Origin of the sequence: Paenibacillus sp. FSL R7-269, assembly GCF_000517865.1 — a bacterium.
Classification (GTDB): domain Bacteria; phylum Bacillota; class Bacilli; order Paenibacillales; family Paenibacillaceae; genus Paenibacillus_AQ.
Window position 1 is genome coordinate 1 of sequence record NZ_ASPS01000032.1, and the last position, 54,359, is coordinate 54,359.

At 50.1% G+C, this 54,359-nt stretch carries 53 protein-coding genes and 1 tRNA gene; 14 read left to right on the forward strand and 40 right to left on the reverse strand.

The genetic code is table 11. From position 1 onward, the window contains the following. Nucleotides 1-353 precede the first annotated feature (353 nt). From C162_RS16655 to C162_RS16690, 9 genes are all read right to left on the reverse strand, one after another. Complete coding sequence (locus tag C162_RS16655; protein WP_036695644.1) at nucleotides 354-896, reverse strand: hypothetical protein; 543 nt, start codon at nucleotides 894-896, stop codon at nucleotides 354-356. Then, on the reverse strand, nucleotides 893-1,426 hold the full coding sequence (locus tag C162_RS16660; RefSeq protein WP_036695645.1) for a hypothetical protein: 534 nt from the start codon (nucleotides 1,424-1,426) through the stop codon (nucleotides 893-895). The genes C162_RS16655 and C162_RS16660 overlap by 4 nt, the downstream gene beginning before the upstream one ends. Nucleotides 1,427-1,476: 50 nt before the next feature. Beyond that, complete coding sequence (locus C162_RS16665) at nucleotides 1,477-3,498, reverse strand: ATP-binding protein (RefSeq protein ID WP_051493594.1); 2,022 nt, start codon at nucleotides 3,496-3,498, stop codon at nucleotides 1,477-1,479. A 180-nt stretch (nucleotides 3,499-3,678) separates the two neighbouring features. Then, nucleotides 3,679-4,473 (reverse strand): 3'-5' exonuclease, encoded by a 795-nt coding sequence (locus tag C162_RS16670; RefSeq protein ID WP_036695646.1) that lies wholly within the window; start codon nucleotides 4,471-4,473, stop codon nucleotides 3,679-3,681. 61 nt (nucleotides 4,474-4,534) lie between these two features. Continuing rightward, the gene (locus C162_RS16675) at nucleotides 4,535-5,623 is read right to left on the reverse strand and encodes an ATP-dependent helicase (protein WP_162174469.1); all 1,089 of its coding nucleotides are present in this window, start codon (nucleotides 5,621-5,623) and stop codon (nucleotides 4,535-4,537) included. A 34-nt stretch (nucleotides 5,624-5,657) separates the two neighbouring features. Beyond that, entirely contained in the window at nucleotides 5,658-6,314 is a 657-nt protein-coding gene (locus C162_RS16680) for an AAA family ATPase (RefSeq protein ID WP_036695648.1), read from the reverse strand. A 117-nt stretch (nucleotides 6,315-6,431) separates the two neighbouring features. Next, nucleotides 6,432-6,662, reverse strand: coding sequence for an AAA family ATPase (locus C162_RS37625; protein WP_084648950.1), 231 nt, complete (start codon nucleotides 6,660-6,662; stop codon nucleotides 6,432-6,434). A 91-nt stretch (nucleotides 6,663-6,753) separates the two neighbouring features. After that, the gene (locus C162_RS16685; protein WP_036695649.1) at nucleotides 6,754-6,936 is read right to left on the reverse strand and encodes a hypothetical protein; all 183 of its coding nucleotides are present in this window, start codon (nucleotides 6,934-6,936) and stop codon (nucleotides 6,754-6,756) included. A gap of 286 nt (nucleotides 6,937-7,222) precedes the next feature. Then, nucleotides 7,223-9,877: an adenosylcobalamin-dependent ribonucleoside-diphosphate reductase gene (locus C162_RS16690; RefSeq protein WP_442792447.1), complete on the reverse strand. Its 2,655-nt coding sequence runs from the start codon at nucleotides 9,875-9,877 to the stop codon at nucleotides 7,223-7,225. Between the two features lie 423 nt (nucleotides 9,878-10,300). Here C162_RS16690 and C162_RS16695 point away from each other — a divergent pair, with 423 nt between their 5' ends. From C162_RS16695 to C162_RS34420, 3 genes are all read left to right on the forward strand, one after another. Then, nucleotides 10,301-12,046 (forward strand): DEAD/DEAH box helicase, encoded by a 1,746-nt coding sequence (locus C162_RS16695; RefSeq protein ID WP_036695651.1) that lies wholly within the window; start codon nucleotides 10,301-10,303, stop codon nucleotides 12,044-12,046. Next, a complete protein-coding gene (locus C162_RS16700) occupies nucleotides 12,046-13,113 on the forward strand; it encodes a YqhG family protein (protein WP_036695652.1) in 1,068 nt (355 codons plus the stop codon). The genes C162_RS16695 and C162_RS16700 overlap by 1 nt, the downstream gene beginning before the upstream one ends. 152 nt (nucleotides 13,114-13,265) lie before the next feature. Beyond that, on the forward strand, nucleotides 13,266-14,342 hold the full coding sequence (locus C162_RS34420) for a hypothetical protein (protein WP_051493597.1): 1,077 nt from the start codon (nucleotides 13,266-13,268) through the stop codon (nucleotides 14,340-14,342). A 383-nt stretch (nucleotides 14,343-14,725) separates the two neighbouring features. Here C162_RS34420 and C162_RS16710 read toward each other — a convergent pair whose 3' ends face one another. Further along, a complete protein-coding gene (locus tag C162_RS16710; RefSeq protein ID WP_036695653.1) occupies nucleotides 14,726-14,920 on the reverse strand; it encodes a YqzE family protein in 195 nt (64 codons plus the stop codon). 206 nt (nucleotides 14,921-15,126) lie between these two features. Between C162_RS16710 and C162_RS16715 the strand changes: the two genes are divergently transcribed. After that, nucleotides 15,127-15,930 (forward strand): N-acetylmuramoyl-L-alanine amidase family protein, encoded by an 804-nt coding sequence (locus C162_RS16715; RefSeq protein ID WP_051493604.1) that lies wholly within the window; start codon nucleotides 15,127-15,129, stop codon nucleotides 15,928-15,930. Here C162_RS16715 and C162_RS16720 read toward each other — a convergent pair. The 3 genes from C162_RS16720 to C162_RS16730 form a co-directional block, all read right to left on the reverse strand. Then, complete coding sequence (locus C162_RS16720; protein ID WP_084648951.1) at nucleotides 15,917-16,828, reverse strand: divergent polysaccharide deacetylase family protein; 912 nt, start codon at nucleotides 16,826-16,828, stop codon at nucleotides 15,917-15,919. The two genes, C162_RS16715 and C162_RS16720, sit on opposite strands and share 14 nt — an antisense overlap. A gap of 129 nt (nucleotides 16,829-16,957) precedes the next feature. Then, nucleotides 16,958-18,058, reverse strand: coding sequence for a glycerol dehydrogenase (locus C162_RS16725; protein WP_036695654.1), 1,101 nt, complete (start codon nucleotides 18,056-18,058; stop codon nucleotides 16,958-16,960). Nucleotides 18,059-18,088: 30 nt separating this feature from the next. Beyond that, nucleotides 18,089-18,541 carry a MerR family transcriptional regulator gene (locus C162_RS16730; protein WP_036695655.1) on the reverse strand — a complete coding sequence of 151 codons (453 nt, stop codon included), beginning with the start codon at nucleotides 18,539-18,541 and terminating at the stop codon, nucleotides 18,089-18,091. Nucleotides 18,542-18,702: 161 nt separating this feature from the next. Here C162_RS16730 and C162_RS16735 point away from each other — a divergent pair, with 161 nt between their 5' ends. Next, nucleotides 18,703-19,560 (forward strand): SDR family NAD(P)-dependent oxidoreductase, encoded by an 858-nt coding sequence (locus C162_RS16735; protein ID WP_036695656.1) that lies wholly within the window; start codon nucleotides 18,703-18,705, stop codon nucleotides 19,558-19,560. Nucleotides 19,561-19,691: 131 nt separating this feature from the next. Here C162_RS16735 and C162_RS16740 read toward each other — a convergent pair whose 3' ends face one another. After that, the gene (locus C162_RS16740) at nucleotides 19,692-20,627 is read right to left on the reverse strand and encodes a hypothetical protein (protein ID WP_051493606.1); all 936 of its coding nucleotides are present in this window, start codon (nucleotides 20,625-20,627) and stop codon (nucleotides 19,692-19,694) included. Between the two features lie 75 nt (nucleotides 20,628-20,702). Further along, the gene (locus C162_RS16745; protein WP_036695657.1) at nucleotides 20,703-21,581 is read right to left on the reverse strand and encodes a PhzF family phenazine biosynthesis protein; all 879 of its coding nucleotides are present in this window, start codon (nucleotides 21,579-21,581) and stop codon (nucleotides 20,703-20,705) included. Nucleotides 21,582-21,827: 246 nt separating this feature from the next. Between C162_RS16745 and C162_RS16750 the strand changes: the two genes are divergently transcribed. From C162_RS16750 to C162_RS16770, 5 genes are all read left to right on the forward strand, one after another. Beyond that, nucleotides 21,828-22,157, forward strand: coding sequence for an HIT domain-containing protein (locus C162_RS16750; RefSeq protein ID WP_036695658.1), 330 nt, complete (start codon nucleotides 21,828-21,830; stop codon nucleotides 22,155-22,157). A gap of 219 nt (nucleotides 22,158-22,376) precedes the next feature. Further along, nucleotides 22,377-23,255, forward strand: a complete 879-nt coding sequence (locus tag C162_RS16755; protein WP_051493610.1) for a YihY/virulence factor BrkB family protein — start codon at nucleotides 22,377-22,379, stop codon at nucleotides 23,253-23,255. Then, the gene (locus C162_RS16760; protein ID WP_036695659.1) at nucleotides 23,252-23,938 is read left to right on the forward strand and encodes a DUF7002 family protein; all 687 of its coding nucleotides are present in this window, start codon (nucleotides 23,252-23,254) and stop codon (nucleotides 23,936-23,938) included. The genes C162_RS16755 and C162_RS16760 overlap by 4 nt, the downstream gene beginning before the upstream one ends. 154 nt (nucleotides 23,939-24,092) lie before the next feature. After that, the gene (locus C162_RS16765) at nucleotides 24,093-24,386 is read left to right on the forward strand and encodes a PadR family transcriptional regulator (protein ID WP_235218454.1); all 294 of its coding nucleotides are present in this window, start codon (nucleotides 24,093-24,095) and stop codon (nucleotides 24,384-24,386) included. Continuing rightward, entirely contained in the window at nucleotides 24,383-25,531 is a 1,149-nt protein-coding gene (locus tag C162_RS16770) for a DUF2812 domain-containing protein (protein WP_036695661.1), read from the forward strand. The genes C162_RS16765 and C162_RS16770 overlap by 4 nt, the downstream gene beginning before the upstream one ends. Nucleotides 25,532-25,634: 103 nt before the next feature. On the opposite strand, the gene C162_RS16775 is transcribed toward C162_RS16770, so the two are convergent. From C162_RS16775 to C162_RS16805, 7 genes are all read right to left on the reverse strand, one after another. Beyond that, nucleotides 25,635-26,294: a GntR family transcriptional regulator gene (locus C162_RS16775; protein ID WP_036695691.1), complete on the reverse strand. Its 660-nt coding sequence runs from the start codon at nucleotides 26,292-26,294 to the stop codon at nucleotides 25,635-25,637. 17 nt (nucleotides 26,295-26,311) lie between these two features. After that, nucleotides 26,312-26,989: a hypothetical protein gene (locus C162_RS16780; protein WP_200869211.1), complete on the reverse strand. Its 678-nt coding sequence runs from the start codon at nucleotides 26,987-26,989 to the stop codon at nucleotides 26,312-26,314. Nucleotides 26,990-27,030: 41 nt separating this feature from the next. Then, the gene (locus tag C162_RS16785; protein WP_036695663.1) at nucleotides 27,031-29,163 is read right to left on the reverse strand and encodes a hydantoinase/oxoprolinase family protein; all 2,133 of its coding nucleotides are present in this window, start codon (nucleotides 29,161-29,163) and stop codon (nucleotides 27,031-27,033) included. Between the two features lie 33 nt (nucleotides 29,164-29,196). Continuing rightward, on the reverse strand, nucleotides 29,197-30,543 hold the full coding sequence (locus tag C162_RS16790) for a citrate transporter (protein ID WP_084648952.1): 1,347 nt from the start codon (nucleotides 30,541-30,543) through the stop codon (nucleotides 29,197-29,199). A gap of 198 nt (nucleotides 30,544-30,741) precedes the next feature. Beyond that, a complete protein-coding gene (locus tag C162_RS16795; protein ID WP_143804308.1) occupies nucleotides 30,742-31,137 on the reverse strand; it encodes a hypothetical protein in 396 nt (131 codons plus the stop codon). 60 nt (nucleotides 31,138-31,197) lie between these two features. Continuing rightward, nucleotides 31,198-31,818, reverse strand: a complete 621-nt coding sequence (locus C162_RS16800) for a hypothetical protein (RefSeq protein ID WP_036695665.1) — start codon at nucleotides 31,816-31,818, stop codon at nucleotides 31,198-31,200. A 94-nt stretch (nucleotides 31,819-31,912) separates the two neighbouring features. Further along, entirely contained in the window at nucleotides 31,913-32,815 is a 903-nt protein-coding gene (locus C162_RS16805) for a ketopantoate reductase family protein (protein ID WP_036695666.1), read from the reverse strand. A gap of 147 nt (nucleotides 32,816-32,962) precedes the next feature. Between C162_RS16805 and C162_RS16810 the strand changes: the two genes are divergently transcribed. Together C162_RS16810 and C162_RS16815 are read left to right on the forward strand one after the other, a co-directional pair. Next, nucleotides 32,963-33,517, forward strand: a complete 555-nt coding sequence (locus C162_RS16810; RefSeq protein WP_036695667.1) for a TetR/AcrR family transcriptional regulator — start codon at nucleotides 32,963-32,965, stop codon at nucleotides 33,515-33,517. 43 nt (nucleotides 33,518-33,560) lie between these two features. Then, nucleotides 33,561-34,775: a GNAT family N-acetyltransferase gene (locus C162_RS16815; protein ID WP_036695668.1), complete on the forward strand. Its 1,215-nt coding sequence runs from the start codon at nucleotides 33,561-33,563 to the stop codon at nucleotides 34,773-34,775. 106 nt (nucleotides 34,776-34,881) lie between these two features. On the opposite strand, the gene C162_RS16820 is transcribed toward C162_RS16815, so the two are convergent. The 12 genes from C162_RS16820 to C162_RS16875 form a co-directional block, all read right to left on the reverse strand. Next, on the reverse strand, nucleotides 34,882-35,802 hold the full coding sequence (locus C162_RS16820; protein WP_036695669.1) for an N-acetylglucosamine kinase: 921 nt from the start codon (nucleotides 35,800-35,802) through the stop codon (nucleotides 34,882-34,884). A 12-nt stretch (nucleotides 35,803-35,814) separates the two neighbouring features. Next, nucleotides 35,815-37,377, reverse strand: a complete 1,563-nt coding sequence (locus tag C162_RS16825) for a glycoside hydrolase family 3 protein (RefSeq protein ID WP_036695670.1) — start codon at nucleotides 37,375-37,377, stop codon at nucleotides 35,815-35,817. A gap of 17 nt (nucleotides 37,378-37,394) precedes the next feature. Next, nucleotides 37,395-38,537 (reverse strand): exo-beta-N-acetylmuramidase NamZ family protein, encoded by a 1,143-nt coding sequence (locus C162_RS16830; protein WP_036695671.1) that lies wholly within the window; start codon nucleotides 38,535-38,537, stop codon nucleotides 37,395-37,397. A 1-nt stretch (nucleotide 38,538) separates the two neighbouring features. Further along, on the reverse strand, nucleotides 38,539-39,243 hold the full coding sequence (locus C162_RS16835; RefSeq protein ID WP_036695672.1) for a PIG-L deacetylase family protein: 705 nt from the start codon (nucleotides 39,241-39,243) through the stop codon (nucleotides 38,539-38,541). A gap of 2 nt (nucleotides 39,244-39,245) precedes the next feature. Continuing rightward, nucleotides 39,246-40,217, reverse strand: a complete 972-nt coding sequence (locus C162_RS16840; protein WP_327196385.1) for a GNAT family N-acetyltransferase — start codon at nucleotides 40,215-40,217, stop codon at nucleotides 39,246-39,248. Then, on the reverse strand, nucleotides 40,214-41,437 hold the full coding sequence (locus C162_RS16845) for an anhydro-N-acetylmuramic acid kinase (protein WP_051493614.1): 1,224 nt from the start codon (nucleotides 41,435-41,437) through the stop codon (nucleotides 40,214-40,216). The genes C162_RS16840 and C162_RS16845 overlap by 4 nt, the downstream gene beginning before the upstream one ends. Beyond that, nucleotides 41,434-42,294, reverse strand: a complete 861-nt coding sequence (locus C162_RS16850; protein WP_036695673.1) for a carbohydrate ABC transporter permease — start codon at nucleotides 42,292-42,294, stop codon at nucleotides 41,434-41,436. Before C162_RS16850 ends, C162_RS16845 begins: the two co-directional genes overlap by 4 nt. A gap of 17 nt (nucleotides 42,295-42,311) precedes the next feature. Beyond that, entirely contained in the window at nucleotides 42,312-43,214 is a 903-nt protein-coding gene (locus tag C162_RS16855; RefSeq protein WP_036695674.1) for a carbohydrate ABC transporter permease, read from the reverse strand. A 115-nt stretch (nucleotides 43,215-43,329) separates the two neighbouring features. Next, on the reverse strand, nucleotides 43,330-44,769 hold the full coding sequence (locus tag C162_RS16860; RefSeq protein ID WP_036695675.1) for an ABC transporter substrate-binding protein: 1,440 nt from the start codon (nucleotides 44,767-44,769) through the stop codon (nucleotides 43,330-43,332). Between the two features lie 22 nt (nucleotides 44,770-44,791). After that, entirely contained in the window at nucleotides 44,792-45,697 is a 906-nt protein-coding gene (gene murQ / locus C162_RS16865; RefSeq protein WP_036695676.1) for an N-acetylmuramic acid 6-phosphate etherase, read from the reverse strand. 703 nt (nucleotides 45,698-46,400) lie between these two features. Next, nucleotides 46,401-47,264, reverse strand: a complete 864-nt coding sequence (locus C162_RS16870) for a MurR/RpiR family transcriptional regulator (protein WP_036695677.1) — start codon at nucleotides 47,262-47,264, stop codon at nucleotides 46,401-46,403. 184 nt (nucleotides 47,265-47,448) lie between these two features. Continuing rightward, a tRNA-Leu gene (locus C162_RS16875) sits at nucleotides 47,449-47,532 on the reverse strand. Between the two features lie 180 nt (nucleotides 47,533-47,712). Between C162_RS16875 and C162_RS16880 the strand changes: the two genes are divergently transcribed. Then, on the forward strand, nucleotides 47,713-48,171 hold the full coding sequence (locus tag C162_RS16880; RefSeq protein ID WP_051493616.1) for a hypothetical protein: 459 nt from the start codon (nucleotides 47,713-47,715) through the stop codon (nucleotides 48,169-48,171). Between the two features lie 296 nt (nucleotides 48,172-48,467). Here the strand turns inward: C162_RS16880 and C162_RS16885 are convergent, their stop codons facing one another. The 5 genes from C162_RS16885 to C162_RS16905 all read right to left on the reverse strand — a co-directional run bounded on the left by C162_RS16885 (nucleotide 48,468) and on the right by C162_RS16905 (nucleotide 51,301). Continuing rightward, nucleotides 48,468-49,145 carry an AlkZ-related protein gene (locus tag C162_RS16885; RefSeq protein WP_036695678.1) on the reverse strand — a complete coding sequence of 226 codons (678 nt, stop codon included), beginning with the start codon at nucleotides 49,143-49,145 and terminating at the stop codon, nucleotides 48,468-48,470. Beyond that, nucleotides 49,142-49,933, reverse strand: coding sequence for an SDR family oxidoreductase (locus tag C162_RS16890; protein ID WP_036695679.1), 792 nt, complete (start codon nucleotides 49,931-49,933; stop codon nucleotides 49,142-49,144). Before C162_RS16890 ends, C162_RS16885 begins: the two co-directional genes overlap by 4 nt. Before the next feature lie 19 nt (nucleotides 49,934-49,952). Then, on the reverse strand, nucleotides 49,953-50,174 hold the full coding sequence (locus C162_RS16895; protein WP_036695680.1) for a hypothetical protein: 222 nt from the start codon (nucleotides 50,172-50,174) through the stop codon (nucleotides 49,953-49,955). Between the two features lie 131 nt (nucleotides 50,175-50,305). Next, nucleotides 50,306-50,623: a hypothetical protein gene (locus C162_RS16900; RefSeq protein ID WP_036695681.1), complete on the reverse strand. Its 318-nt coding sequence runs from the start codon at nucleotides 50,621-50,623 to the stop codon at nucleotides 50,306-50,308. A gap of 108 nt (nucleotides 50,624-50,731) precedes the next feature. After that, complete coding sequence (locus C162_RS16905) at nucleotides 50,732-51,301, reverse strand: xanthine phosphoribosyltransferase (RefSeq protein ID WP_036695682.1); 570 nt, start codon at nucleotides 51,299-51,301, stop codon at nucleotides 50,732-50,734. A 182-nt stretch (nucleotides 51,302-51,483) separates the two neighbouring features. Between C162_RS16905 and C162_RS16910 the strand changes: the two genes are divergently transcribed. Continuing rightward, a complete protein-coding gene (locus C162_RS16910) occupies nucleotides 51,484-52,617 on the forward strand; it encodes a YkvI family membrane protein (RefSeq protein ID WP_036695683.1) in 1,134 nt (377 codons plus the stop codon). On the opposite strand, the gene C162_RS36370 is transcribed toward C162_RS16910, so the two are convergent. After that, nucleotides 52,604-54,359: ATP-binding protein (locus C162_RS36370; RefSeq protein ID WP_036695684.1), on the reverse strand; the 1,756-nt coding region annotated here is incomplete at its 5' end. The genes C162_RS16910 and C162_RS36370 overlap by 14 nt on opposite strands.

The following is a 54,359-nucleotide window of genomic DNA, read 5'->3' on the forward strand; positions in this document are numbered from 1 at the left end:
GAAACTTTTTAAGCTTTGCCTTTCTCGCTTCCGCGATGATTCTGTTGAAGTAGCTTCAATATGATTAGTTTTCAGACACGCCCTAATACGACCAATGGAATCAGGTTGGTTAAATACCCATACTTCAACTTCTACACTAGACAAGATGCAGTTATCAATTTGTTGATCAGTTAGAATAAGAATACGTTTTTATTATTTTCCATTTCCATTCTCTCCTTTGAAATAAAAATAAGCACCGTTAAATACACATGGCTTACCCATGGATATTCAACGGTGCTTCCGCTTTTGAGGTATTCAATTGGTTTAACAATAATCAATTCCAAATCTACTGTCAACAAATTTAGATTGAGAAGTTATCTATTTATTCGAAGCGCTTCCTCTATTGCAAAGCATATCGGGTAAAGTGAATGAAAATCATTATGTTTACGTGCAAGATTAGGAATCCAATAGCGACCGTGTGCAAGCCAATGGCGATAACTTAATAGGCTTTTGTAGTTTGAGAATATATGTAAAACCTCAGGTTTAACTTCTTTCCAGCTCTCTAAAATATGATTTTCCAAAGATACTTTTTCTTTATTATCACTATATATTTTAAGAAATAATCGATCTAAATCACCTTTTCTTCTTTTATTCACGCGCTCATCAAAATCAACTCTCAAGCTAGCTTCAGTAGCGGCAAGTAAATTAAGCGTAGAGAGACGGTCAAGTTCCGCCTCCCGAGAAATAAAAATTTCTTCAACTTCCCTGGGAGTGAGGCCAATAAACTGATTTGAAATAGGCTTAACTCCATTAAGTACATTTTGCTTCAATAATCTTAGCGACTCTAAAGAATCACTAAAATAGTTAGCGACCTCTTCTAGAGTTAGCTCGTCATGTGAACGCCTTAGCTTTGTCATCCATTGATCACCTTCATTAAGTTTTCTTTGAATGTATCTACATTCACTTCAATATAATGGAGCTTTGGGGTGCGTATCATGAAATGCCATATCTGTTCTTCTGCTGGCTGAACAACTGGACTCTCTGAAGCTGGAAGCTTATCAAATGGTGATTGTACCTTGAATTTGGGACCTCCTGAGTTTGTCAAGAGAAGAACAGCTTTCCCGAGAGGACCGTCCATATCAATTCGCCCCATGGCACCGATGATATTAATACCGATAGGAGTAAGCGTCACTCTAGATCTGCCGATTTGGATGATCATCTCGTCTATTTGATAATAATATTCCTGAACACCGCTTAGTAGTTCTTCAAAAATGTCTCGTTTTTGTATGGTCAATTTAGCGGAACCATCATCAACGTATACTTCTAATGCTTCTCTAGCTATTTTGTAGATCTCTTCAATCTGTCTACTAAAATGTTCGACTTGTTTTTCCGCGTTTTCAGGAGAAACTTCTTCTTGTTGAGATTTAATAAAATCATCAAATTCCATTGTATAAAACTCCTTTATTATAATATTTATTCTTCGCTCAATCATCATTTCTAAGTATTAGTTGTTTTTAGGGTATGTTGACCCGCCATGATTGCAGAATTACCTTCTAGTTCATTAATAATTTCGTCAGCATGATCATAATATTTTTCACTAAGTTCCAATCTTTCCAGTTGTAACTTATCATCCAGAAACTTATGTTTCACTTCAAATTCAGTAAAAATATCAGCCCATGTTCTTACGTAAACTTTATATTTTTTTATTTTATAGACCAATCCGCGTGATCGCTCACCATGGTTCATAACATTCTCATATAGGTTTTCAATGAAACCTGACTTATCTGGTTTATTCCCAATCAAAATGAACTCCCACTCCATCTGTGACGAATTAAACTCTTCTTGGTTCATGATTACATCCAGATAGCTTATAACCTGATCATATTGCTTCTTACCTAAGGGTACAGAAGGATGCTTTAATTCCACTACAACGTTACGTACTTTATCAATTTGTTTGTCCCATCTAACCATAAAAATATCCATTTCTTTACGTTTGTCCACATGCTCAATATGCCCATCAATCTCTTTTCCCGTTAGCAAGTGAACATGTCGACGTAGTGCTTCCTCAAATTTAGGCTCTGCTGCTGTTACTAGGTGATATTGTTCCCCAAATATCCAATAATGTTTTTCCACAAATTGCTGTAGATGCTTCACTTCATTTGCCATCAGTTCTTCATCATATACAATCTGCTTTAATTCATTTTTGGCCTTGTATCGATCTTGTATCAATCGAATGGTTTTTATTACATTGGTTAGCCTTGTTTTCTTCAATACATCTGCTAATTCCGTTCGTTCGTCACTGTTCAGTTCAACTATTCCATTCAAAATATCAAAAAGGCGCTCTTGCTCACCTGAATCCATGATGAGATCCAGGAAGCGAACAAAGGTCTTCTTCTGCTCCACATTCAATTTAGAGAAAAGCTTAGGTTCTACTTGATACAACTCACGTATCAGTTCTTCTAATTCATCTTGCCTTGCCTTATCCCATGAGTTATTACCATACTTCGGGAATGCCTCAACTACTTTCAAATCTTTAATAATGGTATCTGTATATTCTTTTAAAAATGGCTTGCGTTTTTCTTTTAGAAATTTGTTAAGGTTCTCGATTAAAAATTTATATTCATCCGAATTTTGATCGTATCCAAATAAAGCGATTTCGGCTGGTTGAACCTCTCCAAAATGGAAATCGTTAAATATTTGACTTTCAATATATAGGCTATGATAAAATGTATCTCCCTTGTTGTTGAATCGAGTGTTGATTTTATGCTTTTCATTTCCAAGTTGATCTAAGAAATAATATTTAGAATATTCTAAATTCATTCGTTCTTCCCAGCGCACATATTTCACTTTAAATTCAGTATTGGTTGCATCATACCTGACCGTAAAAAACTCTAAATCCCCAACTACCCTAGAATAATCAAGTCGTTCTCCATTGATTGTTATTGCGAAGGATTTATCCGCATTAAGTTCTAGAAACCAACCGAATTCTTTACATAAGAACCTTTTTAAATCTGCAAGATTAAAATCTTTATATGTAATACCTTTCAAAAGCACGCATGTCCCTGTTCCAGCCGAAGCTAGCTCGGGAATAGACGTTTCATATGTATCTAAACTGTTTTCATTGACGGTTATTACATAACGCTTTATTTCTTCTCCATCTAAGTAGGTAGTAATCCATTGTGCCTCGGAACAGAAACGATGAAATGTCAGTCGACCTATTCCGTTTTTCCCATGGGTTGCGGAGCGTATATTCCTCTCACGCATCAGTGGATCAACCTGTTTTTCAGATTCAAAGAAGGGAGTGAATTTACGCTCTAATTCGACTAAACTAATTCCATAACCATTATCGGTAATCTTAATATCACTTACTGCATCCAACTCACTATTTGTAGTATGCATTTCGATAGTGGTTGCCTTTGCATCAAAACCGTTCCAGATATATTCCGATACCGATTGTAAATAAGTAAATTTCTTTAGCGATTTCTTTATCCCTTTAGTTGTTATTTGGATTTTTTTCATCACAATCAACTCCATCATATGGGCTACTCGAATCGTACCATATTTTGTATTACCTATAAATTGTTTTCTTTAAATTAGGCATATAAATTAAAATGAAGCCTTCAGAGGCCTCCAAACTATTATTCAATTCCCATTATCAGTATAATAAATAATTAATAAGATAATCATAGTACATTACTGTTACGTGTCTTTTGGCTTTTTCATCTCTTTCAAAAACCTTGATGGATTGACGCTTTCCAGGTACCCATTCCAATTTGAACGCTGCTCCGAATAGGTTATAAACAACTTACTTTCTGCTCGTGTAACAGCTACATATAAGCCACACCGCTCTTCCTGTTCTTTATCGGGCTTCCCACCACTTCTTCCAGGGATAAAGTGATCTTCAAGTGCTTTAATGAATACCGCTTTGTATTCAAGCCCCTTTGCTGTGTGAAAAGTGGTCACCCCAACCTTGTTTACCTGTTGATCAATATGATTTGAATCATCATTCAAATCTATTTCTGCCAACATATCCGTAAGTGATGTGGAAATCGACTTAGATATTCTATCTCTCAAAAGGACAAGATGACGCTTTTCTTCATAACTTGTTGCCTCATCGAACTTCTCTAAATCCGTCTCAATATCGAGCGCTTCATAGAGCCCATCAAAGATCTGGACAAATGACCTAATACTATTTGCTGAGAGGCAATACGTTGCCATTCTCTTAATCGTAGCTTCCACTTCATCTTCAGCAAACATAGCGGATAGTTTATCAAGAGTTACGCTGCCGAGGTTCGTTTCGTAATGACCATACAAATCAAAATCCTCATTCAGCTCATAACGTTTGGCAAAAGCATTCATTAAAGCTCCTAGAATCACCTCATTGTTGGGATCTGCAATTAGCTTCATTGCTACGATGATTAATTCGGTTAAAAGTACACTTTTGTTTTCAAAATTTTTCCCGAAATGCTGGAAATGAATTCTTTTCTCAAGCAAATTCTTATCAATGACTTTTTAGAGAAGGGTGTCGACTTCGGTACAAAATAATCATTTGCCGTTATTCCATTCCTGCTTTATGAAGATCTTTGATCTTATTTGTCACCCAATCTGCTTCCTCTTCCCACGTACTAAAAACCTTTCCCCAAACCCCATCTCCTTCTTTGTTTGCTCGACCAATTAAACCTTTCTCTGTTCGATCATCATTAAACTTAATCAAACGATTCGCGACATCAAGGACTTTTTGAGGGGAGCGATAATTTTCGTTTAACACGATTTTCTTCGCCTGCAATAGATCAATATATTCTTGTATGATAGTGGGTAATGCACCTCTCCACCCATAAATGGATTGATCATCGTCGGCAACAGCCATTACGTGCTCTGCTTTACTGCTGAGCAAACGAATAAGCTCAAGCTGCATTCGATTGGTATCCTGCATCTCGTCGACTAAAATATAGGGAAATGCATTTTGGTAAAGTTCCAGAATGCTTGGTTTTTCTTTAAATAATGTAGCTGTCTGAAGGATCGCGTCATCATAATCAATCAAGTTATTGGCATTCATGCGCCGCTGATATTCCACTGCCGCAGCATGAAAGTTTATTTCTCCTCCATTTTCGGTCTTGTCCATGTAGTCTTTGAAATCAGTTGAGGAGTTCTTCAACTCGCTAATTCTGCTTTTAAAGTCTTTAGGTTTCCTTTTTAGCTGTGTGCCTTTTACAACACTCTGTAGTAAATGCATTTGATGCGCTGTAGAGATAAACGTAAACTCTCGGTTCATGTTGATTTTGTCTCCATACGCTTTTAAGACCCACATGCAGAAATTATGAAATGTACCAATCCTTAAGCGCTTCTGGTCTACCGTACTAATTGCACTAGCTCTTGATTTCATTTCATTTGAGGCTTTATTGGTAAACGTAATTGCCAGTATTCGTTTGGAATCCATTAGTCTCCCTGATTCGAACATATAGGCGATTCTACTTGTGATTACGCGTGTTTTCCCCGTACCTGGTCCTGCTTTTCCGACATCCAAATGCTTTTCATAAGATGCGATATAGGCTTCGGGAAACTTATTAGAAAGCTGAATAGTCGTTGCGCTTCCATCAGCCTTTTTTCGAACCAAACAGATTTGGCGCGGATTGATCCATTCCAACAACTAGGAGAGTGTGTAGCAACCCAGACCTGCCTCATTTTGGAGAGTTCCAAAATTTCTCGGTACATGGATCTCTGTGAGGCGGGTACAAGTGCGACTCAGGTTCATCTATAGCAAATATCCCTTCTCGAAGCTTACCAATTCCTGCAAATGCCCTAAAAACACTCACGGTTAAGACACTTTGCAGTCCTAGACCCAATTGCTCAATATTCAAATATCGATCACTTCCTGCGTGCTTTAGTTGCAATTGGATATTTTTCTTAATATCAACGCTTGAAGAAGCTGCTACTGTAAGACGCAAAAGGTCATTGATATCGGGCATCTCGATGATTCGACGAGTAACCTCTGATACACCGTCTACAAAGGCACTGATATCGACGTTATCTTTTAGGGAATCTCCCGCTTCATCAAGTTTTTCGAGAATAACTGTTTCCTCTGCGGAAAGATCGATTTGCTGAAGAATACGGTCAAATAAACTGTCCTTATTCGATTTGATGGTACGATGGTCACGAAGCGCATCTTGGTAATAAAACGAAATCAGTCGCTTTTCCGTGAAACCAACTGTCCGCTCTACCTGTCTTCCGTAAACTAAGGAAGGTTCGCTTTCTTTTGTATCCTTGTCGTAAATGCAGTTAAACACAAGAGATAAAAACCATGCTTCTTGTCCGTCTATCTCTTCGATATCCACCATTCTAACAAAATGTGCTCGGAGTTCATCACTAAGATTGGAAAATATAATCTGAACTGTAATTGGTTCATCTTTATCATAGAAATCGGTCTCTTGGAACTCTAGAGTTCGAATGGACCGTTAAGGATTGAAAAGATAATGCAAGATCGTTAAGATACTTGTTTTTCCTACGTTATTTCCACCCACTAGGACGACCATATCCATCCCATTTACTACTTTCGGAACGATTGTAACTTCTTCATTGAAATTTCTGAAATTGCTTATTTTGAGTTCCTTGATCCGCATAATCTCACTGCATGAATGTATACATGTCAGAACGGAGGCAATAAAAAATACGGCAGCACAAAACATATGCTGCCGTATTCATGGTGTGGAGTACTACCTGACGTCTGCTTGAGTTTACTTCCTACATATCAGTGTGTGAAACTGAAATGTCATTAGATTATTTCTGACGTCCTTTTTCAATGATTTCCGTTAGTGACTTGCCGCCGTTGAGTTTTCGATATGTGCCTAACTCCATATCTCCACGAACATCTAAATCTACCCCGTACGTCTTTTCAATTGTTTCAATCTTAGTATCGTCACGCTTCTTACGATAACGTCCATCCTTGTTACGATCACGCATTAAAATTCCTCCTCACAATGTTGGTAATTACATAAGGAAAATACGGATTTCTTAAGAATAGAAATACATCTGTAAAATCTGTGCAAGAATGATGTTTTACTTAAGATTGGTCTGAAATAGCCAATTTTAGGCTAAAATAGGACTGTATTTTAACATTTGTTTACAAATTCAAGGTTTTGCCTGTGGATATCCCGTTTTTGGTGCCATTCTGTCCCGTTTTTATGGCGATATCCCATTTTTGGTGGCACATCACAATTTTAATTTTTATTACTTCTTTTTTAACCCCTCACCCACACCGGCTATACCCGCAATTCCCGCAAGTCTTACAGCCCTCAATATTAATCAGCGAAGCACTACCGCAGGAAGGGCAAAGATCCCGCGAGGCTGTAGCATGGCTGTGCGCGTCATGACTGCCGTGGTTATCGTGGGTAGCAGCCACAGGAACGGTGGATTTCAGCTCAGCGCTGAGCGCCTCGTTGAAATCAAGCTCCAGCGTGGCTGCGATGGGTGCCGGGATATGGTCGTCATGGGCGTTGTTCAGCACATGAGTCTCTAGGGCTTTGGCCACAGCGTCAGCGATGGATTCTACGCGGTTCGCGCCGAAGCCGATGGCGCCGGAGCCGCCGATGCCCTTGAGGTGCTTGATCAGCAGGCCAACCTTCTCGCCGTGGTCGCCGTAGCGTAGGAACAACGAGCAGACGCGGCCCAGGGCTTCCGCCATGGCGAAGACGTCAGAGCCAGCCTTGCCGACGTTCAGGAAGATCTCGGCTGGGATGCCGTCAAGATCGTTGATGGTGATATACGCCATGCCGAACGGCGTGTTGATCTTATAGGTCGCACCGCGCAGCACCTGCGGGCGCTTCTTGTATTGTTTGTCTACTCCGCTGGCCGCCGGCTGTAAACCTGGAGCAGCTTCCATAGTCATTGGCTTTGCAGTGACATTAATCGTAGCAGCCGGTTCTGTTTCCTTGGCCTCCACTGACTTAACTTCTGCCGCAGCATCCTTCTTATCTTCCTTCTTCGTAGTTTCCAGCACCTGTACGTCACGACTGCCGTCACGGTAGATGGTCACGCCTTTGCAGCCCAGATCGAAGGCCATTTCATACAGTTCGGCGGTCTCTTCCACTGTGAAGTCGGACGGACAGTTCGCGGTCTTGGAGATCGAACTGTCCACCCAGCGCTGAATAGCAGCCTGAGCGCGGATATGATCCTTGGCGGACAGGTCCATCGAAGTGACGAAGTATTCCGGCAGCTCCTCTCCCGGATGGGCTTCCAGCCATTCCTGGGCGATCGGCACGAACTGCTCGTCATAACCAAGACGGCTCTGGCGGAAATATTTGAAGGCGAAGTATGGCTCGATGCCTGTAGATGTACCCACCATAGTTCCGGTACTGCCTGTAGGAGCCTGGGTGATTACAGTCACGTTGCGCATGCCATGCTTACGGATCGATTCGCTGACCTCCGGGTAGACCTCAGTAATATTCCGCATAAAGCCGCTCTGCAAATATTTGTCGGTGTCAAAGGCCTGGAACGAGCCCTTCTCTCCTGCAATCTCAGCCGAAGCCAGATAGGCCTCGCGGGCCATGAAGCCGTAGAGCTTGTCTAAGAATTCCAGTGACTCGGGGCTGCCGTAGCGGATATTCAGCTTAATCATCAGCTCCGCCAGTCCCATTGTGCCGAGGCCTACGCGGCGTTCGAGCTTCTGGTTCGCTTCATTTTCCGGGAAATGATACGGTGTCTTGTCGATGACATTATCCAGAAAGCGAACGGAATACCGGGTGGTTCTCGCCAGATCTGCCCAGTCCACTTCATGCTTCTCGGCATCGTAGAACTTGGAGAGATTGACGGCAGACAGGTTGCACACGCCCCAGCCGGGCAGGCCCTGTTCACCGCAAGGATTAGTGCATATAATCCGATTGAAATACCAGCTATTAGACATCTGATTATAATACTCCATGAAAACAACGCCCGGCTCTGCAGATTTCCAGGCCGATTCGATAATCGTCTGCCAGATATCGCGTGCTCTGACAGTACGGTAAGGAATGACGCGGCGGTTATCCGCCTTCCATTTATCGAGATCGCCGTCCCACAGGGTGTCGTAATCCGGGTCAGTCGTGTCGGGGAAGACCAGCTCCCAATCCAGATCCTCCTTCACAGCCTTCATGAAGCTATTACTTACGCATACCGACAGGTTGGCGTTCGTCACCTGGCCCATGGTCTGCTTCACGGTAATGAAATCCAGCACATCCGGATGCCAGTCGTTGATCATCAGCATCAGCGCGCCGCGGCGGCTGCCGCCTTGTTCAATCAGTCCGGTGGTATAGCTGAAGAGGCCGCCCCAGGACACAGAGCCGCTAGAGGAACCGTTCACCCCACGGACAATAGCGCGGCGCGGGCGCAGCGAGGACAGATTGATGCCTACCCCGCCGCCGCGGGCCATAATCTCGGTCATCTCGGAGAGGGTCTCCATGATGCCGCCCCGGCTGTCTTTTGGAGAAGGAATGACATAGCAGTTGAACAATGTAAGCTCCTCGCTTGCCCCTGCGCCTGCCGCAATCCGCCCGCCCGGAACCAGCTTCCAGTCATCCAGAATCGAACGGAACCGGCTTGTCCACTCCTCCTGAAGCTCGGGCGTCTTCTCTACAGAAGCCATCGCGGCCGCAAGACGGTCCCACATCTCCTCCGGCGTCTTCTCGATGTTCAGCGTCAGCTTCTCTACATCCGACTGCACCAGCTCGCCGCTGCGGGTTCGAACCGTAACGATCCGGCCTGTGCGCTCCACAATCTCGCCGACCTCCTTGGTCGGGAACTTCGGATCGTCCTTGGTCAGGACAAGCACCACATCGCCTACCTTGGCATTATTGCTGTCCGCGTCCTTCCAGGCGTAACGGTCCAGGAATATTTTCTCGCTCAGACCCTCTAGACGCTTGTTGTGTTCCACTATACTCAATACCAAAACCTCCCGGGGATGTAATAGGTCATGCTTCCGGCGGCAAGGCAGCCGCAGCCTGCTTGTCCGGCGAAAGCTCCTTTTGTCAATAACAAACAGCCGAAAAAAATCCGCACACCAGACAAATTTCATGCTTTTGTAACAATATATGGTGTGCGTTAACTTTTAAACTATACCACATGTTGTGGATAGAGGTCTTTTTTGAAAAAGCAGCCCCAGGCAGGAATAACGGAAAAACAGGAAAAGAACGGCTGATTTCCTCCCTCTTTCTCGCTTTTTTGCAGGGTAACGGAACTGAAAGTTTTCAGCGCTTAATCGCACTGTCCGCAGAAAGACAGGTTATGAAATCTCTCTGAAACGAGCATACTACTGCTACGCATTTCGATATGAAACTGCGACGGAGGAGGCTGCAACATGACGCAATTATTCCGCAATTCCTTGCCCCAAGAGAAGGTAACTTCTGCGCCGCTGCTGCCTGTTCCTCTATCTTTTGAGCGTAACTGGCTGCATGATCTGGAATCGAGACTCGATAAAGGGGGACCGTGGGGCGACTGGCGCTTATCCCGCCTTGCTGTACAGGGAGAGCAGTCGGGCCTGGTTACCAGCTTCGATGAGCTGCAGTGTATGAAGCATCTGTCCGGGCTGTCTCCGCTTCCCCATCAGCTGGATACGGCGCACAAAGTGCTGTTCGAGATGTCAGGACGGGCGATTCTGGCTGATGAAGTCGGACTTGGCAAGACCATCGAAGCGGGGCTCGTGCTGAAGGAATATCTGGTGCGCGGGCTGGTGAGCAAGGTTCTGATTCTGGTGCCGGCCTCGCTTGTCCTGCAATGGGTGCGGGAGCTGAATACGAAGTTCGGAATCTCTGCCGTAGCGCAAAAGAAAGCCTATTCCTGGGGCAATGACATTGTCGTCGCCTCGATGGATACAGCCAAGCGTGACCCGCATAAGGAAATGCTGCTTAGCCAGGAGTATGACATGCTGATTATCGACGAAGCCCATAAGCTGAAGAACAAGAAATCGACGAATTATCTGTTCGTACAGCAGCTCCGCAAAAAATACTGCCTGCTGCTCACCGCCACCCCCGTGCAGAACGATCTCGGCGAGCTGTTCAATCTGATCACGCTGCTGAAGCCGGGCCAGCTTGGGAATCAGGGCGATTTTGCTACCAATTTCGTAGTAGATAAGCGCCAGCCCAAGAATGAGGTTAAGCTTCGGGGCGAGCTGTCCAAGGTCATGATCCGCAACCGCCGGGGCGAGGGCCCGGTGAATTTCACCAAGCGCAAGGTGCGCAATATCCCCCTCACTCTCTCTGCAGAGGAGAAGGCGCTGTATGACGGCGTGACTGCTTTTGTCAAAGAACAGTATCAGGAGGCGGGCGGCAATCTCAGCAGTATGCTCTCCCTGGTCACGCTTCAGCGTGAGGTGTGCAGCAGCCGGGATGCGGTGTTCGTCACGCTGGTGAATCTGATTAAGAAGCTTCCGGCCGATTCTCCGAAGCGCGAGCGGATGATGGGGCTGCTCCAGACGATCCGTACGGTCAAGACGAATACCAAGGCGGAGAAGACGATGGAGTTAATCCAGCAAATGAATGAGAAGGTGATCGTCTTCACCGAATACCGCGCCACGCAGGAGTATCTGCTTCAGTATTTCCGCGAGCATGGACTGCAATGTGTGACGTATTCGGGCGGGATGAACCGCGGCAAAAAAGACTGGATGATGGACCTCTTCCGCGGACGCGCCCAGGTGATGATTGCCACCGAAGCCGGCGGCGAAGGGATTAACCTGCAGTTCTGCCACCATATGATCAATTTCGATCTGCCCTGGAACCCGATGCGGGTCGAGCAGCGGATCGGCCGGGTCCACCGGCTCGGTCAGGAGAATGATGTGGTCATCTACAACCTCTCCACCGAAGGGACGATTGAAGAGCATATCCTTCACCTGCTGCATGAGAAAATCAACATGTTCGAGATGGTCATCGGCGGGCTGGATGTCATTCTGGAGCGCTTCGAGCAGAAAGGCTCGCTTGAGAAAAGCCTGTACAAAATCGTTCTCGAAGCGGGCAGCGACGAGGAGCTGCGCAGCGGGCTGGATACGATCGGCGATTCGCTCAGCGAGCTGACCCACGCCAAGCTGGATGATAGCGGGGTGCCTAACTGATGCTGACACCTACAGAAGTGCGCAAGCAGGTCATGGATTATCTGGAAGCGACCGAATGCACCATTCTCGAATCCTCTCCGCTGCATGTGACGGTAAAGCTCTCCCCGCGCGCAGACCGGATGTTGACGGACCGCCCTTATTATTGGGGCTTCGTGGAGCGCACGGGCGTAGATCCCGAGACCCTCTCCTTCAGCTTCGTCTTCGACCCGCAGAAGTACGATGAACTGGCCGCGCAGGCCGCTGCGCCTGCGGCCCGCCCGCGCGGCGGGTCCAGCCGCCCGGCAGGGGCGGGAGCACCGCCGGGCCCGGCCCGCGCAGCGGATGCCGAAGCTGCTGCGGAGCCGCTCGGCACAGCGCAGGTGCCGGGAGCGGCGCTGCCGCCCGGGGTCTCGGCTGCGCCGGAGGACAGCATCCTAGCGCGGTACTTCGGCATCGTTCCGGTGCTGCCGCGACTCGGACCGGGGATGATCCGCCGCGAGGATGTAACCTACGGCAGCAAGCGCCTGCGGCAGATCTGGTCGGCGGCGCGGGACGAAGGCCGGTGCCTCCAGCTGTTCGAGGACCCTGGCCTTAGGCAGCGGACGACCTTGTTCTCGGCCGCCTACGAGCCGTGGCTGGCGGTCTGCTACAAGGTCGAGATGACCTGTGACCTGAAGCGCGAGGAGCTGCATTTCATCGCAGTCTCTTTAACCTCCGGGCTGATCGTCCCGGACTTCGAGGCCCGGCTGAGCGGCAAGGAGCTGACGCCACGGTTGCCGGAGAACATTCATGTCCAGCCGTTCGAGCTGGGGATTACGGACGGGGCCGACCGGCTGGAGGGATATCTGACATCGAAGCTGGCACTGCTGGATTACACCTGGGCGGAAGAAGCCCGCACACGGCTGGAGCTGGAGCTTAGCATCGTGGACATCTACTACGCGGAGCTGCTGAAAGAACCGGAAGAAGAGAAGCGGCTAGCCACCCTTGAGCAGTATAACCGCCGCCGCCAGGAGACCTCGTGGCAGTATGAGCCGCAGATTGCAGTTTCTGCCGTAACGTACGGATTGTTTCATCTGCGCAGCACATAGAATGCGACCTGGTCCGCTAAAAGCAGGCAAAAAAACAGCGAAACTCGCGCCGCTGGCCGCGACAGCAAGCAACAGCCTTTTCAGGGCTTGTCCCCTACAATGAACAGTAAGAAGCGTAAATTCCCTCAAGAACAGGAAAGGTGACTGAACCTATGAATATCACTGCAAGGCAGAAGAGCTCCCGGCGGCGCGGCCGCCTGCTCCTCTGTCTGATTCTCGGACTGACTCTGCTGGCTGCGAGCGCCTCTTCTCCTCAGGCATTAGCGTCACAAGCCAGCCGGACGACCGTGACGCAGGCCGTCACGCAGGAGGTTCTTCCGGGACTTGAAATGAAGCCGATTCCAGCACCGGAAACGCTGCAGGCCTTCACCCGGCAGACGATTAATCAGCTCTCAGCGAATGCTCCTTTTAAGGAATGGAAGGATGCCGGCACGGAGGTCTACCCTCTTGGTCCGGGAACGCGCAGCTGGCTGGTCAATGTGATGCACAGCGGTCAGCGGATCGGCTATCTCGTTATCTCCGCTGCGGATCAGGGCGGCTATCTGCTTAGCGAATACGGAGCTGGAACCGATGGCCTCCCTTATAGTATGACTGAACTGCGCCAGTATCTGGTGCAGCAAGGACTGATACCCTCTAATTCTTCAGGTGCCATCGGGGTTACGGCGCTCTATGCTCCAATGCTGCCTGTCTGGAGAATCACTACGGAGAACAGAACGCTGTATCTGAATGCTGCTGTCCTGGAGACACTGCCCTGGAGTCAGACCCAGGCTGAGCATATTCTTAATGCTGCACCGGAAGCCTCTGCCATGCTGTCCTCCGGTCCGGGCCAGGCGCACACTCCCCAGCCCGCTCTACGTAGCGGCGGAGAGGATGACCCGTATGCCGATCTCCTGTGGCTGACTGCACCCGGGCTGAAGACGCTGAACGGAGCAAGCCTGAGCGCTCTGCTTCAGGAGCGGGGCAGTCTAGCCTTCCAGTCCCCGGGGCACAACGACACGCTGGGAGCGCCATTCATGATCACAGGCAGCCAGAGCTGGCTGAAGCCAGGCGCTTCCCGTGACCAAGGGAGCACCGAAGCAGCCGTAGTCTATGCTGCCTCGGGTCCTGGTGGCATTCGTTACCTCCCGCTTAGCGCCCTACAGAAGGCCGGAACCCTCCACAAGCTGCCGGTACCGCTGCCCGGGGGAGCCACGCTGGGCTCTGCTGTTCTGCCCGGTTCAAGCCGGTAGACTGGTACTGACATAATTCCTGCTCCATACTGAAACAGCCTTCCCGGGTGCCGTCTGAACGGCGCCACTTGGGAAGGCTGTTTGCTTATACATCTGAATTTAACTCAACGTCCGCTTTCTCTGAATTCAGGTGCATTTGTACACCTGATTCACACTCAACGCACGATTTCTGCGGATTCAGGTGCATTTATACACTTGATTCGCACGTAGCTACCAATTTTCACAAATTCAGGGGCATTTATATACCTGTTTTCCACTCACCGCCCTATTTTTCCGAATTCAGGGGCATTTAACACCTGATTCACGCTAAGAGCTCGATTTCCGCGAATCCAGGTGCATTTATGCACCTCATGCCCACACAGCGCCCGCTCACTGTTGAAGCGTTACTCCTTACCTGCCCCGCCCCTGCTCCATTTGCTGCGCCAGACAGACCAAGCGAGCGGCAGCGTGCCGAACCATTTTTCCGCCCACGGCTGCTTTTCTGCCTTCCGCCGGGCATGGACAGCGCCCGGATTCTCAATGTAGACAACTACCTTTTCCGTAATATACTTCACCAGATCATCTCCGCCGGATGCCATCTCTTACACCTCCCAGGTGAGTGCTTGGCGGGTTCCCGCCCCTTGATCTTATACTTATAGTGTGCTCCAATCCTCTGATCTCTAAACCGGAATCCGAAGCTTCGTATAGGTTAGGCTGTTAAGGCACAATCTAACAAGACTACACCTGTATAAACCGTTATTAAGTACATGAAGCTGTTGATTATTCCGGCAGGGAGGTTACTCACATGAGACAATCGAATGTATTGGAGCCCTATAGCACTACACAGTACCACCGTTCAAAAGAGCAGCCCCGGCTGAGATCCGGGCGGGGGCTTAAGCGGATCATAACCGCAGCATGCGTTCTGCTCCTGCTTACGGCAGGCGGCACCGCAGAGATCCACGCGGCTGCACCTAGCACTAATCCACAGGCAGAACAGCCCGGACAGCGCCAGCATATGCTCGGCCATGATCAGCGGATCATTCTGATCGATGCCGGCCATGGGGGGATTGACGGCGGAACCTCTTACGGCAGCATTTTGGAGAAGGACATCACCCTCGCCATCTCGCGCCGCCTCTTTCTCCTGCTGCGTGCGGACGGCTTCGATACGATTCTGAACCGTATCGGCGATTATGCGCCCAGCGATGAGAATCTGTGGCTGCGCAGCAGATCCCGGCATTTGCGCGATCTGGCCCAGCGCAAGGAGCTGGCAGAGACCCTTCCGGCCAATGTTGTGGTCAGCATCCATATTAACTGGGCGAAATCCCCGTCCAAGCATGGTCCGCTCGTCCTGTACCGCCAGGAAGGACGCAGCTTTCTGCTGGCCCGGACCATACAGGATCAGCTCAACTGGCTCTACGGGATGAAGAATGATCCTGTCCGGGGCAAGCCCTTCTACCTGCTCAACAAAATAACCGCCACAACGGTGATCGTTGAGGCGGGATTTGTCAGCAGTCCGGCTGACCGCGAGAAGCTCTGTACACCGAAGGGCCAGGAAGAGATCGCCGAAGCCATTGCGAACGGGATCGCTGCCTACCTTATGGAAGTGTAAGCCGGGAATTCCATTTCCATTCCTCACGGACCAGATCGGAGATGCCGACGAATTGCACCTTGTCCTTCATTCCGGCAATGCCGCTGCGGATGCCCGCGGCGGTCTCTTTGCCCTGGATGCCGACATGACCGATGGTGACGCAGAACTTTTGGCTCAAGGCCCGCTCCTGCACAAGCTTCATCTGCTTTATTACATGGCTTGCCGAATGCACATCATCCAGGAAGATATGATTCTCCACCGGCGGCATTCCCAGCTCCCGGGCCATCCGTCCCGCAACTGAACGATAGTTGGTATGGCTGTCTACGAAGAATAACCCGCGCTCCTTGCAGACCGCAAGCACAATACCCATTACCCGTTCATCTCCGGTCACCTTGGAGCCCATATGATTGTTGATGCCGATCGCGTAAGGCACATTATCGAGTGCAGCCTCCACCCGCCCCCGGACCTCGGCGTCATTCATGCTGGTCAGCACGGCCCCCGGTCCCAGCCATTCCGGCTTGCCCTGACGCGGCTCCATCGGCAAATGAACCAGCACATCGAAGCCCAGCTCATGGGCGCGCCGGGCATCCTGTTCGCTGGAGCGCAGGAACGGCATGACCGCAACGGTGATTTTGACGGGCAGCTTGAACATTTCCTCTGTCCCGCGCATGCTGTTGCCGAAATCATCGATAATGACCGCTACACGGCTGAGCGCCTGCTGCTGCTGATCTCCAGTTGTCCGGTTGCCCGATACGCTGCTCCCTCTGCTATCTGCAGGTGCGGGTGCTGTTGCTGAAGCTGTCTTGTCTGCTGATGCAACAGACATTCCATGCGGCGGGATCAGCGCCGCAGACATAATCACCGCTGCGGCCAAGGGATACAGAAGGACACGCTTTACTCTGTGATTGCTTATATTCATACTGGAACACCTCCTTCGTGATTCAACAATTGTTCTCATTGTTTGGCTCACGAAGGCTAAATATGTACGGAGCGCTTACGCAATTATTAACAATGGGATGCGGGTACAGCACGGGCGGCCTGTCAGCATCTATGCCCTTCCTCCAGCTCCGCGTCTGTCAGCGTCAAGCATAGCCTTCAGTACCTGCTGCGGTGTCACGGCAAACGGCATATTGCCCATCGGACTATTCTCCAGGTTACAGCTGGCCTCGGCAGCCAGCAGCAGCCGGCCCTGCTCCACACCAGCCAGTCCCATTGCAGCCAGGGTCACAGGCAGACCAGCCATCCGGCAGAATTCCACAACTCCGGCAATCTCTGGCTCTTCCGCACCCTCCAGGATCAGCTGCACCAGTGTAGCAAAAGCCACCTTTTCACCGTGCAGTACATGCCTGCACTCTTCCAGCAGCGTCAATCCGTTATGAATGGCATGGGCGGCGGCTAAGCCTCCGCTCTCGAATCCGATCCCGCTGAGATAGATATTCGCTTCAACGATGTGATGAACGGCAGCAGTGACACGGCCCTCACTGGCATCCTTCAGCGCCTGCTGCCCATCCGCAAGCAGCGTATCCAGGCAGGTACGGGCCAGGGCGAGAGCCGCCAGCGTCCCGGTCCCTCCGGTGCTGGTTACTGCTCCCGACCGGCTGCAAGCCCGGGCTTCATAGTAGGTGGACAAGGCGTCGCCCATTCCGGCGGCCAGCAATCTTACGGGAGCACCTGCAATGATCGCCACATCTGCAACTACCAGATCCGGGCTGCGGCGCAGCGGAAGATACCGGTCGAACTCTCCAGAGTCGCTATATAGAACCGCCAAGGCGCTACAAGGTGCATCTGTTGAAGCGACTGTCGGCACCAGCAGCACCGGCAGATTAGCGAAATGGCTGACGGCCTTAGCTGTATCCAGCGTTTTGCCGCCGCCAATCCCTACGATGGTCCCCACCTGTCCCCTGTTCAGCTCAGCTACCATCTGCTCCACCTGCACCAGGCTGCACTCCCCTTGGAATTCACGCAACATCAAGGGAAGCTGCTCGGCCAAGAAGCCGTCCTTAATCTCTTGCCCATACCTTGAGAGGATAAAAGGATCAACTATGGCATACGCTCCTTTATCCCCCATTTGCATACAGTAACTGCCCAGTCTGGCAATCTCCCCGTTGCCCTGAATATATTTTGACGGTGAATAAATAATCTGCGGCATCAATGAATCCCCTCCTGCTCTACTTATCCCTCATACTTTGGCTTTGGCTTTGCGTCCGCTTGGCATCTGCTTGCGGTCTCCGGTCAGCTCGCAGGTCTGCGGGCCCAGATTACCCTGATCGATTTTGACATCAATGAAGTCTACAATCTGTTGCAACGATGCGATCTGCTCGACAATCTTACGCCTGTGATCCATAATCATCACTTGCAGCTCGGGATAGTCCGACAGATCTGCATCCAGAGACAGATGAAGATAGGGCCGCATGTCGTCCAGCGACATTCCTGTTTTTTTGAGGCATGTCACCAGTTGCATCCGGTTCAGGTCCGAATCGCTATAGATGCGATGGCTGTTCCCCCTGCGCTTCGCCCGGGGCAGCAGCCCAATCTTCTCGTAGTACCTTATCGTATCCTCAGACATTCCTGTCCGCTCCGCTGTTTCCTTAATCGAATATCCCTGCACAAGATCCGCTTCTGCCAGACTCATAGAATCACTCCCTCTCTACTTGCTCTAAAAGTGCCTTCGTACCATTGTATAACCTGGAGTCAGCTCCAAGTCAACGGTTAATTTCGGTACTTGACTTGGATTCGGCTCCAAGTTATAGAATGAGCACCATTCACCCACTCACATTCAAAGGAGCAATCATAATGAACATAACACACGACTCCCGCACAGCGCTGATCACCGGGGCAAATCATGGCATCGGGCTGGCCCTAACCCGCCGAATGCTGGATGAAGGCTGGGAGGTAATCGCGCTGATCCGCTCAGCATTTGCTGAAGATGACTCCCTGATCCGTGAGGCGCTTGCCCGCAGACAACTTCGAATCTATAAGGCGGACCTAAGCGATTTCACCCAACTGCGGAGTGCCCTGCAGAGAATCAATCATCATGAGAAGCAGATTGATCTGCTGTTCAATAATGCCGGCGGCAGCTTCCCGGAGTTAACCTTCTCCAAGCAAGGGCGTGAGCTGCATTATGAGCTGCAGACGGTCGTTCCGTATATCATTACAATGGAGCTGAAGCCGCTCTTGCTGAAAGGCAAGCTCCGCACGGTCGTGAATACATCCTCCAACGCTTTCATGATGAAACGCAGCTTCGATCCTGCCGCCCTGAAGCACCCGGCCAAATTTCAGATGCTGACCGGCCCTTATGCCGACACCAAGCGCGCCTTGTCCTTGTGGACTGAAGCGGTGGCCCCGGCGCTTGCGGAGGAGGGCATCCTGATCCGAAGTAGCGATCCCGGAGGCAACAATACCCTTCGCAGCGGCAAAAAATCCGGCATCCCGCTATGGTTAAAACCCATTACGCGGCTGTTTTTCCCCGAGCCTACCCATGGGGCAGGCCTGCTGTATCAGGCGGCTCTGGGTGAACACAGCGGCAAGTCCGGTGTCTTCCTGATCAAGAATCAGGTAAAACCGCTGAAATTCATAGAGCATAGCAGCCGTATCCTTAAGGATGTCCGGGCCATTTACGAGCAGGAATTCCTTCAATCCGGCGGTGCATGATTGTGCTATTACTTGTGACAAGGCAGCAATTGGCACGCGACGCGATCAAGCCACAGCTCCCGTACGGAGGGCTGTGGCTTGACGATGCGCTGCATTTTTTTAATTTATGCCAAGCTGCATTCCAATTCTGTTCATAGCAGCTCCGACATTCGTCCGAATTCCCGCAGCAGCCGCAAATTCTCAATCACGATATGTCCCTTCCACCAGTTCTCACTAATCGCATACTCGCGTTCATATCCTTCCCAGCCCCAGGTCAGCTCCCAGACACCTGCGGCATTTCGGGTCTCCAGCAGATAATCAAGCTCCTGGTGCAGCAGTCCGCCCAGTTCAGCGTATCCGGGACTATGCAGCGAATGGATGAACGCTGACGGTCTGCAGCCATACCCGTTCCAATTCCCCTCATCGCGGCTGATTAGCCGTGCGCTCTGTACTTTGAAGGCTTCTTGCAGCTCCACATAGGGGAAGTGCTCCTGCAGCCCCGCCCAGGTGATGCAATGCAGCAGCGTGTCCACGCATTTCAGCGGGTGCATCTCAATATTAGGTTCACGCAGGAAAAGCTCCGTCAGCTCACGGGCAATCTCCAGTCCGGTGGCATACAGCCCGCAATCCCGCGGAGCAGCCTTCAGAATGAATCCCGCCAGAATAGCGGTCGGGTTAAACATACTGTGGGAAGTACTGTTTGAGCTTGTATGCCACCAGGGGGCATGAGGATAATCATTATTAGAAGCTACGACATTCCTCCAGGTGCGGCCATCCATATCCACACCGCTGTCCAGGTATTTCAGAATTCCCTGCACCAGCGGATGCCCGCTATCTGCAAATTCAAGCTCCAGCAGCCGTTCCACCGCCGTAGCGGTCTGGATCGGGGTGGAATGCGGATTCCAGGCATCCGCCTCCAAGGCATGGCCGAAGCCCCCATCCTCATTCTGATAGGCGGATAGCGCTTCCAGTACCGGCGGAACCGCGCCGTCCCCGAAGTGAAATCTCCATCTCGCCAGGTCCAGCGGACGGGCATTGCGGTACATCCAACGTCTGATTCCCTCGTAATCCTCCAGCAGCAGCTTCATGCGCAATCTCCTTATAATAGGTTTGATAAAACTGTGAAAAACACAGATTTATTACTAACAAACTTTTGATTCCGTTTATATCATGATATGTCTTCGTTCAATTCGAGCCACTGCACCGCCGACCCGAACCTGATTGATTTCACCGCTCTCGCTCAGGCGCAATCCAGCCTTAATTTCAGAAGGACAATCCATCGAATACCCTTGCCTGAACATAACATTCTCCACTTCCTGCAAAGATCGTTGGCCGTATTGGTACAAATAGCTGAGTAAGGCACCATTGGATGTTCCTGTCGCGCTCTCCTCGGGAATATCGTACAGCGGCGCAAAATTCCGGCATTCCGCAGCAGAATCATCTGGAGTATCCATCGTGAACAGATGATATCCAACCACATCATATTTTTCGCTGATAGCGATTATGGCATCAAAATTTGGCTGAATCTCATTCAAGAGCTTCCTGCTCCGGATTGGAATCATAATGTCCCGCAAGCCTGTCGAAACAATCTGGATGGGCAACTCTGTCTGCAGTTCTTCGGCATCCATCCTCAAAGATGGGGCGATTTCCTCACAGGATATCCTTTCAAAAAATTGTGGTACAACCTGTGACAAGTAAACAAGACCCTCCGAGCTAATATCGACATCAAGAATCCCTGCCTTGGTTTCTATTGAATAGGAGGTCGCTTCCTTTGACAAACCCAATGAATGCATTAGTCCAAACGCAGCAATCGTGGCGTGTCCGCACAGATCAACTTCGCTGGCGGGGGTGAAATAGCGGATTTTGTAATCCGCAAGCAGGGATTTTTCCATAAAGGCCGTCTCCGAAAAGCCCAATTCCTTCGCTATGAGCTGCATTTGGGCAGCATCTAGAGAAAGAGCTTGCTCCAAGACAACGCCTGCCGGATTACCGCCACGCTCCCCTTCCGCAAATGCATTTAACGTATACACTTCCACATTCATGTTCCACTCGCCCTCTCTTTATTTTCAAAAACCGCCCGGTCTGCGCAACCGCACGTCCCCCGCCACCCTCCATTATTTTCCTTTTATCGATATGTTAGCTTAATATACCATGGTCAGTCTATGACAATTATTCTCTCCTGTCACTTTCCTTGAGAAATCCCTGAATGATTCTTTCAGATTGCTCTATTGGCGCACTCTATTTTCCAGTATAATACAAGTTAAAAAACACCATTTAGGAGGATATATATGACAGAAGATTTCTATTGTGACGAAGTATTGAGCGGCAAAACAGTAATTAACAAGGTCTTCGAAACGGATAATATTTTAGCGTACCACCATACCAAACCCTTTTACCCTGTTCATATTGTAGCCATTCCCAAACGGCACATCTCTTCCCTGTTAACCATTCAGGCCGAAGAGCATGAGCTGCTGCTTGAGCTTATCGGAGTAATCCAGGAGGTTGCCGCCCAGGTAACTGAAGAATACGGAGCATGCAGAGTGATTACCAATCTCGGTAATTATCAGGACTCGAAGCATCTGCACTGGCATATCTGCTATGGGGAACCACTAAGATAGTTAATTCCCGCTCTTGGCAACAAACAATTGGATAAACGTATCTAAATTTCCTGTAAGGGGCGTCCGTTCATCAGCACGTGTATTTAATGGAGCTAATCCCGTTATGCTACAATAAAAACGACCCCGTCGGACTAAAGGATATTTCACCGGGGTATACATATATATGGAACGATTTGGCTACCAGGTTAGCCTATCCGGGAATTCATGAAGGAGGGCCCTATGAACAGCACTTCCGGCAGTAGAAGAGGCACTTTCAAGTTCATCAAGCAGCTATGGGTGAAAATAGGCGCCGATGATGTCCAGGGCATCGCTGCGCAGCTGACCTATTATTTAATCCTGTCCCTGTTTCCTTTTCTGATCTTCATCATGACCCTGATCGGGTATGCGAATATCTCGCTGGAGAAAAATATAGAGCAGCTGGAGCAGATCATGCCCGCCGAAGCCATCTCTATTATAGAAGAGATTCTGCAGGATGTATCTGCCGGACGCAGCCAGACACTGTTGTCCTTCGGGATGCTGGCTACCTTGTGGGCCGCCTCCAAAGGAATCAATGCTATCATCAAGGGGCTTAACCGTGCCTACGAGATTGACGAGAGCAGAGTGTTCTGGAAAATCCGGGGGATCGCCCTGCTCGCTACCTTGACAATCGGATTCGTCGTACTGCTCAGCATTCTGCTACTGGTCCTTGGCAGCTGGCTTAAGACGCAAGTCTTCCTGCTGGTTGATCTTCCCTACGGATTCCAAAAGCTCTGGGATCTGCTGCAATACGCGATTCCGCTGTTCGTGATGTTCATCGTCTTCACCCTGCTGTACTGGATCGCTCCCAGCCGGAGATTGGCGCTGCGGGAGGTCATGCCTGGGGCGTTGTTCACCACCATCGGCTGGATTACGACCTCGATTCTGTTCTCGGTATACGTCAATCAATTCAGTGATTTCTCCAAAACCTACGGCAGTCTCGGGGGCGTAACAGTGCTGCTAATCTGGCTCTATATCAGCTCATTCATTATCCTGGCCGGAGGCGAGATCAACGCGGTCCTGCTGAACCGCAGGGTGAATAGTATGCCCTTCAGCTCCTTCAAAGGACAGAAGCTCCCATGAACCCCTCCCTGATTGACGCCATTACCAAAAGCCCGCTCCGTACCTCCTTCTATCATTTCACCCGGGCAGTGAATCTGCCCGCCATGGCTGCCCTTGACGCCATTTATTCCTCTGCGGTGCTGAGCCCCGCTCATGCAGCCGGAGAGCGGCGGACTGCGGCGCACCGGGTAAGCTATACCGGGCAAGCCGCGACGCTGAATGCCCATCTGCGCATTACGCCTGAGGCGATGGCTCCGGGGACAACGGCGGAAGAGTTCCGCCGCTGCCTGGACCGCCATGTGTTCCTGTGGGCGACCTGGCGCGATTGCCTCGCAATGGCTGCAATGTATTCGCGCAGAGAGCCGGGCGAGGTCTTCGCTGTGCTGAAGCTCGATGCCCGCAGCGTCCTGGCGGGTCACTACGCCCGCATCAAGCTGTCTAAATACGATTCCGGCAGCTCCCCCAGGTTCCCGCACCGCATGTCATACCGCAAGAGCTGCGCTATGCTGCTTCCCCTAGCCGAGTTCATGTCCTCTAACGGACAAGCTATCCCCGTCAAGCCGTCCGAGATCAAGGAGGTGCTGGCCCAGGATAAGCTGGCCCCGATCAGCCAGTATTTACAGACGGTCTACTGTTCACAGTCCCAGCTTGTACCTGAGCTCTGGCAGCCATTGTGCCAGCCTCTGCTTCTTTCGCCACTGTAGCTCTGCTTGAATTATATGTCGCATCGTGATATAGTCACATTATGACATAGTCACAACATGACATATTTTCTTAGCCATGACTAGGCACAATGAATTGACGAAGCAGGTGAACGCGGTGTCCGCAACGCAAAAGGTTCTAAAAAAGTACGTGCCCATGACAGAGACGGCCTTCTATATTCTATTGTCCTTAACCAAGCCGCGCCATGGATATGGAATTATTAAGCATGTGGAGGAATTGTCGGAAGGACGGCTCCGGCTGGGCTCCGGTACGGTATATGGAACCTTGACCAAAATGAACAAGGATGGACTGATTACCGTATTTGCCGATGAAGAGAGAAAGACGGTGTACGAGGTGTCTGAGCTGGGGAAGGAAGTCATGCGCGCTGAAATCGGCAGGTTAAAGGAACTTCACCGCAACGCCGTCACCAGTGAGGAGGAATTCAATTGAGAACTGTATTTCGGCCCTTTTGGAGCTATGATTTGCCGGGGACAGAAGCCTGGTTGGCCGATATGGCCGGCAAGGGATGGCGTGTGGAAGAATGGAGCTTACTGCGGCGGCGCTTTACCTTCCGGCAGGCTGAGCCTATCCGGCTAACTTATCAGCTGGCTTATCATTCATCCAAGCATTCATCCATGTCTCCTTATCTTGCCGCAGAGGGATGGAGCAGGCGGCTGCAGCAAGGCAAATGGAGCCTGTACGAGAATGACCGGCTGCCGTCACAGATTAGCGCCTATCCTTCACGTAAGGATGTCCTGAGGCGTAACCGCATCATCTCCTATCTTTTCATGGGGATCCTGGTGTATTTGCTGCTCATTGCACTTATTCCACTGCTTGTACTAGGACTCACCTTCAATCAGGATACTCCAGTCCGCATTCAGCCAAGTCCGCTGTGGGCCGTTACCTGGGCCGCAGCAGCGGGAGCCCTGGCCCTGCTTGTTCTTGCAATTTACTCAATAGTGAAGCTCCAGGCTGCCAGTAAGGTATTTCTGCTAAACCATCAGGACCTGAAGAAGCCTCCCGGACCGCAGAAGCCTGCCGGCACTACGATGGCGCGGATGAAGCCCAGCTGGATGTACGCCCCTGACCGGCTGGAGCAATGGCTGGAGGACAAAGAGAAGCACGGATGGAATCTCTATAAAGTAGGCTTCGGAGGAACGCTGTTCCATTTCAGCAAGGGCCGTCCGCGCCGCATGACCTATCACGCCGACTATCAGGTCATGGCCGATGAAGGGTATTTCGAGCTGCACCAGGAGGCTGGCTGGACGAGGCTCTACAGCTCTTCCTTCTCTCTGCAGAAATGGACCCTCTGGAGCCGGGAGGAGCAGAACGCTGCGGAGCAGCAGGAAATCTATAGTGATCCGGTCCACCGCCTGAAGCAGGCACGTACAATCGCCATCAGCTATACCCTGCTGTTCCTGCCTATGATCCTGCTCTACAGCTTTAATCTGTCGGCCTTCATTGATGGCATGCTGCGGGACGGGATCACTGCTTCCCAAGCGTGGAACACTTCAATTATGTTCCTTTCCATTCTGCTCTTCGGCTCGTTCGCGGGCAGAACCTGGCTATATTACCGGCGGCTCAAGCAGCAATAGGAGCTATATCATTTCTTATATTTCAACAAAAGGCGTATACCGGAAGTCCCGCTCCATGCGGAGAAGACTTCAGTATACGCCTTTAAGCTTATCACTTGTATGATCAGAAGAATTGCGGGTATTCCTTGGACATGCTCTGGACCCGGTCCAGCAGCGTATTGGAATGCTCCATCACGACCTTGCGCATCCCTTCCGCATCCCGCTTGCGGGTAGCGGCAACCATCTTCACATGCTTATCAATATCGGACGGCTGCACCCCCTCCATCTTCCCGTAGAGCAGACGGATACGATTGTAATGGGATGCTACCTCTTCGATGGTGAACCAGGATAACTCCTCCCCGGCCGTCTGAAAGATCAGCTGATGGAACCGGTTGTCCTTAATATAGAATTCTCTGAAGTATTTCTTGTCCATATATTTCTTCTGCTTATTAATCAGTTCCTGCATCGTATCTGCGACCAATTCACTGCATTTGCGGATGAATTCATCGATTACAGCAGATTCAAGGGAGGTCCGGATGAACCATTCCTCGCGGACTCTTTGCAGATCAATCTTGGAGACTACAGTTTTGCGCTGAGGATATATTTCCACCAGTCCTGACTGTTGAAGGCGGACCACTGCTTCCCGTACCGGCGTCCGGCTGACGCCATAGCGTTCAGACAGCTTCTGCACACTGACATCCATTCCTGGCTCGAGCGTCATATTCATGATGTCTTCTTTTATTCTATTGTAAGTTACATCATTCAGTGAATTACTGTTATTCATAATCTTCAACGGCTTCCCTACACCTTCCCTGAACTCACTCCTAGTACATCACGGGTTATTGTCTCCGCACTGGCTGAGTCGTAGCTGTAATACAACAGAATGTCCAGAATGAACGGCGAATACCGCAGTCTGTTCAGTTCCTGTGTAAAAGCCATGGCTCCAACTTCACTTAAGGTGCGTATTGTAGAATAATTATTCAGGCCCAGCAGCTTCCATAGCAGAATGCGCTCGGTCCGGGTGTATATTTCCTGTGCAAACCGGTCTTCTACAAAATGATAAATTTCGTGGCCAAGGATAGTATTCATTATACCAGCTTGCGGAAAAAGTTCAACTAGACCAGGACCCGCCTCCCGTACCTGCTCCGCCGCTCTGCGCAAGGGTTCTTCCATGATTTCGATCCGGTCCGGCGGGGTATAGGAGGCGAATAGCACACGCTTGCCGGTCATGAGCGCATCCTTGAATTCCAGCTTCAGGTTCATACGTTCAGCAAGCACCCTGACATCACGGGTCCCATATTCAAGTATCATCCGCTGTGCATATTCTATGCCGCAGGCTCTGGCCTGCTTTAGCATTTCCCGCTTCGTCTCCGGCGAAATCCGCCGGTTCAGAATGTCTCTCGAGAAGGCATACATTCCCCAAGCCTCATGGTCAACCTCCAGTAATGGATACAGCAGCTCTCCCAGCTTCGTCTGCACTTGCATACGTCCCCCTGTCTACATGCACTTCCGCGCGGCTCCTAGCTCTGCTTGATATTAGCCGCCACGACAACGATCTCCGTGTCCGGCTCGAATGTGGATACCTCAATATCCATCAACAGCTCCAGCTGTTCGAAGTCCGATGCCGTAAAGTCCATGACACGGGCACCGATGCACAGGTAAAAGTCAGGTCTGGCAATCAGCTCTGTCTGGTACACAGCCATAGCCTCCCACAGCTGCTTAACCGCAGCCAGGTAATCACCCGCAGTGGTCTTAAGTGCCATAGCCCGGCCTCTCTGCACTTTGATGAAGCCCTTGGTGTCCAGGATGCGGACCGCCCCGGCTTCACCGGATTTATCCATCAATTCGCCGAAAATACTGACATACCGGGTCTTCTCAAGCAGCTTGGTCCGTTCCAGCGGGATACGCATATCCTTCGCCGCCAGCTCCTGCAGCTCGGCCTCATCGCATTCCTTCAGCAGCTCGGTCGTCTTCACTTCCGTAGAACCGGTAGCAATCGCTGTAACCTTGGAGGTCTGCGGATCAATATCAATATGAATCTCGATGCTCTCCGGTGTGGCCCCGCTCTGAATCGCTTTGTTCATGGCTTCCATCTTGAGGGCGGCAATCACTTCCTTGGACGGAGACGGAATAATCCGCTCTACAACGTCCCGGACCATCGACAGAGCAACCCCTATGGAAGAGATAACCTCTGCATTCTCGGGGATGCTGTATTTCAGGCCCATTTTCTCGGAAAAATAGACAATCAGCGAAGCCGCTCCGCCGCCGACACCCACCAGGGAGATCTGGTCCTTCTCCAGCTTGTATTTCTCGGCCAGCGCCAGGATGATCGGCTCGATCTTTGCATACGCCTTCTCCATAATCTGCTTGGCAATATCTTCTACCGTTGTTCCGCAGTAATCCGCCAGCGCCTGCATCGCTCTTCGGGCCGCTTCCACATTCCCGTAGGAGAAATGCTCCGGCTTCACCAGTCCCAGCACATTCGCCGCGCAGGAGTTCGTGATCGTCACCCGTTCCCCATTCTCCAGCCGGATCGCCACATAATCAGCAGGATCACCCGGCTTCGGAGAAAAGAATTCGACCTGCGCTCCGTTGATCTTATCCGGATCGGTGAATACCGAATAATCCAGTCCGCCGATATGCGCCGATCTGGGTCCGACATCGACCACTCCACTTTTGTTCGCCCGGATCATGGACCCGCCGGCCACGCCGAGCACCCGTACATCCAGGGAATTGACATAGGTCGGATGACCGCCGACGATGGAATAGTCGATGGCGGGACGGCCGTTTTTGATCACACCGATATTGGTTGTCGTGCCGCCGACCTCGAAATATACCCCGTTAGAGGCTCTAAGATACATCAGTGAGCCCATGACCGAGGCCGCGGGGCCCGAGAGCATAGTCAGAACAGGCCGCTTCTTCATCTCAGTGATCTCCATAACGCCGCCGTCGCCTCTCATAATCATCAGTGGAACATGGACCCCGGCCTCCCTCACAGACTTCTCTGTGGAATTGGCGGTATCAAGCATCTTCGGCAGAATGCTTGCATTAATCGCCGCTGTTCGGGTTCTCCGGGTCAGCCCGTACAATTTCGTAATGTCGGAGGCCATGGTGGTCGGCATGCCTTTTTTCTCCGCTTCGATATAGACCAGTTCCTCAGGCCGCCCGTTATCTACGCCAAAAGCCATTGAAGGCACAATAACCTGTGCCCCCTGCTGCTTCAATTCGTCAATGACCGCCAGCACGGAGGCTTCGGACATTTTTTTAACATTAAGGAAGCTATTGTAGATCTTGATCTCCTTACCGTTGCCCAGATCGATATTCTGAAGCCGGGTCTGCCGCTTGGCGAGCCAGCCTTCCAGACCGCCCTTGGCCAGGCCAATGATGCCCACCTGGGCAATATCGCCCTCGATCAGCGCATTCGTAGCCTGCGTTGTACTGTGAGCCACGAACACTACATCCTCAGGACGGATATTGTTCTCCTCCAGGCAATTCATGAAGCATTTCACCACACCTGCGGCTACGCCTGTGGCATGGTCATGTGTTGTCTTGACGGACGATTTGCCGATAATCTCATGTGTCGCATTGTCAATCGCAACTGCCTTGGTATGGGTTCCCCCCACATCTATACCCATTCTAACCATTGTACTCATATGATTTCTCCGTTTCTCTTCATTAATAGTGTGTTAAACCAAATTTCCGTACATGAAGAATACGATCACGCAGAGAATAATCCCGATAATCCAGCCCGTAGGAATCGACATCTTCATGTATTCCTTGGCGGGAACCTTCGTATAGCCGAAGCCCCAGGCAACCCAGGACTGTGTTACGTCCAAATGCTGCGGTGCAACAGTAGTAATGGCGAACAGCGGATAGAGGAATTGTACCGGCCAGGCTGCGGTTGCCACCACAACGGCCAGGATGGCCGAACCCGAACCGACGAGGTTCATCGGACCGCGGAAGAAGCCGAGCGGTGTCAGGATGGCGAATACAATACACAAGAGCAGCGCAGTCTGGGGCATTGCGCCGTCCAGCAGGGTTTTGAAATAAGGGGAAGCATAGGTAGCCGCATTGTTGAACATTGACAGCGTGAGCAGGAACCCGATCATCGGTGCCACATCAATAGCTCCGTCCGCGAACTGCTTCGACAGCATTCTGCAAACGCTTGCAAAACCACCCTTCAGCTTACCGCAGGTCAGCAGGGCGAACAAGGCGGCGAAGATAAATCCGAAAATAATCGGCACCTTAAACACCACTACACCCACTACCGGCAGAATGATCGAGATCCAGGAGATGGCAGGTGCATCTACAGTAGCTCCGCTATCCGGTGTAGCCGCCCAGGCCCGTGAGAGCTTCCGGTTCATCATCACATTAGATACCACCAGCACCACGATCAGAGATACAGCCATCGCAATCATGCCGAATTTGAAATATGTATTATAGTCGTAGCTGGCATAACTTTCATTGGCTGTTGCAAAAATCGCCTGATATTGCTTAAAGTTCACGATGTTCCCGAAGATCCCCGCCATGATCGAGCCCATGAAGGAGAACAAGGCAATCGGTGATGGAATCCCGAGCGACAGCATGATCGGCAGCACGATGACAGCAATGGAGATAACCGGGCCGATACCCGTCATGGAGGTGAAGATTACAGCGGTAACGATACACAGCAGGGACATGGTGATTCTTGGTTTGTCTCCTCCAAGCTCTACGACCTTACGGATCAGCGTAGCGGCAATCCCTGTGTCGATCAGGACTCTGCCGAAGAAGGCGCCGAAGAAGATATTAACCAGTATCGCCTTCCCGTAGTTCTCAGGCCCCGTCTGGAACACATTCGTCAGCACGTCAATGAAGGTCTTGCCCTCCATCACGGAGGTAGGATGAACGCTATTTCCGATCAGAGCAATCGAGGTCCACAGCACCGACATGACGAAGAAGCCAACCATTAGGTTACACCCCTTGACGCAATACCACACTAATCCAAAAAATGATAAGACCATAATGAAACCAATTACAACATTAGCCACATCCACAAAATAACCTCCTGAAGTAGGATAAATGAGTTAACATGCTAACATGCTATTTGGGTATACTGACATGTTAGTTTGCCACGTGAAAATATTAACATGCTACTTCATTAGGCGTCAATACCCTTCTGCATGTTATTTCCAAACACTTCAAAACGCAAAACAGAGGCTGCAGATGTGATCCATCCTGCGCCTCTGTTCACTTCAAACTCTTCCGTTATGTTTGTTAATCACCTGGTCACGATACTTCTGAAATTGCTCCCAGGATTGCTCCGCTGCTTCAGGCTGCTTAAAGTCGATATAGCCGGTATCCGATGTGTCCAGGGCATAAGCCTCCAGTGTCTCGCAGATCAAGCAGAGGGTATCCATCACCGCTCCCCCGCCCCGGACATGCAGCATAATAGAATCCACGAGCTCCTCGTCACCTGTGTTGAACTCAATCGAAAACCCCTCGCCCTCAAGGACGCCCCAAGCCTTATCCCGGTAATCCAGGTTCGGTAGGCGGCGGGTCAGCTTCTCAATGATTTCATCACGTTGTCCCAGCGGTGGCACTGGCGGCTGTTCTTCCTCCGGCGCTTCAAAATCGTATTTCGTTTTCATGATAAGTACATCCCAGCTCATATGCGCTCACTCCTGTCATTATAGACTCCAGCACTTAGACTACTTATTACCCGATTCGTCCACTCTTATCAACTCAAATGTTGCGGCTTCGATCCACAGGATCAGCTTGTTATGATTCACATCGATGAAGCTTAGCGGTACACCCAGTCCCGGCGAAGGCTCAGTTACCTCTATGTCGGTCGTTACATCGTTGGTCCCAATCATAGACAGATTCAATTTGTTCACTCTGTAAAAGGAATCCCCGTTATAATGCCTCTGGGTTATACTATAGCGGGGATTGGTGAACTTGTATTGGTACGCTTCATAGCCCTCTAGCCCCATCGAGGAGAAGTAATCTTTATGAATCACAAGTTCATCCCCAATGATGTCCTGTCCTGTAGGATATTCAGACGCGTCATTATAGGAATTCGCGAATCCCAGCAGCTTGTCCACCTTCCAGGTGCCATAGATGAACTCCTCCGTCGCCTGATCCAAATCGATTCGCCCGATAAAAGGTTCGGAGGTATTGCGCAGAATCAGATCCTCTTCTAGTGCTGCATGTTCCGGAGTTGGAGTGACCGGGGTGTGTTGTGCGTTTGCGGGCTCTGCCGCCTGACTGCATCCAGCCAGGCAGACCGCCAAAATCGATATGTTCAGTATCTTCCCTAATCTTGTTATCATGGTAAGCCTCCCGCCTGCTTCAGTTCTTCAACCTTACCATCCGCTGGAAGTGAAGAATAAACAGACGGGTTACAATACCGGAACAAACGATTCATCAGCCGTTCTGAATAGATAGAAATTTTGTCAGATCCTTCTCTAGCTGCACAACCTCCTGGTTCGCAGCATTCGCATAATCCGGCAGCAGCATATCCTTAACCATGTTTGTGCGCAGCCAGGCAATGAAGAGAACATCCAGGATGAAGCTTGGGAGCTTAGGGACTATGTTAAAAACGGGCGGATCAACAGCAACACCTGCCTCACGGATTGCTTTTAGATACGCTTTTAAAGTAACTGTTATTTGGCGTGCCGTCTGTCTGGTTCCGGGTGTTACAGGGGCAATCTCCGGTTTGCCGCCATACAAACTGCCCAGCAAGGCAATGTCTGATACGGAATGAGTGATTAGATACGCCTGCATATCCTTTTTTACAGCGTAGGGAAGCTTGGCGGTTTGAAATACTTGTGCGAGCTTTAAGATGCGCTGCGTCACTGCGCCATTCATTTCTCCCAATGCGGTAGCCACTAGAAGCTTGGGCATGAACCGTGCGTGCAGGACCCCATCTTTAATCTGTCCGCCGAAGCCGGGAAAGGCCGGTAATAGTCTATCCCCTACAATCCCCTGCCACGAAGAAAATCCAATCGGGCTATTGGTCATCGTAACTATATTTTGGCTTTGATTATCTTTTAGCGCGAGCAATGCGGATTCGGCCCGGTCATAACGAACGGTAACGAAAATAAAATCGTATATATCGTCATTTTCGAGCGTATCCATGACCTTCACCGGAACCGTTCTGACTGTACCTTTGTCATTATATTGCAGGCCTTTTTCTTGTAAAAGTCTGAACCTGTCCGCACGAGCAAACAGACTAACGTCATATCCTGCTTCCATAAACTTTATTGCATAAATACTCCCGATGACACCTGCACCGAAAATTAAAATTCTGTTTTGCTCTGCTGACATTATAATCACTCCTGCCCTTTAATATCCCCATTTGATTATCCGACAACATGTTGTATGATGTGATCATAAAGCTTTAGGATTTCTTGATCAATCATCAGTTTTTTAATATCTGTCGGATGATATCTTATGCGCAGGCAGGAGGGAAACATGAACAAGCAGCCCCAAATTACGGAGAAAACAAGACAAAAGTTTATAGATGTGTTTTGTGAGCTATACAGCCAAAAGCCGGTTGAGAAAATTTCCATCCAGGAAATCGCCAGCCGGTCAGGGTATAACCGCAGTACCTTTTATCAATACTTTACTGACATTTACGAACTTCTGGACACTGTGGAAAATAACTTGCTCCATGACATCAAAGCAGAACTAGCCGGTAACGAGCTGTCGATGCATTCGGTTCAGGATGCGCTGTCTTGTCTGGACAGAAAAGAACATCTTCTGGCGCTCCATGCCCTTCTGGGCGATTATGGAAGCCCCCGTTTTTTAGCACGCTTAAAAAGAGACATCCCCATGGAACAATTCCTGAACCTTCCGCAAAACCATTCCTTAACGCCATACTTCATTGAGTTCTATCTGACATCTACCCTTTCTTTATTTCGCCTGTGGCTCCAGCAGGAAAAGGATATACCGCCAGAAGAATTTATTAAGTTAGCGGAGAACTTATATTCAAGAGGGGTTTCGGCTTATTCTGATGAAGGATTCTGAATGAACTCTGTTTTTAACATAGCGACCCAGGAGGAAAGCAAAGATGACGACAACACCAGAACAAAATATAAGCGTAACCAACAGGCCGGGCAGAGAACAGCTTGAACAGATTTACGATATTTTAGATGAATGTTTTGCCGTAGGCCGGGGGTATTTCCAGGAAAGATTAGACCTCGACAACTCCTATGACCCGGATACCACATGGTTTGCAACGGTCGGCGGCAAGGTTGCTGCCAATGTTCAAATCTTTCCGCTTTCCATCAGAGTCGGCCAAGCGGTCTTGCAGACGGGCGCTATGGGCAGCGTCGCTGCAGATCCCAATTATCGCGGCATGGGGCTGACACACAAAATTCTTGCTGCACAAACACACTACATGAGAGAAGCCGGTTATGATATAAGTGTACTTCTGGCCAGCAAGCATGCATTTTATGAGAAGGCCGGCTGGAGACTGATTCCCGAGACTGCTTACGCTATTGAGAATCAGGCGCGGGGCGGGCAGCCGGACGGTTACGAGATTATACCTTTTGAGCCCCGTTATCTTGAGGATATCCGTGCTATTTATGAACAATTCAATCAGAACCGCACCTATACTGTAGTACGTAATGAAACCTACTGGAAGGATCTGATCCGCTGGCCAGAATGGAAGAAATCGGACTGTCTGCTGCTTCAGCATCATCATAAAATTGTCGCTTATGGCATGATAGAAAAAAAGGACACCGAACAGGTATTTATCAACGAACTCATCTATCTGGATGAGGCAGCGGACGGCGTGGAGTACTTATTTCATGAATTATGCCGTCTCCGGCCGAAGGCCAAGCACATCATGGCGATGCTTCCTGAAGATCACAAGCTATATTCCTATTATCAGCAGCTTCAGGCTGAGCCCGTTCCCATCCATATGGCGATGTGGAAAATGATCAACCTGTATTCTACCTTCCACAAGCTTCAGCCTGAATTGGAGCATCGCCTTAACGGCAATGCCTTGATGGCGGAACAGGAGCTGTTCATAACGCTGCAATGCGGGGAGGAGCGGATCTGCCTCGACTACCGCCAGAAGCGGCTTTCCGTTTCCGGGAATAGTCAGTCCGGGTCCCGGATAACCATAGAAGTGGATGAGCGGAATCTGATCTCTTATATCATCTTCGGCTATAATGCGGAAGGCGCAGCTGAAGCTGGGACCCCTGCCCGACATGCTGATATTCTGCAGGCCCTGTTCCCGAAACAGCAGGCCGTGTTTTATTTAACCGACAAATTTTGACCGTAACCTGTCACCCGGGAGTTGTTTATTCACCGGAAAAAGGGTGTGCCGCAAGTCCAACACTGCCGGACTTATGGCACACCCTTCCTTTGCTTCATTCATAGGATTACCCGTTACTCATTTTTGATTTTCCGAGCAGTACAGCACCATAGGCTGCATTATGAACAGGCATAATCAGCTGGGTCTGCGGGTAGCTGCGGGCAAGCTTCCGCTCTAAGGCCTCTCTTACAAAACGGGATTTCTGCAGCACACTTCCGGCAATTGCAACCTTACTCTCATATAATTTCAGCCGCTCAATCACAGGCACCACAAGCTCAAACAGACCGGCTGCACATTGCTCCGCCAATTTTAGCGCCTGGGCGTCCCCGAGCCCGCATGCTGCCGTCATCACCGGGGCGAGCGCTGCAATATCTTTCTTCGTTGTATTTTTGTGGTAGACAAAACCTATGATCTCTTGCACCGTACCAAGTCCAAGCTGCTTATAGACCAGCGCCGGAATCATCGTATCCGCTGTTCTTCCGTCCTCTGCCTGAACCAGCAGGGACAAGAGCTCACGCCCGATATAATATCCGCTTCCCTCATCATCAATCAGATGACCAAAGCCTCCTGTGCGGTGCCGCTCTCCCTTTTCATTAACCCCGAAGCAAATGGAGCCTGTACCGGCAATGAGAATAATACCCTGCATCGCATTCTGGGCTCCATATAGTGCGGTTTCCTGATCCCCGGTAATCGTTAGCGGCCCGCTATAACCGTTATCTCTCACCTGTTGCTCCAAAAATCGGGCTACTGCCGGATTGCTTACGCCTGCCGCTCCTATACATACATGATTAACTTCCGCAAGGCTTGTGCAGCAGGACCTTATCTGATTAAAAATCTCCCCGAAAGCGGCAGCAATAGCCCCGGCATCGCCGCCATTATAATTAATAGGCCCTGCCGTAAAGGATAGTACAGGCTCTTCCTGATCATCATGAGTAACAATGACAGCTGTCTTGGTGCCGCCCCCGTCCATGCCAACAATAAATGCCATACTGATGTCCCCCTATAGCTGAATCGTAATACTGGCAGCCGGTGTTACCTCACCATTCAGGATGGGAATAAGGGACTTGAATGCATCCGGAGTATATTCAAAGGCTGCAATGCCGCAAAACCCGCCTTCGATTAAAGCTAAATCATACGGCCGGCCCAAGGTAATTGCCGTTACTTTACAGTTTGCTGCCACAAGCTTCTGCACAAGCGCCAGCTGGCCTGTATTTTCACGCGCATTGAACAGCCCGATAACAACATGCTTGTACCCTTCAGCCTTGTGCAGCACTTCGTTAATCTGCTCCTCGTCCGGATCAATACCGATCAGCTCATACGCTGCAGCAAAATGCTCACCCATATACTGTGGGAAGCTAAGCTCTTGATTCACACTGCTGGAGGCCAGGTCGGTCCGGTAGGCATAGGAGCCCACAAACAAGACCTGCCCATCCCCTGCCTGAACGGGCTGGGTCTCACCTTTAATCAGGCAGATCGTTTCCGTACGCATCAGCTCGTTCGCCCGGCGGTGAACTTCGCAGCCCACGATCCCGTAATCCGGTTCCCCAACATGCGTATAGCGGGCTTTATAGGCTAGAATTTTGGCAACAGCTGCATCAATAACCGCTTCATCCAAATCACCCGCCGCTACAGCTTCTTCTATTAAATGAACCGCTTCTTTAACCGTTGCAGGCGTGTGACTGATGAACACCAGATCAATCCCTGCTTTAACGGCTTCGAGTGCACCTTTTGCCGTCCCGTAATAGCGTTTAATCGCATCCATTTCCAGACAATCGGAGACAACCAGCCCCTCAAATCCCAATTTCCCTTTAAGCAGCTCTGTAATAATCGTATAAGACATCGTTCCCGGTACACCAGACGTTTCGATTTGCGGGAATAAAATATGGGCGCTCATGATGGCCTCGGCCCCCTGCCCGATTGCAGCCTTAAACGGCAGCAGTTCAAGCTGCTCTAGCTCCTCCACCGTTTTGTTAATGACAGGCAAGCCAATGTGTGAATCGACATCGGTATCCCCATGACCGGGAAAATGCTTCAGCGAGGACATTACGCCGCCATCGAGCAAGCCCTTCATCATTTGAATCCCGTACTGCGATACCGTCTCAACCGAATCCCCGTAAGAGCGGACGTTGATCACCGGATTGAGCGCATTACTGGTAACATCCATCACGGGCGCAAGATTGAAATTAATGCCTAATGCTTGTAGTTCCCGGGCCGTTATTCTGCCTGCTGCATAAGCATTTTCAGGGCGTCCTGAAGAGGCTATTGCCATGGCTCCGGCTACATTCGTCGCGTCCTTGGGCATCCGGGTCACCCGGCCGCCTTCCTGGTCAATCGTAATAAAGCCCGGAATGCCTGTATGTGTGGTGAACCATTGCTGCAGTTCTGCAACAAGCCCGCCTAATTGATATTTATTGCTGATATTATGGGAGAATAAAATAATATTTCCGACTTTGTACTGCTCAATGACTTCCTTCAGCTCCGGGGACATCTCCGTTGACGGAAAGCCTGTTACGAACATTTGTCCGATTTTCTCACGCAAGCTCATTTGTTCTATCGTTCTCATCCGCTATTCACCATCCGCTAGTGATATAAATGATACTGCTGTTTCATTTCTGCAAATTGCCTGCTGTCCTCTGCAAACTGTTCGAGCAGCTGCTTAGCCTGAATATCCTTCGTCCGGTAGATGCTGCTTCCGCCCAATAAGTCAATAAAAGGACGTGAGCCCTCCTTCACGGGAGGCAGAAATGCAAACGGCTCAAACAAGTCCCTGATCGTAAATAATAAGGTTACGCCTATCTCTAACGGCTTGATCACCTGGCGGTCTGTAATATATAATTGAACGCCGCCGCACAGCTCTCCAGAATGCTTAGAGGACGTTGGTTTGAAATGAACCGGACGGAAATACACGCCTGGAAGGCGCAATGCATTCATCTCATCTGCCAGCTGCTGCGCCTCAATAAAGGGAGCCCCAATCATTTCAAAGGGGAAGGTTGTGCCTCTTCCTTCAGAGCAGTTTGTTCCCTCAAATAGGCAGGTGCCTGTATATAACAGCGCGGTTTCATACCGGGGAATTCCCAGTGAAGGATGAACCCAGGTTAAGCCTGTATCCGGGAAAGACATGCTACGTTCCCAGCCTTCCAGACGAACGACATGAAGCGATGCCTTCCAGTTCATCTGATCATTGGCCATGACAGCCACTTCACCTGCGGTCAGGCCGTACCGGACAGTCAGCTCATAATTCCCGACAAAGGATTTGAAGGCGGGCTGTAGGATATTCCCTTCCACGTTCACCCCGTTCAGCGGATTCACCCGGTCGAGAACAACAAATTCCACGCCTGCCGCAGCACAATCCTCAAGGGCATACAGCATCGTATAAATGAAGGTATAATACCGTACACCAACATCCTGGATATCATACACAAGGATATCTACCTTCTCCAGCATTTCCTTTGTTAAACGTTTGGAATCTTTGCGGTACAGGCTGTAGACCGGAACATTGGTAAAAGGGTCCGTATACGTCTCCACTAATGCCCCTGCATCCAGATCGCCGCGGACACCATGTTCAGGCGAGAACATGGCCGTAAGATTACAATTCTCGTGTAATATCGTAATGGTGGATCTGAAATCTTTGGTAAGCCCTGTCGGCGCGGTAATTAACCCCACACGTTTACCTTTGAACAGATGAAGATACTTCACAATAGAATCAATCCCGTTTAATACCATATCACGCAAGCCCCGATTGTCTGATTTTCATCGTCTCGGCAGGGACCATGAAGGCTTCGGCATAGGTTTTTCTTGCTTCACAGCCCCGGACAACGGCCAACGCTTTATAGTAATCCATATATTTAAAAGATTTGCTGTTCGTCACAAACCAATGCTGGCCTAACGCCTCAATCCATAAATCATAAGCCGCCTGATCAAAATCCACGTATACGTAAGGGACATAGTCCACAGCATCTTCCCAGTTTTCCGAATAATACAGCTTTGCGGCAAAATGAGCAGGAAGCTCACGCTCAAAAGAGGACAGGCTGGCAAAAAACCTTGCATCGTTCACGATATGATGGGTCAGAGCATGATCCTTATGCATACTGTTTCTCCAATGGGTGATGATAATGTCCGGCTTCACGCGGCGGATCACATCGCAGACCTCCAGCCGAATCTCCTGATTGTCTGGCAGCTCTCCGTCACAATAATCAAAAACAACGGCTTCACCGCCCAGCATATCAGCGAAACTCTCTGCCTCTTTGATTTTTTGCTGGCGGTACTCCTTCATATCCTGCCCGGCCGGCACGCCTCTTTCACCTGGAGTTAAAGCCAAGGTTACGATCCGGTCTCCTTTTAAGCTATGGCTGGCCAGTACACCTCCGGACGCCAATTCCACATCCCCAACATGCGCTCCAATCGCTAAGACCGTCAACTTTCCGCTCATCCTTACAGCTCCCTCCGCAATATGGAAAATTGTTTTTCAACAAGAAATCCTGCTTTTTGATAGATTCGAAGAGCCGGGTTATTGCTGCCAGTGAACAAAGAGATATATTGACAACCTGCAGTCTGAAAAGCTTCAACCATCCGGAAAAACAGGACACTGCCCAGACCATGTCCCTCATACTCCGGGTGTACCCCGATCCCGCAAAAAAATGCCCGGCCATCCGGTTCGACCATAATTGGACCTGCAAAACCCACAACCTCACTGCCATGAACTGCCACCACAAGAGGTTCACCATTCTTTACAAATGCTACTACATCCCTCTCCCACTGCGGATTCTGCAGGGCTGCAAGCATGGCTTCAAGCCCTTTATGAACAGCGGGGGCATAATGAGTAACCTGATAGCCTTCTCTGTTTGCTTTGCTTTCTTTGACTGCAATATCTTCAGGAACACTAAAGTCACCCAGCTTCAGGTGCATGCCGCATTGTGTCGCCCGGTCTGTATACCCTCTGGCGATTAAAGCATCATATAACGGCTGGTCTGTACTAATACCCGGGGCATTATTGTGTTCATGCTGCGGTGCGCTTGGAATCGTCCATTTCAGCTTAACAGGGTTAAAGAACAACACCTCCGCCTGACTTTTCCCAAGCTGCCGGAACCTTGTTTCCATGCGCTGCAAAAAGGCATCGTACAGCTCTAAAGAAGCGGCACCCGAATCTATAATTACGGTCGTAATATAGCCCGCCACATCGCCGAGCGGAAGGTCATCCCCGCTGCAGCCGGCTGCAAAACCTACAATCCCTTGTTCATTAAAGCCTACCCACATACACTCCGCATCGAAATAAGCATGATTAATAAATGTGTCCTGAAATTCCTGTTCGGTAAACGGCTTGTAGTCATACTTCGTAGCCTCCCGGTTCCAGAGCGCGACCACTCCAGAAAAATCTTCCATGGAGAAGAGTCTGATTTGCATCATTCCAACCCCCTGTGTTCCGGGTAGGGCCAAGAAATTTTGCCCATGACTACCGGCCGGGAAGCTCCGGTTACCTGAGGGATATTATTCGGCAGACGTCTCATCGTATGATAAGCCAGCACAGCAAAAGCAACGGCTTCCTTGGCATCACTGTTGCCGCCAATATCCTCCTGTGTCAGCACCTGCACTCCGAAGGGAGCAAATAACTGCCGCAAATCGCGCAATAACGTCGGGTTATAGCTCCCTCCGCCGCCAACCAGCAATCGCTGAGCCTGATGCTGCGGGGCAATATAACGTTCATAGCTGTCGGCAATACTCCATGCTGTCAAGCGTGTTACCGTGGCAATTACATCCTCAGCTTTCCAGCGATTCGCCTCCATCATCTGAAGTATTTGAGCAACATATTGTTGTCCAAACCGTTCTCTGCCCGTAGATTTCGGTAAAGGCAGCGTATAATACTCATCCTGCTGCATCCATTTCAAAAGCTGATCAATAACCTCACCGCCCGCAGCAATTTCACCACCGGCATCCATCGTCATTGGCGCAAATAAATGGGATACAAGACCGTCAATAATCATATTTCCGGGCCCTGTATCGTAGGCATACACCTCTTCGGGAGAAGCATTGGCAGGAAGAACCGTTACATTCCCTATTCCTCCAATATTCTGCAAAAGTGATGTTTTCTCCGGATGGTTAAACAATAAATATTCAGTAAAAGGCACCAAAGGCGCTCCCTGTCCATCCATTGCCATGTCAGCAACCCGAAAATCTGATATGCAGGGAATGCCCGTCCGGTTCGCTATCACTGCACCTTCTCCGATCTGTACCGTACAGTGCAGGTTATAGCCGTCCATCCTCTTCTCTTCCGGTGCATGATAGATCGTTTGGCCATGGGATCCTATCGCAAATATTTGGGAAGGCGCAAGCCCGCAGTTGCGGATCACCGACACTACTGCCCGGGCGTATAATTCCCCCAGCCACATGTTCATTGCGCCTACCTTATCCACCGTAGCCTTGGAAGGATCAAACAGCTCGAATATCGAACTTCTGACATGCGCTGGAAACGGAGTATTCTCAAAAGCCAGTAATTCCGTCTTTATTCCATACTCTGTGTCCGTCGTAGACGAAAGTTTAATTACCGCTGCATCAATACCGTCTACCGATGTGCCGGACATCAAGCCAACCAGATAGGTAACATTTACTTCAGCTGGGCCGCCCATCATCCTTTCACCGCTCCGACGGCTACTCCTTCAAGGAAATACTTCTGTAGGCTGAAGAACAAAATAAACATCGGAACGGCAGAAATAGTTGCCCCGGCCATCATAGGTGCAAAGTAAGTGGTATTCGCAAAACGGAAGTTTTTGAGTCCCACCTGAATCGTCTGCATATCCATGGTGTTGGTAACCAGGAACGGCCAGAAGAAGTCATTCCATGCTGCCATAAACGTCAGGATGGCCAGCACGGCCATAACCGTTTTGGACAGCGGCATAATGATATACCAGAAGATTTTAGGCTGGGAGCAGCCTTCGATTTTGGCAGCTTCAATAATTTCCACCGGAATGGAGGACATGAACTGCTTGACCAGAAAAATGTTATACACCGTGACAATGCTCGGCATAATCAGCGCTGTATACGTATTTTGCAATTCAAAAATATTCACGATCAATATATACAGCGGAACCTGGGTGACTTGAGTAGGGATCATCATGGACCCCAGCAGAATAGCGAACAGAATGCCTTTTCCTCTAAATTTCATTTTGGCAAAAGCGTATCCTGCAAGCGTGGCGAAAAATACGTTTGATACCGTAATACAAGCTGCTACAATAAAAGAATTTTTTAACCAATCCCAGGAATGGGCGCTGAAGTTAAAAAAGAATTTATAAGACTCAAAGGAAATCTTTGCCGGGATCAGCGAATAGCTCATTGCGCCAGCTTCTACCGGATCACCGAACGAGGAAATGATCATAAAGTATATCGGGAAAATGGTCGCTGCGGCAAACAGGAGAAGGGCTGTAATGATCAGACCATTACGGGCGAACAGCGATCCTTTGCTTTTGATATTATTGTTGAACAACCCCATAGGTTTCTGCCCCTTTCCTAGTATTCTATGTCTTTACCTAAAATCTTAAATTGGAAGAATGAGATCAAGGCAATAACCGCTGCCAGAAGCAAGGATTGGGCCGCTGCCTCCCCAAACTCGAAATATGTGAACGCATTGTTAAAGATTAACAATCCCACCATGGTTGTGGCATGGTCTGGTCCGCCGCCTGTCATCAGATAAGCGTTCTGGAACACCTGGAAGGAACCTATGACCCCTGTAACCAGCAGGAATAGCGTTGTTGGCTTAAGGAAAGGAATGACAATATACCGCAGCTTTTGCAAAAAAGTCGCCCCATCAATATCAGCTGCTTCATAATAACTGTTATCAATACTGAGCAGTGCAGCCAGATAGATAATGATCGCTGTACCATGACTTGACAGCCAGGACATTAATACAAGTGAAAACATGGCCGTTGCACTCGAACCCAGCCAGTTCTGATTACTGATACCAAAAAGTCCGACCGCTTGATTGGCAATACCTGATTTTAGCGGATCAAAGATCCACAGCCATACGACAGCAAGAGATACCCCTGAAGCTACAGCCGGCAAATAATATACCGCTTTAAATATAGTTTGTGTTTTTTTCTTAAAAGGCATAATCAGAATGGCAACAAGGAAGGACAGTAAAATATTAAATGGAACGGTTAACAGCGTATAGACCAATGTATTTTTCAGCGCTTTCCAGAACAGCTCATCTGAAAAGGAATTGACGAAGTTCTCCAGGCCGACATAAGTGGACCCTAGTGGACGATATTTCTGCAGGCTGATTATAAAGGCATTGATTACCGGATAGGCAGTAAATAAAGAAAATGCAATAAGTGCTACTGCGATAAACGCGTATCCCCAGCCAGAGTCACTTTCGAGCTTCAGCTTTTTTCTTTTGGTCAACAATTGATTCATTGGGCCGCACCTCTCTTCTTCAAAAAAGTACCTTCTGCTTGCCTACATTCAGAAGGAAAGCTGTACGTTTAAGCTTCGTACAGCTTTCACTTCACATGCCGGCCTATATGGCAATCTAGTCAGCGACCACACCATCTTCACCGAAGGATTTGACGGCAGCTGCTTTAACTGCATCATACATCTCTTGCGGGGTAATCTCATCGGCAAGCAATGCCTGCAGTTTAGGAATAATCACTTCTGTTTCAATTTTGAGCGCTTCAGCAGCCTGCTCCGTAGGAATATCTGTGCGGGCCGGGAGCGCTTTGGCCATCATTGCTTTACCTGCAGCTACGTTGTCTTCGTTACGCGGGAATTTTTCAAGCACTTCTGCTTTACGTGCAGACTCGGTAATTGGTGTTAAGAACAGCTCATTACTATAGTTGGCAGCAATCGAACCGGAAGACAGGAAATTCACCGCCAGGGCAATATTTTTGATATGTTCTTCTGAAGGCTCTTTTTTACCACGGAGTGCGATATAACCATCTACTATGGAAGTAGGGATATAATCGGCACCGTTGAAGGTTGGTACAGAAAGTGAAATGTAATCCACTTCGATCGAATCCGCAACAGCTGATCCATCGTTCGCTTTAATTTTCTCATTGTTCAGACGGGCGGAGTTTTCAAATGCCGACAAGCCTTTACCGGTGATCATCGTTTGGCCGGTCAGGAACATATTCCAGCGTTTGCCGGCATCGATGGAGCTTAACTCTTTAGGCATAGAACCATCGTCGATCATTTCACGGATCGCTGTCAGCAGGCCCAGGAATTTTTTGCTTGTATACGTGTATTTGAGGTCCTTGTCGAAGTAATCCGGCAGACCCGCAGTTTTAGCAAGAATAGCCAGGTAATCTTTAGAAGTTACACCGGAGGTCGCGAATACGAAACCGTAACGGCTGGTTTCACCTTTATCATTTTTTACTACGCCTTTTGCAATAGCTTTCCGGAACTCATCATAGGTCCAGCCGTTTTGCTGAATACTCTTCCAGTCAATTCCGGCTTCTTCAAGGAATTGTTTATTACCGCCGATGGTGTGGATTTCCATATACGCGGGCAGGCCGTACTGGGCGTTCCCCAATTGAAAATACTTCATTGGAACTTCGTCATAATCCGCCTTAACTTCGTCAGACAGGACTGGGTTCAGATCGATTAGTACATCTAGTGCTGCATATTTCGAAAGTCCGGAGGCACCGATCCAGGCAATATCCGGAGGGGAGCCTGCATTGACTTGTGTATCCAGCTTTTGTGTCATATCTTCCCAACTCGCCGGTTCGATTTTCAGCGTCAAATTAGGATGCAGTGCATTAAATTCTTTTTCCATATCAGCAAAGCGGGCCTGGTAATTAGCCGATACCGGAGGTAATAATGCAGTTATTGTATCTTTTCCCGCACCGCCGCTGCCTGTGTTTCCGGAATTTGCAGAATCCGCAGTGTTATTTGCGTTCCCTCCACAGGCGGATAACAGCGACATCATCATGATTGCTGACAAAAGCAGCGTTGAACCATTTCTTTTTTTCATCGATAGCAGCCTCCTCGATTTTCTAATTCAATGATAGGATCGCTTGTTTGAGGCGTCCTCCATTTGCTTCAAGCGCTTCTTCTGCCGCCTTTGCATCTAACCCCGTTTTAATCATCATGATGGCCAGCTTACAATTCATTCCTGCTTTTTTAAGTGTCTCTGAGGCGGCTTGGGTCTCTACCCCCGTCGTATTCATAATAATGCGGAGGGAGCGGTCTATCAGCTTGAAATTGCTGGCTTTTAAATCAACCATTAAGTTGTTATACGTTTTCCCTAATTTGACCATAGTACATGTTGTAAGCATATTAAGCACCAGCTTTTGAGCCGTTCCCGCCTTTAACCGGGTCGAGCCGCTAATGACCTCCGGTCCTACAACAGGTGAAATACAAATATCTACAATGGGTTCAAACTTGGAGTCCTTGTTGTTGCACACACCGATGGTAGCTGCCCCAAGCTCCTTCGCCTTCGCCAAAGCTGAAATCACAAACTTGGCACTCCCGCTTGCCGAAATGCCGATAACTACATCCTGCTCTGTCACCCCGATGCTTTCGACTAATGAGATCCCTTCCTCCTCATCGTCTTCACAGCCTTCAACCGCATTCCGTAAAGCAATATCACCCCCAGCGATATATCCTTGTACCAGGGAAGGATCTGTACCAAAGGTAGGAGGACATTCGGAAGCATCCAAAACACCCAATCTTCCGGATGTGCCGGCTCCTATGTAAAACATTCTCCCGCCGGCAGACAGCCTGTTGTGCAGAATATCTACCGCCCTTGCAATCTGCGGAATTTCGTTAGCGACGGCTGCGGAGACCAGAGCATCCTGCTGATTCATTAACTGGACCATTTGTTCAGTTGTACATTCATCAATCATCAGGGTGTCCGGATTCACGGCTTCTGTAGTTAATCCCGCAAGGTAGTCATTCATAGTCATCCTCCTTCTTTTTAAATATAAATTACATATATCTAACAAATGATGTTAGAATACCATACATTTATTAATTTTTATACTAATATATATTCCTAAAACCGTCAATAGATTTTGAAATAAAATTTTATTTATGAATATTATTCCGATTTTTTATTTCAGTGACTTGTATAATCAGTTATATCACATTTATAAAGCGCTTACAATATACAATTTTCACTTTTGTCAAACGTTCTTATCACTTCTTCTGCCGCATCCTTGAAAAACGAGTCATTAGTTTCGCCAAAATCAAACATTCTAAGGTGTAGATAATCTGACATGACTAAGGGAAGAACAAAGCGGCGCAGGATATTGTGAAGCAGATGTGTCTTCAGAAGCCGGCAAACGGCAAATAAGACACCTCCTTTTTGGTTTATGCGCATGATTTAAGTACGACGCTTGGTGAGCACGCTCCGCTGTTAAGAGGGAGAGTATCAAACCCAATTCAAGTGCACATCTGCTCTTCAATTACGTTCGCAGCCCACCTCAGGCGAGATCAGGTGAACTAAACGCAATAAAATAACCCCACAAAGTGGGGATTTAGCTTCGATGATAACTCAGGTACTTTGCGGGGACCCCAAAACATATAAATTCTTGTCTATTAAAAAAAGCATTGACCGATGACCGATCAATGCTTCTTCCAAATTCATGCGCTTCCCAGAACTTAATATCTGAGTTTTTTCTTCAAAATATTATGGGTATTGGTTAAAGAGGTTTTTACCTGCTCGTATTCTGCACTGGCAACCCCGGCAAACAGGATGTCGATGATCGTCAGCATAGCAATACGCGAGCCCATGGCACCACTGCGGATCGTTATTTCAGGGGTAGATATGCTAAGAACAATATCCGCCCGCACTGCAAGCTCGCTTTTGTTGTACCGGGTAACTGCAATACATGTCGCTTTATTCTTCTGGGCAATGATCAGGGCGTCAATAATATCACTGGTTGCACCAGAGTTAGAAATAAAAATGGCAACATCATCTTTGCCGAGCAAGGTTGCTGCAGTAAGCTGGCTATGGCCGTCCGTATAAGCATGACACATCTTGTTAATGCGTGAGAATTTCTGTTCCCCGTCCATACACACGATTCCCGAGGCCCCTATGCCAAAGAAAACAATTCTTTTGCTAAGGCACAGCACTTCTACTGCTTTTGCAATCTCTTTCCGGTCAACCACACTAAGTGTGTCCTCAATGGATTTCATGTTATTGAGTGAAATATTTGAAATAATGGTCGAGAGATCATCACCCGGCTGAATATCTGTATATTGGGCCTTTGCATCCTCATCGCGGGAACCCAAAGAAGCTGATATACTCACAATAAAATTGCGGTATCCGCTGTAGCCCATTGTTTTACAGAACCGCAGGACCGAGGCATCACTTGTTTTACTCGATTGGGCCAATTCTTTAATGGACAAATGGGGAATCTCTTCTTTGTTTTCCAGAATATAATCCCCGACCAGCCGTTCAACCGGAGTAAAGCTTTCCCTCATTTCACGAATCTTGATTAATATATTGTCATTTAAATTCATAATCTACCTACTCAAGATTTAATGAATATCATAGATATTATCATAAACAATACAGGCGGCCTATTTCAATAGCAAAACCATATTGGCACACCTAATTCTTATTATCAATCAGATCTAACCAATCAAAAAAAGCTCCTGAACCGTCAAAAGGACTGATTCAAGAGCTTATTCACTCTTACGGTAATGCGGTCAAGAGGACTCGAACCTCCACGATATTGCTACCACTGGCACCTGAAGCCAGCGCGTCTGCCAATTCCGCCATGACCGCATATTCAGTTGGCTAACTTTCGCAGCCACAAGATAGATCTTACCATGCCAGAATTATGGAGTCAAGTTTATTTTATTGTAAATTGCTATCCATAAATTGCAAGTAAAATATTGCTTTTATTTGCGGATTCGGTGTATAATGAGAACAAAGGTTCGCATACTATAAATGAGGTGATTTATAATGGCGATTACCAAGAGACACCCCCTAAATACACCAATAATCCCTGAGAATATAACCAAAGATGAATTGTCCCTGGTCAGAAGCTATCTGTTGCTAACGTTTATTCATAAAGTATTTGAACGGGACTGCCGCGCCATCGGCAAGAGCGGTCTGTTCAAGACTCCCCAGCTCTACATGGAGCTGGTATCCAGCGCTACCAAGAAGACATCCCTGATGCTGCAGGAGGTTACCCGCGAGCTTACCGCGAACCAGCTCAAGATCAACACTGTGCGCCAGGATCAGCGCGGAGTTACCGCCGAGTATAACTGCCGGGGCTATGTTGGCGAGATCCATATTCTATGGCCCGGCTTCCGTAATGAGATGATGCAGCGTATGCGCGCCTACCTCGGACTGGGTGCCGAGCTTGCCTCCATTCTTCCCCGAGAAGAACAAGCCGAACAGTTAGCCATGACCATCTAAGCTGCCCTTGTGGTGGAATGTACTGCTGACATGAAGAGCCTCGTCCTTTTGCGGACGAGGCTCTTGGTGCGGGTGCAGAACAATATATGATACGTTGGGTGAGCGGCTTGATTAGACTTTGTCGTCTGGAGTACAGGCGGCATACATGTGACCCAGGTACCTTCGCGCGAGCAATTGTAATCGGTTTTTCGATTATATTTGGTCCAGCTACCTCCACGCGAGCAATTGTAATCGATTTTTCGCATACATTGGGCCCAAGCAGCAACCCGGCCTCTTCGTTCGACGCCTGAGGGAACTTACTTCAAGACCTTCTCCAGTTGCTTCGCCCCGGCCTCCGGGAACAGCTTGGCCGTATGCTCCATGATCCGCTCCCTGGATGCCTCGGGCTGATCGCTGTAACGTGAAGTCACATAGTCTGCTCCGAATACATGCTCGCTCACAGCATAACGGCCGATTCCCCAGCCGTAGGGACGGCCATGCTTGTCCTGCTTATACTCGAATTTGCTGGCTGTAATGTAGGTCTGCATCTGGAGCAGTGTCATGGCTGTGTCGAAGCCTTTGGCACCTTTGACCGCGAAGCCGGACAGCGCTTTAAGATCGCTGGAGAGTAGTCCTGCCTCATGCTCTAGCAGCACATCCATGATTCGTTTGCTGGCCATGGAGGCCAGTCCGTCATCATATCTGGCATCGAAATCATAACCGTCCCGGCGGTAATTGGCGAAGTCCGGATACCATTCTCTGCTGATGAACCCGGCCTTCTTGTTAAAAAGCTTCGCATAAGCGATCTCGCCCCCGGCCGCAATCTCCTCGCGCCATTCCCACGGGCCGATTACATCCTTCACGAACCAGTAGCCCGCAGGTGTGCATTCCTCCAGAGAGAAGCCTGCGATCTCACAGCGGAACAAGGGCAGGTACCCGATCTCCCGCACCAGCACGGCCAGTTCCCCGGCGTTCTTAATAACCGGCAGCTTCATGATTGCCCTCCTGGGCGGAAGGTCCAGCCCCCGTCTCCGTGGTAGATCATCTGCTTGCCCATCCCGCCATCGATTGTAATGTTCTCGCCCGTGATGAATCCCGCAGCCTCACTGCACAGGAACAGCATCATAGCCGCGATATCTGCCGGAGTTCCGACCCGTCCCGCAGGATGCTGCAGCCGGTCCGGCTCTGTATGAACCGGTTCCGGCGTTTCCTCCGTACCGTGATAAGCCGTAGTGTCAATCCAGCCCGGGCTGATGGCATTCACCCTAGCCTTACCGGCTAGACTTACACTAAGGGCGTGGGTCAAAGCACCAATCCCACCTTTGGCGGCAGTATAGCTCTCGGTATCCGGCTGCGACATCCGCTCCCGGCTGGAGGAGATGTTCACAATAGAGGCTCCTTGGGCTAAATACGGCTTAAGCCGCAGCGTCAGATAATAAGGCGCTGTCACTCCGATCCGCTGCACATACTCGAAATCCTCATAGCTGCACTCGGACAACAAGCCTTTTTTGCTGATACAGGCATTATTAATAAGGTAATCCACCTGTCCGTAGCGGCTGATTACCTGTGCGGTGAAATCATCCAGCACGGACTGCTGCGCAATATCGCCCGCATAGAAGAACAGCCGCTCTGTGCCATACCGCTCCTCCAGCCAGTGTCCGGCTGCTGAATCTGTATCGATGCAGGCAACCACTGCTCCGGCCTTCAGTAATTCCTCGGTGAGACAGCGCCCGATTCCGCCCGTCCCGCCGGTGACGATCGCTATTTTATTATGATGACTCATCGTGGCCTCCGTTCTCCGCTCATTCTGAGGTATAGGCTTCTGGTCTGGGCTCGCTCACCGGCTGATACAAGTATCTCCGGTCCAGCTTCACCACATGCTTGTTCGGACGCCGGATCATCACCTGGGTCTCGTCCCAGGCCAGCACGATCCCTCTGATATCATTGCTCGCCAGCCCGTCGCGCACGACTCTTACCCGCTCACCGGAAATCCGGTAGGCATCCAGTTGTTCATCACTGATCATAGTATTCTTGCTCCCCTCTCTGTGCTTAGCTTGTCCAATTCAACTCTGAATCCGGTCATGAAAAAGACCCAAATGAGAATCATCCGGGTCTAGTTATCTTTCAAAAGCAATCTGTATGTCTTATGAAGTTCCTATATCAGCGCTTCATTCTTCTCAAACCAGAAGTCAAGAACTTTAGCGGACATCACACGTTGTTCCAGATATTCGACCTGATGCTCTGTGAATGTCTGTCTCCAATTGAACGACAGCTCTTCACACAAACTTGTGATTGTCAACAGCTCTGACCAAGCAACATAACGTTTGTACCAGAAAAACTGAGGATGTTCGATCATATAGGGATACAAATCGTCGAACTCCGTGTGTTTGCAATCCAGCGCACGTTCGAAGTGATCCTTAGCCTCGGTTAGCTTATCAATGAAAAATTGCTCTGTCACCGGTTCTTTCCCCATTGTGACGCCTCCCCTCTCATGTCTAATTTTTATTATAAAGGAAAACTTATAGGGTGGAAAGCAGATGTTTCAAAAATAGGCTATGTTCCTGTTATTGTCACTTCCACCTTATCCAAAAACGATGGTCCCGTCATTAAGGGAGGTAATATCAACAAGGGATTCCAGACGGATTCCCTGTTCCCGGATCGTGCGCGCGCCGGCCTGAAAGCTTTTTTCGACCACTATGCCAAGGCCCACCAGCTCGGCTCCTGAACGCTGGATAATCTTAATCAGGCCGCGGGCCGCGTCGCCGTTGGCGATAATATCGTCGATGAAGAGGATTTTGTCATCCTCCGAGATGAACTGGCGGGACAGCATAATGTCCGTAACAATCCCTTTGGTAAAAGATGGAACCCGTTCGCAAAGTGCGTCTGGATCAGCCAACAGCGTTTTTTTGCGGCGGGCAAACACCAGCGGCACCTTCATCTCATAAGCGGTGGCAAATGCCACGGCAATCCCCGAGGATTCCACAGTCACTACGCGAGTAACTCCAGCCTCAGCAAATCTGCGGGCAAATTCCCGTCCCATTTCCATCGTCAGCATCGGATCGACCTGGTGGTTGAGCAGCCCGTCCAGCTTCAGCACCTGATCGGAGACGACTACGCCTTCCTCCAAAATCCGCTGTTTCAATAATTCCATAATTGTAAACCTCCATTACCCTTTATAATCGCAGACGTTCCACCGAAATCGCACCTGTTCGTCCAGGCGGAAGTCATGTCCCTCTGTTCCTCATCATAACCTGTACTATGCGGACTACACAAGGCTATATCCTTGCAGGCCCCGCGATTATAAACTTCGCAGCATTCATAAGGAGGCTAAGCATGAAGTCACATGTCCGCACATTACAGATCGCTTTCACTTATATCGGCACCATTGTCGGCGCCGGATTCGCTACCGGCCAGGAAATCCTCCGTTTTTTCACCAGATACGGCCACTGGGCGCTGCTGACGATTCTATTCTCTGCCGCTCTCTTTATCTGGCTGGGCACCAAAATGATGATCATCGCCCGGAAAATCTCTGCGGACTCGTATGAGGATTTCAACCGCCACCTGTTCGGAGCCAAGGCCGGGACCATCATCAGCCTGTTCACCATGATTATTCTAATCGGGGTGAACAGCATCATGCTGGCAGGCGCCGGGGCGATCTTCAAGGAGCATCTCGGCCTTCCCTATCAGGCGGGGCTGCTTCTGACTATCCTCGGATCTTACTTGCTGCTGAAGCGCGGCATTTCTGGCATTCTGCAGATCAACAGCCTGGTGGTGCCCCTGATGCTTACTTTGTCGCTGATCCTTGTCTGTAATACACTGGGTGTTGCGGGAGCCGAACGCTTCCTCTTCCTGCCCACGGATTACAGCAGCATCAATGCCTGGATCTCTCCGCTGCTCTATACCTCGTTCAACCTTGGCATGGCCCAGGCTGTGCTGGTTCCGCTAGCCCGTCATACGGATGATGAACATGCGCTGGTGCGCGGCGGTATTCTGGGCGGAGCGGGCATCGGTTTCATGCTGCTGGCGGCCCATTTTGCCATGAGCTCGCAGATGCCGGGCATCCTGCAGTTCGAGATTCCAATGGGAAGCATCGCCATCCGGCTGGGTCCGGTGGTGCAGATGATTTTTCTGCTGCTGATCTTCATGGAAATCTTCAGCACCTTCGTTGCGGGGATCTACGGTGTAAGCGTACAGCTCCAGCAGCGTCTCCCGGTTGCCCCTGCGCTGGTCGCCCCGCTGCTAATGCTGATCTGCTATGTGTTCAGCCAATTCGGCTTCAGCTCGCTGCTGGGCATCTTCTACCCGATCTTCGGCGCGCTGTGTCTGATATGGGTGGTCATGCTCGTGCGTTCCCCCATATCTCCGCCGCCAGGGCAGGGCAAGCCCCCAACAGGAGGTGCGGGCGGCAAAAAGCAGGGGATCACGATTGTCAGCATCAAGCCTGCCATCCGGACTACACGGAAATAACTGCTGCAGCAGGAATGATACCCGCCACAGCTTCGGCGACGTGGCGGTGGCAGGTCATCATGACGATCTGCCGGGAAGCCGACAGCTCACCAAGCAGAGCCAGGGCCGCGTGAAGCCGGTGTTCATCGAAATTAACGAAGAGATCATCGAAGAACAGCGGCAGATTCACCTTGCTGCTCATTGTTTCTGCCAGTGCCAGCCGGATCGCCAGATACAACTGCTCCGCGGTTCCCCGGCTGAGCAGCCCGCTGTCCAGCAGTCCGGCATCCTTATGTTCAGCCTTCAGCTCCTTATGCCCCAGCGTCATCACGATCCGGCGGTATTCCCCGTGCGTGAGCTTCGAGAAATACACGGAGGCCAGCTGCAGCACCTGAGGCTGCTTCTCCTGCTCATAGATCCGGCGCGTCCGGCCCATCAGCTCGGCCGCCAGTGCCGTTACCGCATATTGCCCCGCCAGATTACGCAGTGACGCCCGTTGCTCCTCCAGCTGCTGGAGGGCAGTGTCTTCCTTGCCGCGCTCTGTCAACGCTTCCCGTTCCTGCAGCAGCTTGCCGCGCTGCTCAAGCAGTGCGCTCCGCTCCTCTTCAAGCTCGGCCGCCGCTTCTTCCGCAGCCTGACGCTCCTGTGCAAGCCGCCTGGCGTCCAGATGCTCCAGCAGACTCAGCAGCTCTGCCCGGCCTTTGTCATCCCATCCGCTGAACATCGCCAGCTCCGATTGACGCACAGACCGCGTGACCTCTATCCGTCTCAACCACGCTGAGGAACGGCGCAGGAACTGTTCTCCGTTCTCAGCACCGCCTTCCTCCAGCAGCTTCGAGCACCGCAGGTTCAATTCCGCCTGCTCCTTGTGATTCGCTGCCAGCTCCTCCCGGACTTCAGCCAGCCGTGCCTCCACACTCTCTGCGCGCAGCAGCTCAGCCTTCAGCTGATCCCACTCCTTCTTCCGTAGCTCCAGCCAGGTTAAGAGGGCGGCTGGGGTAGGGTGGCGGGTATCAACTGGAGTGGCGGGTGGATGCTGGGTAGTAGGATTGGTGACGGGGAGCGGGTGCTGCTCAGCTATAAAGGGAATATAATCTAGCCGTCCGGTCCCAGCAGCCGCCAGCAGCTTCAACCCTTCCTGCTCATAGAGCGCACATTCCGCCGCCAAGCCGCTCAGCCGCGCAGACCATTTGGCCTCCTGGCGCAGCAGCTCATGGCCCTGCTCTGCCAGGGCGAAGATATCCGGCAGGCCGTCCGGCGACAGCCCTTCGGGGAGTCTCCGCTGACGCAGCCATTCTTCGTAGCGTACCGCCAGCCCCGTGAAGCGGGCCTCCGCTTCCTCCAGCTCGCCGGTCAGCACCTGCTCCTGTCCGCTCAGCTGCGCAAGCTCCGTCCGGCAGGCCTCGGCCTCAGCCGCCTGCCGGTCTACGCGCTGGCGCCAGGTGCCCCAGGCCTCCATCAGTCGGCGCAGCTCGCGCATCCCGGCCTCCAGCCCGCCTGCGTCAGGGCTGGACGCCTTCCCGCTCTCCCGCTCCGCGCCGGAGAGCAACAGCCCGCGCAGCCGCAGCATCTCCGCTGCGGCCTTGCCCGCCTCCCCGCCGCCGGGCTCCGGCGGGGACCCCGCCGCCCCCGCTGCGCGCAGGGCGGCCCAGAGCCACAGGTCCGCTGCGGCCAGCAGGCCGAGCGCGGACCATACGCTGACCGGCGGTGCGCCGGTCAGCCACAGCGCAGGCGGCAGCAGCAGCGTAAGCGCTGCGCCCGCC

Bases quoted from the DNA above. Each gene is read 5' to 3' on its own strand.
- C162_RS16655 (WP_036695644.1), bottom strand. From the start codon at position 896: ATGACAAAGCTAAGGCGTTCACATGACGAGCTAACTCTAGAAGAGGTC.
- C162_RS16660 (WP_036695645.1), bottom strand. From the start codon at position 1,426: ATGGAATTTGATGATTTTATTAAATCTCAACAAGAAGAAGTTTCTCCT.
- C162_RS16665 (WP_051493594.1), bottom strand. From the start codon at position 3,498: ATGAAAAAAATCCAAATAACAACTAAAGGGATAAAGAAATCGCTAAAG.
- C162_RS16680 (WP_036695648.1), bottom strand. From the start codon at position 6,314: ATGGTGGATATCGAAGAGATAGACGGACAAGAAGCATGGTTTTTATCT.
- C162_RS37625 (WP_084648950.1), bottom strand. From the start codon at position 6,662: ATGTTTTGTGCTGCCGTATTTTTTATTGCCTCCGTTCTGACATGTATA.
- C162_RS16685 (WP_036695649.1), bottom strand. From the start codon at position 6,936: ATGCGTGATCGTAACAAGGATGGACGTTATCGTAAGAAGCGTGACGAT.
- C162_RS16695 (WP_036695651.1), top strand. From the start codon at position 10,301: ATGACGCAATTATTCCGCAATTCCTTGCCCCAAGAGAAGGTAACTTCT.
- C162_RS16700 (WP_036695652.1), top strand. From the start codon at position 12,046: ATGCTGACACCTACAGAAGTGCGCAAGCAGGTCATGGATTATCTGGAA.
- C162_RS34420 (WP_051493597.1), top strand. From the start codon at position 13,266: ATGAATATCACTGCAAGGCAGAAGAGCTCCCGGCGGCGCGGCCGCCTG.
- C162_RS16710 (WP_036695653.1), bottom strand. From the start codon at position 14,920: ATGGCATCCGGCGGAGATGATCTGGTGAAGTATATTACGGAAAAGGTA.
- C162_RS16715 (WP_051493604.1), top strand. From the start codon at position 15,127: ATGAGACAATCGAATGTATTGGAGCCCTATAGCACTACACAGTACCAC.
- C162_RS16720 (WP_084648951.1), bottom strand. From the start codon at position 16,828: ATGAATATAAGCAATCACAGAGTAAAGCGTGTCCTTCTGTATCCCTTG.
- C162_RS16725 (WP_036695654.1), bottom strand. From the start codon at position 18,058: ATGCCGCAGATTATTTATTCACCGTCAAAATATATTCAGGGCAACGGG.
- C162_RS16730 (WP_036695655.1), bottom strand. From the start codon at position 18,541: ATGAGTCTGGCAGAAGCGGATCTTGTGCAGGGATATTCGATTAAGGAA.
- C162_RS16735 (WP_036695656.1), top strand. From the start codon at position 18,703: ATGAACATAACACACGACTCCCGCACAGCGCTGATCACCGGGGCAAAT.
- C162_RS16740 (WP_051493606.1), bottom strand. From the start codon at position 20,627: ATGAAGCTGCTGCTGGAGGATTACGAGGGAATCAGACGTTGGATGTAC.
- C162_RS16745 (WP_036695657.1), bottom strand. From the start codon at position 21,581: ATGAATGTGGAAGTGTATACGTTAAATGCATTTGCGGAAGGGGAGCGT.
- C162_RS16750 (WP_036695658.1), top strand. From the start codon at position 21,828: ATGACAGAAGATTTCTATTGTGACGAAGTATTGAGCGGCAAAACAGTA.
- C162_RS16755 (WP_051493610.1), top strand. From the start codon at position 22,377: ATGAACAGCACTTCCGGCAGTAGAAGAGGCACTTTCAAGTTCATCAAG.
- C162_RS16760 (WP_036695659.1), top strand. From the start codon at position 23,252: ATGAACCCCTCCCTGATTGACGCCATTACCAAAAGCCCGCTCCGTACC.
- C162_RS16765 (WP_235218454.1), top strand. From the start codon at position 24,093: ATGACAGAGACGGCCTTCTATATTCTATTGTCCTTAACCAAGCCGCGC.
- C162_RS16775 (WP_036695691.1), bottom strand. From the start codon at position 26,294: ATGAATAACAGTAATTCACTGAATGATGTAACTTACAATAGAATAAAA.
- C162_RS16785 (WP_036695663.1), bottom strand. From the start codon at position 29,163: ATGAGTACAATGGTTAGAATGGGTATAGATGTGGGGGGAACCCATACC.
- C162_RS16795 (WP_143804308.1), bottom strand. From the start codon at position 31,137: ATGAAAACGAAATACGATTTTGAAGCGCCGGAGGAAGAACAGCCGCCA.
- C162_RS16800 (WP_036695665.1), bottom strand. From the start codon at position 31,818: ATGATAACAAGATTAGGGAAGATACTGAACATATCGATTTTGGCGGTC.
- C162_RS16805 (WP_036695666.1), bottom strand. From the start codon at position 32,815: ATGTCAGCAGAGCAAAACAGAATTTTAATTTTCGGTGCAGGTGTCATC.
- C162_RS16810 (WP_036695667.1), top strand. From the start codon at position 32,963: ATGAACAAGCAGCCCCAAATTACGGAGAAAACAAGACAAAAGTTTATA.
- C162_RS16815 (WP_036695668.1), top strand. From the start codon at position 33,561: ATGACGACAACACCAGAACAAAATATAAGCGTAACCAACAGGCCGGGC.
- C162_RS16820 (WP_036695669.1), bottom strand. From the start codon at position 35,802: ATGGCATTTATTGTTGGCATGGACGGGGGCGGCACCAAGACAGCTGTC.
- C162_RS16825 (WP_036695670.1), bottom strand. From the start codon at position 37,377: ATGAGAACGATAGAACAAATGAGCTTGCGTGAGAAAATCGGACAAATG.
- C162_RS16830 (WP_036695671.1), bottom strand. From the start codon at position 38,537: ATGGTATTAAACGGGATTGATTCTATTGTGAAGTATCTTCATCTGTTC.
- C162_RS16835 (WP_036695672.1), bottom strand. From the start codon at position 39,243: ATGAGCGGAAAGTTGACGGTCTTAGCGATTGGAGCGCATGTTGGGGAT.
- C162_RS16840 (WP_327196385.1), bottom strand. From the start codon at position 40,217: ATGATGCAAATCAGACTCTTCTCCATGGAAGATTTTTCTGGAGTGGTC.
- C162_RS16845 (WP_051493614.1), bottom strand. From the start codon at position 41,437: ATGATGGGCGGCCCAGCTGAAGTAAATGTTACCTATCTGGTTGGCTTG.
- C162_RS16850 (WP_036695673.1), bottom strand. From the start codon at position 42,294: ATGGGGTTGTTCAACAATAATATCAAAAGCAAAGGATCGCTGTTCGCC.
- C162_RS16855 (WP_036695674.1), bottom strand. From the start codon at position 43,214: ATGAATCAATTGTTGACCAAAAGAAAAAAGCTGAAGCTCGAAAGTGAC.
- C162_RS16860 (WP_036695675.1), bottom strand. From the start codon at position 44,769: ATGAAAAAAAGAAATGGTTCAACGCTGCTTTTGTCAGCAATCATGATG.
- murQ (WP_036695676.1), bottom strand. From the start codon at position 45,697: ATGAATGACTACCTTGCGGGATTAACTACAGAAGCCGTGAATCCGGAC.
- C162_RS16870 (WP_036695677.1), bottom strand. From the start codon at position 47,264: ATGAATTTAAATGACAATATATTAATCAAGATTCGTGAAATGAGGGAA.
- C162_RS16880 (WP_051493616.1), top strand. From the start codon at position 47,713: ATGGCGATTACCAAGAGACACCCCCTAAATACACCAATAATCCCTGAG.
- C162_RS16885 (WP_036695678.1), bottom strand. From the start codon at position 49,145: ATGAAGCTGCCGGTTATTAAGAACGCCGGGGAACTGGCCGTGCTGGTG.
- C162_RS16890 (WP_036695679.1), bottom strand. From the start codon at position 49,933: ATGAGTCATCATAATAAAATAGCGATCGTCACCGGCGGGACGGGCGGA.
- C162_RS16895 (WP_036695680.1), bottom strand. From the start codon at position 50,174: ATGATCAGTGATGAACAACTGGATGCCTACCGGATTTCCGGTGAGCGG.
- C162_RS16900 (WP_036695681.1), bottom strand. From the start codon at position 50,623: ATGGGGAAAGAACCGGTGACAGAGCAATTTTTCATTGATAAGCTAACC.
- C162_RS16905 (WP_036695682.1), bottom strand. From the start codon at position 51,301: ATGGAATTATTGAAACAGCGGATTTTGGAGGAAGGCGTAGTCGTCTCC.
- C162_RS16910 (WP_036695683.1), top strand. From the start codon at position 51,484: ATGAAGTCACATGTCCGCACATTACAGATCGCTTTCACTTATATCGGC.